The sequence below is a fragment of the Rhodococcus sp. 05-2255-3B1 genome, assembly GCF_002258545.1.
Lineage (GTDB): Bacteria > Actinomycetota > Actinomycetes > Mycobacteriales > Mycobacteriaceae > Rhodococcoides.
Map to the genome: position 1 here is coordinate 57,672 of NZ_NOZC01000046.1, position 57,671 is coordinate 115,342.

Below are 57,671 nucleotides of genomic sequence, written 5' to 3' on the forward strand. Positions count from 1 at the left end.
CCCGGTTCCTCGGCCTACAACATCCCGGTCGCGGTCCGGTTGACCGGCGAGCTCGACATCGACTCCCTGCGCGGGGCATTCGACGACGTTCTCGGACGCCACGAAATTCTGCGCACGGCGTACCCCGACTCGGTGGACGGGCCGGTCCAGCAGATCGGTTCCGTCGCCGAGGTAGGAATCGAGCTGACGCCCGAGCAGGTGGAACCGGATGCGGTGATCTCCCGCCTGACCGAAACCCTCGGTGCCGGGTTCGACGTCACGAAGTCGGTTCCGGTGCGGGCTGCTCTGCTGCAGGTCGGCGGGAACGAACACGTACTGGCCGTGGTGGCTCACCACATCGCCGCCGACGGCTTCTCGATGGGTCCGCTGATCCGGGATGTCATGGTGGCCTACACCGCCCGGGTTGCGGGGGAGATGCCGGCATGGACGCCGCTACCGGTCCAGTACGCCGACTTCGCGCTGTGGCAGCGTGAGGTGCTCGGCAGCGAGAGCGATCCCGACAGTCCGCTCGCGAAGCAGCTCGCGTACTGGACGACCGAGTTGGCGGGAGCACCGGAACAGTTGGCGCTCCCGCTGGATCGACCGCGGCCGCCTCGCCCGACGATGCAGGGTGCCTCGTACGATTTCTCGTTCGGCACCGACATCGCATCGGCGATCGAGAAGATCGCTCGCGAACACTCCGCGACGACGTTCATGGTGGTGCACAGCGCCTTCGCCGTGCTGCTCTCGAGGCTGAGCAACTCCTCCGACATCAGCATCGGCACACCCACTGCAGGTCGCGGCGAACAGCAACTCGACGAGCTCGTCGGCATGTTCGTCAACACGCTCGTGTTGCGCACTCGACTGAACCAGAGCGGTACGTTCGTCGAGCTGTTGCAGCAGGCCAAGGACAAGGATCTGGCGGCGTTCGGTCACGCTGACGTCCCCTTCGAGCGACTCGTCGACGCACTGGGCCGGGCGCGATCGAGTGCCTACACTCCGCTGTTCCAGGCGATGTTGACGTTCCAGAACCACGTGACCGGAACGTTCGAGCTGCCGGGTCTGCAGGTGCAGGCCCTGCCCGCGGGCGAGGACCAGGCCAAGTTCGATCTGCAGCTGACCGCCGTCGAACGATTCGACGACACCGGGGCACTGCGCGACATCGAGGCGACGTTCACCTACGCAACGGCGATCCTCGACGAGTCGTCGATCGCGACCTTCGCCGATCGGTTGCTGCGAATTCTGAACGCCGTCGTCTCGGATCCGGACGTGGTGCTGCGGTCGATCGACATCCTCTCCGACGAGGAGAAGGCGGAGTTCGCACCGCGAACCAAACCCAAGACGGTGGACGATCTGCCCGAGCTGGTTGCCCGGGCAGCGACCGTCGCACCCGATGCGGTGGCCATCGAACACGAATCGACAACGGTCGATTTCGCTGCTCTGCACGCCAAACTGGCGCAGATGTCGGCAACGATGGGCTCTGCGATGAAGCCGCAGGCTCTGGTGACGGTCACGCTGTCGGCACTGATTCCGGGTATCTTGCCCGCCCTCGGTGCGGAGGGGCTGACCGCCGCTCTGGCATCGTTGATCGAACGGGCGGAGTCGGTGATCGCGTCGTCGTGACGAATGCCGAGTTCGCCGGTTGTGCACGTGGATCGATCAGGAGGAAAAGTTAGATGGCGGTAGGACGTCGAAGCGATGCAGCTCTGACGGTCGAGGACCTTCCGCGCTTGGTTCGGAGCGTTGCAGCGGTCGAACCCGACCGCGTGGCTCTCACGCACCTCGGTACGGAACTGACCTACGCCCGCCTGGACGAGGAGATCACCACCCTCGACGCGGCCATGGGAGGCGTCCTCGGCCCCGACGCGCTGGTCCCGGTCGTGCTGTCCAACACCCTCGCGGGCCTGATCGAGGCCACCGAAGGTGGTCTGGACTCGGTCGTGTCGACCGTCGTCACCGATGCTGTGTCCGTTCTCGGTGCCGACGATTCGACGTCGAGTTCTGCCGATCCCGAAGCCACCACGCTGTACGCGCTGTTCGCCGATCAGGCCGAGCGCACCCCGGACGCACCTGCGCTGGTCTTCGGCGACGAGACTCGCACCTACGCCGAGTTCGCCGCTTCCGTCGAGCGTCTCGCCAGGGTACTGATCGCACAGGGTGTCGGCCCCGATTCAGCGGTGGGACTGTCGATCCGTCGATCGTTCGATCTGCTGGTGGGCATGTACGCGATCTCCGCAGCAGGCGGGGCATACGTTCCGCTGGACCCGGATCATCCGGTCGATCGACTCGGGTACGTTCTCGACATCGCGAACCCGGTCCTGGTTCTGACGACCACGACGGACATGCCTCGGTTGCCCGAGGGCACCGTCACCGTTCTCGTCGACGACGTCGACCTGACCGAGGTGCCGGAAGGGCGGATCACCGATGCCGACCGGCGCGGAGCCCTGACCGAGGACGACCTCGCCTACGTCATCTTCACCTCCGGTTCGACGGGACGTCCGAAGGGCGTGGCGGTGAGCCACCGGGCCATCGTCGCCAACATCTCCTGGCGTCAGCGCGAATATGCGATGAGCACCGACGACGTCGTGCTGCAGAAGACACCGTTCACGTTCGACGTATCGGTGTGGGAGTTCTTCTGGCCGTTGCAGATCGGTGCCACGCTCGTGATCGCCGAGCCCGAGGGCCACCGCGACCCCGCCTACCTCGCCCGCGTCATCGGCGAGCGCAGCGTGAGCGTGACGCACTTCGTCCCGTCCATGCTCTCGGTGTACGTCGCCGAACCCACTGCTGCGCAGGCCGATTCGCTCCGAATGGTGTTCGCCTCCGGCGAGGCACTCCCGGCGCGCACCGTCAACGCGTTCCACTCCATCTCGAACGCGGAACTGCACAATCTGTACGGGCCGACGGAAGCGGCCGTCGATGTCACGTACTACCGAACCCAACAGGTGGAAGAAGCCTCGGTTCCCATCGGCGCTGCCGTCGACGACACCGACCTCTACGTGCTCGACGAAGGACTGCGGCGATCGCCCCGCGGAGTCGAGGGTGAGCTCTATCTCGCGGGCGTGCAGCTCGCTCGCGGATACCTCGGACGCACCGACCTGACCGCCGACCGGTTCGTGGCCGACCCGTTCGGTGAGCCGGGTGACCGCATGTACCGCACCGGTGACCTGGTGCGCCGACGCGGCGACGGCCTCATCGAGTACATCGGGCGCACCGACTTCCAGATCAAGCTGCGCGGCCTGCGCATCGAGCTGGGCGAAATCGAATCGGCGCTGCTCGCCGAGCCCGAGGTGACTCAGGCGGCCGTGCTGCTCCATTCGTCCGAGCAGTCGGAACAGCAGCTCGTCGGATACGTCGTCAGCACCGATCCCGATCTCGATCACGACGGCCTCGCGGACGCGGTGCGACGGCGCATGCCGGAATACATGGTGCCGTCGGTGTTCGTCGTCCTGGACGAGTTTCCGCTGAACGCGAGCGGCAAACTCGACCGAAAAGCGCTGCCTGCGCCCGATTTCGCATCGCAGGTGCAGGAATACCGCGCACCGAGCACCGAGACCGAGACCGCGTTGGTCTCGATCTTCGAGACCGTGCTCGGTATCGAGCGCATCGGTGTCGACGACGACTTCTTCGCACTCGGCGGCAACTCCCTCAACGCCACCCGCGTGATCGCGCGGGTCAACGCCGAACGTGGTTCGGCCGTCGACGTCCGTGCCTTCTTCGACGCTCCGACCGTTGCCGAACTCGCCGCGGCCGTGGACGCGTCGGATTCGACCGGCCACCGCATTCCGTTGACCGCGCAGCCGGATCACGACCACGTCCCGCTGTCGCTGGCTCAGCAGCGCATGTGGTTCCTCAACAGATTCGAGCCCGAATCTGCCGTCAACAACATCCCGGTGGCCCTGACCCTGTCCGGTGCACTCGACCTCACGGCGCTGCGTGCCGCGCTCGCCGACGTTCTCGATCGGCACGAGTCGCTGCGCACCGTGTTCCCGGACCGCGACGGCGTCGGCTACCAGCACGTACTCGCATCCGATTCGGCAACAGTCGAACTGGAGATCTCGGCGGCGGACGAGGCGGAGCTTCCCGCCACCCTGCTCGAGTTCGCTCTACGCCCGTTCGACCTGTCGGTGCAGCTACCCTTCCGGACATTGCTGCTCGCGTTGTCGGACACCGAGCACGTGCTCGCGTTCGTGGTCCACCACATCGCCGCCGACGGATTCTCCATGGGTCCGCTCACTCGCGACGTGGTGACGGCCTACGTTGCCCGCTCGAACGGCCACGACCCGCAGTGGACGCCGCTCGAGGTGCAGTACGCCGACTTCACGCTGTGGCAGAGAAAGGTTCTCGGCAACGAGGACGACCCCGAGTCGGTGCTCTCGGCTCAGCAGGAATATTGGCGCGGACGCCTCGGCGGAGCGCCCGACCAACTGGAACTGCCGACCGACCGGCCCCGTCCTGCCGTCGCCACCACCCGAGGTGGCACGTACAAGTTCGAGATCGATGCAGACCTGGTTCTCTCGCTCGAGAAGCTCGGCCGCGCACACGGTGCGACCACCTTCATGGTCGTGCACGCCGCACTGGCGATTCTGCTCGCCAAACTCTCTGCCAGCGAGGACATCTCGATCGGAACACCGGTGGCCGGACGTGGCGACGCAGTGCTCGACAACGTCATCGGTATGTTCGTCAACACCCTGGTTCTGCGCACCGCCGTCGAATCGGACGCGACGTTCGAGGACTTCCTGCGTGAGGTGAGAGGCGTCGACCTCGCGGCGTTCTCGCACGCCGACGTGCCGTTCGAGAAGCTGGTCGACGCGTTGGCTCCGGCGCGGTCGCAGGCCCGCCATCCGCTGTTCCAGGTGATGCTCACGTTCCAGAATCTCGACCAGACCTCGGTGGAGATCCCGGGTCTTCGCGTTGCCGCACTCGACTACGAGGCGGATCTGGCGAAGTTCGACCTGCAGGTGACGTTGTGGAATTCGATTGCCGCAGAAGGCGAGCCGTCGGGTCTGACCGTGGCGCTGACCTACGCCGCCGACCTCTTCGACGAATCCACTATGGCCGAATTCGGTCGGCGGTTCGAGCGGATTCTGGCAGCGATCACCGACTCGCCCACGGCCACGATCGGTGACATGCACTTGATCGACCCGGCCGAGCGCACGTCTGTTCTCGCGCTCGGTGCCGGAGAGGCGTCCGAAATCGATTCGGGCACAACGCTGGTCGACCTGTTCGATCGTCAGGTGGCCGAGACTCCGGATGCGCAGGCGTTGGTGTTCGAGGGTGAGCGGTTGACGTATGCGGAGTTCGCGGGGCGTGCGAATCGTCTTGCGCGACTTCTGGTGTCGGTGGGGGTTGGTCCTGATTCGCTGGTGGGGCTCGCGATCGGGCGGAGTCTGGACCTGTTCGTGGGTATGTATGCGATCGTGAAGGCCGGTGCGGGGTACGTGCCGATCGATCCGTCGCAGCCGGCGGATCGCAACGAGTACATCGTGGCGACGGCGGCTCCGGTTCGGGTGTTGTCGACGACGCGTGATCATGTGGAGTTCGCGGGGGTCGAGACGGTCGATATCGACACTGTCGATGTGTCGGGTCTGTCGCCGTTGCCGTTGTCCGATGCCGAGCGCACGGCACCGTTGCGGGCGTCGAATCTCGCGTACGTGATCTTCACGTCGGGTTCGACGGGTCGTCCGAAGGGTGTGGGGGTGTCGCACGCGGCGATCGTGAATCGGTTGTTGTGGATGCAGCACGAGTACGGGTTGAGCGCCGGGGATGTGGTGTTGCAGAAGACTCCGTCGACGTTCGATGTGTCGGTGTGGGAGTTCTTCTGGGCGTTGCAGAACGGGGCGTCGGTGGCCATCGCTGTTCCGGATGGTCATCGGGATGCGTTGTATCTGCTCGATGTGATTGCTCGTGAGCATGTGTCGGTGGTGCACTTCGTGCCGTCGATGATGTCGGTGTTCGTACCCGAAGCTCGGCGCGCACCGCACGCTGCCGAATCGCTCCGCCTGGTCTTCGCCTCCGGCGAAGCGCTTCCCCCCACGACAGCGCATGCGTTGCGCGCTGCCCTGCCACAACTGTCACTGCACAACCTGTACGGCCCGACCGAGGCTGCGGTCGACGTGACCTATCACGCGGTCACGGACGAGGACTCGGAAGTCATGCCCATCGGTGCGCCGGTGTGGAACACCTCTGTCTACGTGCTCGACTCGCACCTGGTTCCGGTACCGGCAGGGGTGACCGGCGAGCTCTATCTCGCAGGCACCCAGCTGGCCCGCGGCTACGTGGGACGCCCCGACCTGACCGCGGACCGCTTCGTCGCGGATCCGTTCGGACCCGGGGGTTCTCGGATGTACCGCACCGGTGACGTGGTGCGGTGGCTTCCCGATGGTGAACTGGAGTACGTCGGTCGGTCGGACTTCCAGGTGAAGCTGCGCGGCCTGCGCATCGAACTCGGCGAGATCGAATCGGCATTGCTGGAACTGTCCGGCATCGAGCAAGCGGTGGTGCTGGTCCGTCGAGACCAGCTGGTGGGCTACGTCGTTCCCGCCGACGGACCGGTCGACCACAGCCAGGTCCTCGGGGCGCTGCGTGAACGATTGGCCGAGTACATGGTTCCGGCCGCACTGGTCGAACTGGCCGAGTTCCCACTCGGTGCCAGTGGCAAGCTCGACCGGAAAGCGCTGCCGGATCCGCACTTCCAGGCGACCGAGTACCGGGCTCCGACGAATCCCATGGAGGAGATCGTCGGAGAGGTGTTCGCTGCCGTTCTCGGCATCGACCGCATCGGCGTCGACGACGACTTCTTCGCCCTCGGCGGAAACTCGCTCGTCGCAACCCGGGTCGCCTCGCGGCTGGGTACCGAGTTGCGCACGACCGTGCCCGTCCGCGTGATGTTCGAGGCCAGTACCGTTGCGGCCCTGGCGGCAGCATTGGAAAGCCATGTCGGAACCGGGACTTCGGCACCGTTGGTGCCGCAGGAGCGCCCCGAGCGGATCCCGCTCTCCCTGGCACAGCAGCGGATGTGGTTCCTGAACCGCTTCGAGCCCGAATCCGCCGTCAACAACATTCCGGTGGCCATCCGGCTCTCCGGGGCGCTGAACGTCTCCGCGCTGCAGTCCGCCGTCACCGATGTCCTCGACCGACACGAAGCGCTGCGCACCGTGTACCCGAGCGTGGACGGCACCGGGCACCAGGTGGTCCTGTCCGCCGCGTCCGTCGCACCGGACCTGACCCCGATCGCCTCCTCGGCGGAACAGGTGATCGGCGACCTCGTCGCCTTCGCGTCCGAGGGCTTCGACGTGACGGAGTCGGCTCCGTTGCGCGCCAAGCTCTTCCGAATCTCGGACGACGAGTACGTGCTCGTGTTCGTGGTACACCACATCAGCGCCGACGGTTGGTCGATGGGTCCGCTGACCCGCGACGTCATGACTGCGTACGTGGCCCGAGTGGCCGGAGACTCTCCCGCGTGGACACCACTGGCGGTGCAGTACGCCGACTTCGCCGTATGGCAGCGTGACGTTCTCGGAGACGACACCGAACCGGGCAGCCTGATGGCAACGCAGGCCGACTACTGGCGTACTGCACTGGCGGATCTGCCGAGCGAGCTGACCTTGCCGTACGACCGGCCACGTCCGGCGGTGCAGTCGTACGAGGGCGGGCGATTCCAGTTCGACATCGATGCCGAGGTGCACGAGTCGCTGACCGAGCTGGCCAAGTCGACCGGAACCACGTTGTTCATGGTCGTCCACGGTGCCCTCGCCCTGTTCCTGGCGCGGATGTCGACCTCCGACGACGTCGCCGTCGGTACGGCCGTGGCCGGACGAGGCGAGGCAGTACTCGACGACGTGATCGGCATGTTCGTCAACACGTTGGTGCTGCGCACGAAGGTCGACCGAAGCCGAGGATTCACCGAACTGCTGGCACAGATCCGTGACGTGGACCTCGAGGCGTTTGCGCACGCGGACATCCCGTTCGAGCGACTGGTCGATCTGCTCGAGCCCGAACGGTCGACGGCGCGTCATCCGCTGTTCCAGGTGGCGATCGCCTTCGAGAACCTCCCGCCGAGCCACTTCGAGCTTCCGGGACTCACGGTCTCCGCCGTGGACGTCGAGGTCGACACCGCCAAGTTCGACCTGTCGTTGACCCTGCACGAGAAGCCCGGTGGAGCCGGTCTCGCGGCCAGCTTCGTCTATGCGCGAGATCTGTTCGACGAGAAGACGATCGAAGTGTTCTCGCGCCGATTCCGGTGGTTGCTCGACGCGGTTGCCACCACACCGGACGTTCCGGTCGGCGACCTGTCGATTCTCTACGACGACGAGTACGACCGCCTCACACACGTGCACGGTGACGACGTGCTGGCCGGCGGCACCCTGGCCGAGATACTCACGGCCGGAGCCGCCCTCGATCCGTCGGCCGTGGCCATCAGGTACGAGGGACGATCGATCTCCTACGCCGAACTCGACGCGACCTCCTCCCAGCTCGCACGCGTTCTCATCGAACGCGGTGCGGGCCCCGAATCCGTTGTGGCACTCGCATTTCAACGCTCCTACCTCATGGTGCTGGCGGTGTGGGCAGTGGCGAAGTCGGGTGCGGCCCACCTGCCCGTCGATCCCACGTATCCGGAGGACCGAATCGGGCACATGATCGCCGACTCCGGTGCCATGCTAGGTCTGACCACCAGCGCGCATTCGGATGCGCTGTCCGCCGGACACCCGAGTTTTCCGTGGTCGAGCCTCGACGACGACGAGTTCGTGGCCGAGGTCCGCACCCGGTCCGCCGAGCCGGTCACCGACGCCGACCGACTGCGGCCCGTCACGTTCCAGAACCCGGCCTACGTCATCTACACCTCCGGCTCGACGGGTAAGCCGAAGGGCGTCGTCGTCACGCACGCCGGACTCGGCGGTGTTCTCGACGCAGCAACCGACCTGTACCACCTGAAACCGGCCTCGAGGTTCCTGCACGTCTGCTCGCCCAACTTCGATCCTTCGGTCCTGGAGTGGATGGCAGCGTTCTCCGTCGGTGCGACGTTGGTGGTCGTGCCTGCGTCGATTCTCGGCGGCACCGAGCTGTCCGAACTGCTGAAGGCGGAGAAGGTCACCCACACCATCATCACCCCGGCAGTTCTGGGCACGATGGATCCGCACGGTATCGACTCGCTCGAAGTGCTCTCGGTCGGCGGCGATGTGACCACTCCCGAACTGCTCGCCCGATGGGCACCGGGCCGAAAGTACTTCAACGGATACGGGCCGACCGAGACGACGATCATCTCGAGCTTCGCCGAGTTGACGCCCGGCGCACCGATCACCATCGGTCGACCCATCCACGGCATGTCCGTGCTCATCCTCGATTCCCGACTCGAACCGGTTCCGACCGGTGTCGCGGGTGACCTCTATCTGTCGGGCGGTGCGCTCGCTCGCGGCTATCTCGGTAGGCCCGGTCTGTCTTCCGAGCGCTTCGTGGCCAACCCGTACGGCATCGACGGCGCACGGATGTACCGCACCGGCGACGTGGTGCGGTGGACGGACGATCTGCAGCTGCAGTTCGTGGGACGTACCGATTTCCAGGTGAAGGTGCGCGGATTCCGTATCGAGCTCGGCGAGATCGACTCGGCGCTCGCCGCCGATCCCAGCGTCGATTTCGCAGTGACGGTGGGTCATCTGCTTCCCTCCGGCGTCACGACTCTCGTGTCCTACGTTCTGCCCGTGCGCGGCAGCGTGATCGATGTCGAGGAACTCGCCGCCTTCGTCGGAAAGTCGCTGCCGGGGTACATGATTCCGGCGTCCATCGTGGTTCTCGATGCGATCCCGCTGACCCCGGTCGGCAAGCTCGACCGGACCGCACTACCTGCCCCGGTGTTCGAGGCCGGTCGGTTCAGGGCACCCACCACCGCGGTCGAGGAGACCGTCGCGGATGTGTTCGCCGGTGTGCTCGGTATCGACCGGGTGGGGCTCGACGACGACTTCTTCGCACTCGGCGGAAACTCGCTGATCGCAACGCAGGTCGTCTCGCGGCTCGGCGCGGCTCTGGACACCGTGGTGCCGGTACGGGCCCTCTTCGAGAGCCCGACCGTTGCGGCGCTGGCGGCGCACGTGGAGACAGCCGTCGGATCCGGTTCCAGGGCGACACTGGCACCGAGACCGCGTCCGGAACGCCCGCCCCTGTCGTCGGCCCAGCAGCGCTACTGGTTCCTGAACCGGTTCGACACCACGTCGTCGGTGGACAACATCCCGTTCGCGGTGCGGCTGTCGGGTGACCTCGACGTCGCGGCGTTGCACTCGGCCGTTCTCGACGTTCTCGAACGTCACGAATCGCTGCGGACGCAGTACCCCGATTCGCCCGAAGGCCCGTACCAGCAGGTACTTCCGGCCGCCGAGGTCTCCCTGGACCTGACCGTCCGCGACCTGTCCGCCGGTGAGCAGGACGATGTCGCGGCGGTCGTCGGGGAATTCTTCCGACGCGGCTTCGACGTCACCGCCGAGGTGCCGGTCGATGCCCGACTGTTCCGCGTCGCCGATGCCGAGTACGTTCTGGCATTCGTCGTCCACCACGTCTCGGCGGACGGTGCCTCGATGGGCCCGTTGGCAGTGGACATCATGACTGCGTACACCGCGCGCTCGACCGGTAGCGCGCCGGACTGGGAACCGCTCCCCGTGCAGTACGTCGACTTCGCCTTGTGGCAGCGTGACGTACTCGGTTCCGAATCCGATCCCGATTCACTTGCCGCCCGGCAGGTTTCGTTCTGGAAGCAGGCTCTGGCCGAGCTGCCGGATCAGCTGGCGCTTCCCGCCGATCGCCCACGCCCGCCGAGCCAGAGCTTCCGTGGCGACACGGTGCGTTTCACCGTCGACGCGGGACTGCACCAGGGTCTCGCCGAACTTGCACGCGCACATCGGTCCACGTTGTTCATGGTCGTGCACTCGGCGTTCGCGGTGTTCCTGGCCAAGCTCTCCGGTTCCGAGGACATCGCCATCGGCAGCCCCATCGCCGGCCGCGGCGAGCGTGCCCTCGATCCCATGATCGGAATGTTCGTCAACACGTTGGTGTTCCGGTCGACGGTCGAGCCGTCGATGACGTTCGAGGAGCTGCTCGCGCAGTCGCGCGAGCGTGACCTGTCCGCATTCGCGCATGCGGACGTGCCGTTCGAGCGCCTCGTCGAGGTGCTCAACCCGGTCCGTTCGACCGCCCGCAACCCGTTGTTCCAGATCGGCCTGAGTTTCCAGAACCTCGCCGATTCGACGTTCGAGCTCCCCGGGCTGACGGTCAGTGCGGTCGACGCCGACACGACGACGGCCAAGACCGATCTGCAGCTGTCGATATCGGACCAGTACGAATCGGACGGTTCACCGGCCGAGTTGGCGGCCGAATTCAGTTACGCCACAGACCTGTTCGACCGATCGACCATCGACGGTTTCGTCGAGCGATTCGTCGAGGTGCTGCGGGCCGTGGCGAACGACCCCTCGGTCGTCGTCGGGGATCTCGATGTCCTCACAGCGACCGAACGCAACACCATCGTGCACGAATGGAACGACACCGCGCATCCGGTCGACTCCGATCCGACCCTGGCGGCACTGTTCGACCGTCGGGTGCAGGCGGACCCGGACGCGATCGCGCTGATCGACGCGCGGCAATCGCTGACCTACCGTGAGTTCGACGCACGGATCAACCGGCTTGCGCGGGTCCTGATCGCTTCGGGGGTCGGCCCCCAGGTGACCGTGGCCCTGGCAATCCGCAGGTCCGTCGAGTTGCTGGTGGCCATGTACGCAGTCACCAAGGCCGGCGGCGCGTACGTGCCGATCGACCCCGATCAGCCCGCGGAGCGGAACACCTACATCCTCGAGGTCGCCGCTCCGGCGCTGGTGCTCTGCACCGCCGGTGTCGACATCGACACCGCAACGGTGCCGGTCGTGTCGATCGACACCGACCCCAGGCTGCACGATTCGGATGCGGCGTTGTCCGATGCGCCCGTCACCGACGCCGAGCGCATCGCTCCGCTGCGCGCCGCCAACACCGCGTACGTCATCTTCACGTCCGGATCGACCGGTCGACCCAAGGGCGTCGCGGTGAGCCACCGCGCGATCGTCAACCAGTTGCTCTGGCAGGCAGAGCATTACGGAATCGACAGCACCGACCGGGTGCTGCTCAAGACCGCAGCGACGTTCGACCTGTCCGTCTGGGAATTCTGGGTGGCGACGATCTCCGGCGGTGCCGTCGTGATCGCCGAGGCCGGTGCACAGGGTGATGCGGCCTATCTGGTGGACCTGATCGCCGAACGATCGGTCACCACGCTGCACACCGTGCCCTCCGTGCTCGACGCCCTCGTCGCCGCGTCGGCGGGATCACTTCCCAAGAGTCTGAAAAGGATCCTGGCGATCGGTGAGGCGCTTCCGGTGGCGACCGCAGACCGCGCACTGCGTGCCTCCACCGCGCGACTGGACAACCTGTACGGCCCGACGGAAGCCGCCGTGTCGGTGACCGCACATCGCGTCGCCCGGACGAGCGGCACCTCCGTACCCATCGGTGGACCCGAGTGGAACACCCGGGTCTACGTCCTGGACTCGCGACTGGCACCGGTACCGGTTGGCGTGGCAGGCGAGCTCTATCTCGCGGGCGTGCAGCTGGCCGAGGGCTACGTCGCTCGGCCGGACCTGACCGCGGAGCGCTTCGTGGCCGACCCGTTCACTCCGGGCGGACGGCTGTACCGCACCGGCGACCTCGTCACCTGGCGCAAGGACGGCCAACTCGAGTACGTCGGCCGAACCGACTTCCAGGTCAAGATCCGTGGATTCCGCATCGAACTCGGTGACATCGATGCTGCACTGGGGTCGCTGAGCGAGGTCGGCGACGTTGCGGTGCTTGCACTCGACGACACCGGACTCGGCGCCCGCCTCGTGGCCTACGTCGTGCCCGCTGCCGGTGCCACGGTGGACCCCGACGGGCTGCGCTCGGCTCTGTCCGGCCGGCTGCCGTCGTACATGGTTCCGTCGGCTTTCGTGATCCTCGATGCATTGCCTCGCAACGCCAACGGGAAGCTGGACCGAAAAGCGTTGCCGGATCCGCAGTTCGAGACCGTACAGTTCCGTGCACCGACCAACCCGGTCGAAGAGGCAGTGGCGACGGTGTTCGCCGAGGTGCTCTCGGTGGAACGCGTCGGTCTGGACGACGACTTCTTCGCGCTCGGCGGCAACTCGCTGATCGCGACCCAGGTGGTCTCCCGACTGGGAGCCGCGCTCGACACTCAGGTGCCGGTGCGATCGATATTCGAGTCGCCGACCGTTCTCTCGCTCGCCCGTGCCGTCGAATCCAAGGTGGGCACCGGTGCACGACGGGCCCTCACGGCACGTCCGCGGCCCGACGTGGTTCCTCTGTCGATGGCGCAGCAGCGCATGTGGTTCCTGAGCCAGTTCGATCCGACCTCTGCCGTGAACAACATTCCGGTGGCAATTCGGTTGTCCGGCAATATCGATGCCGATGCTCTGTCGAGTGCCGTCCTCGATGTGATCGCACGCCACGAAATTCTGCGCACCGTCTACCCGGAGGTCGACGGACGAGGCAGTCAGGTGGTTCTCGGTACCGCCGAGGCGGGCGTGACGGTGGCCGTCGACGACGTCGATGCCGGCTCCGTGGAGCAGGTCCTGCGAACCTTCGTCTCGGCCGGATTCGACGTGACCCGTGCCGTTCCGGTTCGGGTCCGGATTCTGCAGCTGAGCGAGTCCGAGTACGTACTGGCGTTCGTGGCGCACCACATCGCCGCGGACGGATTCTCGATGGGGCCGCTGACCCGTGACGTGATGCTCGCCTACACCGCCCGCGTAGCGGGGGAGAGTCCGCAGTGGGCACCACTTGCCGTGCAGTACGCGGACTACACCCTGTGGCAGCGGGACGTCCTCGGTTCGGCGGACGACCCCGAGTCGCCACTGGCAGCTCAGTTGGCGTACTGGACGGCGGTCCTCGCGGGAGCGCCGGCGCAGCTCGATCTGGCCACCGACCGTCCACGGCCCGCCGTGGCGTCCTATCGTGGTGCGGCGTACAACTTCTCGATCGATGCGGCCCTGCAGTCGAACATCGCCCGCCTCGCTCGATCCGCCAATGCGACCGACTTCATGGTGGTGCACACCGCCCTGGCCGTGTTGCTGTCTGCGATGGCGGGAACCGACGACGTCACGATCGGAACCCCGGTGGCAGGCCGAGGCGACGCCGATCTGGACGGACTCGTCGGCATGTTCGTCAACACGCTCGCGCTGCGTACCGGGGTGGACCCGGCGGCGTCGTTGCGCGAGCAACTGGCGCTCGTCCGAGACGCCGATCTCGGTGCCTTCGGGCATGCCGACGTGCCGTTCGAGCGGCTCGTCGACGAGCTGGCACCGGACAGGTCTCAGGCCAGGCATCCGATCTTCCAGGTCATGCTGACCTTCCAGAACCTCGAACGGCAGACGTTGACGCTGCCCGAGCTCGTTGTCGAGGGGATCGACCTCGGCAGCGCGTTCGCCAAGTTCGATCTGCAGGTCACGCTGTGGGAGAACGTCGACGAATCCGGCGCTCCCGCCGGTATCGACGTCCAATTCGATTACGCCACAGATCTGTTCGACGAGTCGACCATGAGTTCGCTCGCGCGTCGCCTGGTGCGCGTCCTCGGCACTCTCGTCGACGACCCGGATCGCGTGGTCGGTGACGTCGACATTCTCGAGGACGGTGAGCGCTCGCGCGTCCTGGAGGAGTGGAACGCGACCGGGCACGAGGTGGATGCCGCGGCGACGCTGGTGTCTCTGTTCGAGTCCCGGGTTGCGGCGAGCCCGGAGAACATCGCGACGAGCTTCGGCGACGAACGGGTGAGCTATCGCGAGTTCTCGGACCGCGTGAACGCACTGGCGCGAGTTCTCGTCTCGGAAGGGGTGGGCCCGGAAACCGTCGTGGCGACCGCCATGCGGCGATCGGTCGACATGCTGGTGGGCATCTATGCGGTGCTCACCGCCGGTGGTGCCTACGTTCCGGTCGATCCGGATCTGCCCGCCGAACGAATCGGGTACATCCTCGACACCGCGGCACCGGTGGTCCTGCTCACGACCGAGCGAGATGGCGCTGGACTCCGATCCGATGTCACCCGAATCCTGGTCGACGCCGTCGACACCACAGGTGTGTCCGCTGCACCGATGACCGACGCCGAGCGGATCGCACCGCTGCGGCCCGCCGACATCGCCTACGTCATCTTCACGTCCGGATCGACCGGTCGCCCCAAGGGTGTCGCGGTGAGCCACGAGTCGATCGTCAACCGATTGCTGTGGATGCAGGCGGAGTACTCACTCACCGAGAGCGACAAGGTGTTGCAGAAGACGCCGGTCACGTTCGACGTGTCGGTGTGGGAGCTGTTCTGGCCGTTGCAGATCGGTGCCGAGCTCGTGATCGCCGAACCCGACGGCCATCGGGATCCGATCTACCTGGTGAACACCGTCGCGCAACGCGGTATCACCGTTGCCCACTTCGTGCCCTCGCTGCTCGCGGTGTTCGCCGCGGCCGACGGCGTCTCGAAGTGCACCGGTTTGCGTGCGGTCTTCGCCTCCGGCGAGGCGCTGCCTGCCTCGGTCGCCTCGGCCCTGCGCGCTGCACTGCCGACCACCGAGCTGCACAACCTGTACGGCCCGACCGAGGCCGCAGTCGACGTGACCTACCACCGCGTGGTGCCGGCCGACATCGCGTCGGTCCCCATCGGCGCTCCGGTCTGGAACACCCGAGTCACCGTGCTCGATGCACGCCTGCACCCGGTTCCGGTCGGGGTACCCGGGGAGCTGTATCTCGCCGGGGTTCAACTCGCCCGTGGATATCTGGGGCGTGCGGACCTCACCGCGGACCGGTTCGTCGCCGACCCGCACGGCACTGCCGGGTCGAGGATGTACCGCACCGGAGACCTGGTTCGGTGGACCGCCGACGGTGAGCTCGAATACCTCGGTCGCACCGACTTCCAGGTCAAGCTGCGCGGACTGCGGATAGAGCTGGGCGAGATCGAGGCCGCGCTGACGGCACACCCGTCCGTCGACCAGGCCGTGGTCCTCGTGCGTCGGACGCCGTCGGCCGGTGAAATCCTGGTGGGCTACCTCGTGCCCGCTGCCGGGACCACGATCGACGCCGACGCGGTCACCGCTGCCGTCGCCGCATCGGTGCCCGAGTACATGGTTCCCGCCGGTCTCGTGACTCTCGACGCCTTGCCGCTCGGCCCGAACGGCAAGCTCGACCGACGAGCGCTACCGGAACCGGAGTTCGGAAGCGACGCCGAATACCGCACCGCCAGTACCGATACCGAACGCATCATCGCGGAGGTCTTCGCGGACGTGCTCGGACTCGACACCGTCGGCGTCGACGATTCGTTCTTCGCGCTCGGGGGCGACAGCATCGTCTCCATCCAGCTGGTCTCCCGCGCGAAGGCACGGGGAATCCAATTCGGGCCACGAGATGTGTTCGAGCGCAAGACCGTCGCGGGTCTCGCCGAGATCGCGGTGACCGTCGGCGAAGGCAGCGACGCGGTCGTGCTCGAGGAACTCGACGGCGGTGGAATCGGCTGGATGCCGTTGCCGCCGTTCGGTGCCGCACTGATGGAGCGCGGTGGGGGCCGGTCGCGGTTCCATCAGGCCGTCACGCTCGAACTGCCGATCGGCATAGACCGAGCCGGAATTCTCGCGACGCTGAACGCCGTGATCGATCGACACGACGTGGTGCGCTCCACCCTGGTCCACGACGACCGTGGGTGGGGGCTCGACGCTGCGGCACCGGGGAGTGTCGACGCGGGCTCGTTGCTGACCGTGGCCGACACGGATTCCGCTGCAACGGCATTCGATTCCGCTGTCGGAACCCTCGACCCCGAGGCCGGGCGCATGCTGGCCTTCGTATGGGTCGATCACGGCCCCACCGAAGCAGGCACGCTCTCCGTCATCGCCCATCACCTCGTGATCGACGGAGTGTCCTGGCGAATCCTGATCCCCGACTTCGTCTCCGCGTGGGCACAGTTGTCCGCGGGAGCGAACCCGGCTCTTCCCGAGGTGGGAACGTCGATGCGGCGGTGGACGCATGCGTTGGTCGATGCGGCCTCGAGCCAGGCGCGCCTGGCGGAACTGCCGATGTGGCGTCGGATCGCCGACACCGAGGACCCCGTTCTCGGCGAGCGTCCCTTCGATCCTGCACTCGACGTCGTTGCCACCCTCGACAGGGTCGATGTCGAACTGACACCCGAGGTGACCCGCAGTCTGTTGACGACCGTGCCGGAGATCTTCCGCGGTGGCGTCGCCGACGGGTTGCTCGCCGGGTTGGCGCTCGCGGTCACGAAACTGCGTGCGGAGCACGGAATGTCGGCTCCGGCCACGCTGGTGCAGCTCGAAGGGCACGGCCGCGAGGAAGCAGTGGTGCCTGGAGCCGATCTGGGACGCACCGTCGGCTGGCTGACCAGCCTGTTCCCGGTGCGCCTCGACCTCACCGGTATCGACGTCGATGCCGCATTCGCCGGTGGCCGGCAATTGAGCGAGGCGGTCAAGGCGGTCAAGGAACAGATGCTGGAGCTGCCCGAGCGAGGAATGGGCTGGGGACTGTTGCGGTACCTCAACCCCGAGACCGCAGCGGAGCTCTCCGAACTCGGCACCGGCCAGATCAGCTTCAACTACCTCGGACGCGTCAACACCGGCGAGGTGCCGGACGAGATGAAGGCGCTCGGATGGCTACCCTCAGCGGACAACGAGCTGTCGGCGGCCGGTGACGCCGACATGGCTGCCAACAAGACCGTCGACATCAATGCCATCGTCCTCGACACCGACGACGGCGGCGTACTGAGTGCGTCGTTCGCATTCCCGACCGGAGCGGTGACCGAGGCGACCGTCGAGCGGCTCGCGCAGCTGTGGTCGGACGCGTTGACCGCGCTCGCAGCGCATGCCGAGGCCCCCGGCTCGGGTGGCCTGACGCCGTCGGACGTGCCGCTGGTTCGGCTCTCACAGTCCGACATCTCGTCCTTCGAGGCGCGGTACCCGGAGCTGACGGACATCTGGTCGCTGTCGCCGCTGCAGCAGGGACTGCTCTTCCACGCACTGTTCGCGGACGCGTCGATCGACGTCTACACGATGCAGGTGGTGCTCGACCTCGCCGGTGACGTCGACGACGATCGCCTGCACCGCGCGGCGCAGACACTCCTGGACCGGTACGACAATCTACGGACGTCCTTCACCGCGACCGCGGACGGCGAGACGGTGCAGATCGTCCAGCGGAATGTTCGGCTGCCCTGGAACACGATCGATCTGTCCCATCTCGACGGACCCGAACGCGACGCTGCCGTGGCCGACGCTCTGGCCGCGGATCAGCGTCGACACTTCGATGTCTCCACCGCGCCGCTGTTGCGATTCCTGCTCGTCAGGATCACGCCGACCACGTACAAGCTCGCGATGACCAATCATCACGTGTTGCTCGACGGATGGTCGTTGCCGCTGGTGATGAAGGAACTGTTGTACCTGTACGCGGCGCAGAGCTCCACCGAGTCGCTGCCTCGGGTGCGGACGTATCGCTCGTACCTGGCGTGGCTCGATCAACAGGACCCGGCTGCGTCTCTGAGCGCGTGGACTCGGGCACTGGACGGTGTCGAGGAACCGACCTTCGTCGCTCCGCCGAGTGTCGGACGAGAGATCTCGTCGAGATCGGCCGAGGCGGAGTCGTCGACCGACGTCGAGACCACCGCGGCGCTCGTAGCGCTCGGTGGCAGGCTCGGCGTCACCGTCAACACTCTGGTGCAGGCGGCGTACGGTCTGCTGGTCGCTCACATCACCGGACGAACCGACGTCGTGTTCGGTGCGACGGTTTCCGGTCGGCCCGCAGGTCTGCCGGGCGTGGAGTCGATGATCGGGCTGTTCATCAACACCATTCCGGTCCGAGTGCGATTCGACCCGGCGGAGACGGTGGAGTCGTACCTCGGCCGGATCCAGGGTGAACAAGCAGATCTTCTCGACCATCACCACATGGGGCTGGTCGACATCCAGCGGGCGATCGGCGTCGGCAATCTGTTCGACACGCTGACCATCTTCGAGTCCTACCCGGTGGACGAAGCGCAACTGACGCAACAGGCCGCGGCCATCGACGGCATGACCGTCGAAGGCGTGAGCTCCAACGACAACACCCACTACCCGCTGACGCTGCTCGTCGTGGCCGAGGACCGAATCTCGTTCACGCTCAAGTACATCAGTGATCTGTTCGATCCCGCGTACATCGACTCCGTGCTGGCACGCCTGGTCGGCATACTCGAGACCTTCGTATCCGACACCACGGTCGCGGTCGGCGACATCGATCTACTCGGGGCTCGAGAACGAACCCGAGTGATCGAGACCTGGAACGACACCGCGCACGAGGTCGACGCAGGCGTCATGCTGACCGAGCAGTTCCGGGCCCGAGTGGTCGCGAATCCGGATGCGCCGGCAGTGGTGTTCGAGGACACGACCGTCACGTATGCGGAGTTCTCGGATCGAGTCAATTGCCTCGCGCGACACCTGGTGTCTCTCGGTGTCGGGCCGCAATCGCTCGTCGCACTCGGAATGCGGCGCGGGATCGACCTCATGGTCGGCATTTATGCCGTCCTCGAAGCCGGTGGTGCCTACGTGCCCATCGATCCGGACCACCCCTCGGATCGAATCGAGTACATCCTCGACACCGCGGAGCCGGTCGTCGTCCTCTCCACCAGTGGTGATCGGGCGGGTCTACCCGAGCGTTTCCCGATTCTCGAACTCGACACTCTCGACCTCACCGTTCACGCGACCGGTGCGTTGACCGACGCCGATCGACTGGCACCGGTGCGCCCGGGAAACACCGCCTACGTCATCTTCACCTCGGGATCGACGGGACGACCCAAGGGCGTTGCGGTGTCGCACCGAGCCGTCGTCAACGAGATGGCCTGGATGGTGCAGCAGTATTCGCTCGACGCGAACGATGTCTACATGCAGAAGACCGCAACGACATTCGACGTGTCGCTGTGGGGATTCTTCCTACCGCTCTGGGTCGGTGCAACGGTTGTTCTGGCCACACCGGACGGCCATCGCGATCCCGCGTACGTCGCCGATCGGATCGCTCGGCACGGCGTGACCATCACCGATTTCGTACCGTCGATGCTCACGGTGTTCGCCGCGTACGCCACAGCGGAACAGTGCCGTTCGCTTCGGCACGTGTTCGTGGTCGGCGAAGCGCTACCGCCGGAAACGGTGACCGATTTCCGAGCGATCAGCTCGGCCGGCATTCACAACCTGTACGGGCCGACCGAAGCCGCGGTGACGGTGACGTTCTGGGAGACCGGGCCGGGGGATGTCTCGACGGTTCCGATCGGTGCGCCGGAGTGGAACACCCAGGCCTACGTTCTCGACGGGCGACTGCACCCGGTGGCAGCAGGAACCGCGGGTGAGCTGTATCTGGCGGGCACCCAGCTCGCCGACGGCTATCTCGGCCGCGTCGACCTGACGATGGACCGGTTCGTGGCCAACCCGTTCGCCACCAACGGTGACCGGATGTACCGCACCGGTGACCTGGTCAGATGGCGTCCGGGCCAGGACACGGTCGGGGTGCTCGAGTACATCGGACGCACCGACTTCCAGGTCAAGTTCCGTGGCCAGCGCATAGAACTCGGCGAGATCGAGACCGCGCTGTTGACTCATCCCGACGTCAATCAGGCCACCGCGGTGGTCGCGACGACAGGTGCCGGAGATCAGCTCGTGGGCTACGTCGTTCCCGGGCCGGACCGAACGCTGGACCCGGCCGAGGTGCGCACGTTCGTCGGCGGTGCACTGCCGGCATACATGGTGCCGTCCACGGTGATGGTGCTCTCGGAGTTCCCGCTCAACACCAGTGGCAAGCTGGACCGAAAAGCATTGCCGCAACCAGTGTTCGAGGTCAAGACGTTCCGCGCTCCCGCAACTGCCGTCGAGGAGACGATCGCGCAGATCTACGCCGAACTGCTCGGCGTGGAGCGCGTCGGATCGGACGACGACTTCTTCGATCTCGGCGGCAACTCGCTCATCGCGACCCGGGTCGCCGCACGCGTCGCTGCGGCGCTCGGCAAGAAGGTCGGTGTTCGAGATCTGTTCGAGGCCTCGACCGTTGCCGCGCTCGCAGCTCGGGCCGAATCGCGTATCGACGACGCGAACGACGTGCCGTTGCGGCGACGGGCACCCGGCGGACGGGTTCCGCTCTCGCTCGCCCAGCAGCGCATGTGGGTACTCAACCGACTGGACCCCGATTCCGGGGCGTACAACATGCCGTTGGCCCTGCGTCTTCGAGGTGAACTGGACGTCGCTGCACTGCAGGCTGCGGTGACCTCGACGGTGGAACGCCACGAGTCGCTTCGTACCCGGTATCCGGAGGACACCGACGGTTCGCCCTACCAGGAGATCATGGACGTCGAGGGTGTCGTTCCCGACCTGACGCCCGGCGATGCGCCGAGCGATGCCGACACCGCCGATCGTGTTCGCGCGATGATCCACGGCGGCTTCGATGTCACCGCGGCACCACCGATCCGCGGAGCCCTGTTCCGCACCGGCCCGGACGAGCACGTGTTCGTCATCGTCATGCACCACATCAGTGGGGACGGCGCGTCCATGACGCCCCTGGCCCGCGACGTCATGACCGCCTACCTCGCTGCAGCCTCGGGAAATGCCTACACTCCCGAACCGCTGACGGTGCAGTACGCCGACTTCGCCGTATGGCAACGTCAGGTCCTGGGATCGGACAGCGATCCCAGCTCGATACTGTCCGAGCAGTTGGCATTCTGGGCGGACGAACTGGCCGGCATCACTGCGGTCGTGTCGCTGCCGTGGGACCGACCTCGGCCTGCCACCGCGACATTGCGCGGGGCCGGATTGAGTACCCAGCTCGACGAATCGACCCACTCCGGGCTCGTCGCCATCGCGCGCGAGAACAACGCCACCCTGTTCATGGTGCTGCACGCGGTACTCGGCGTGTTGTTGTCGAGAATGAGTGGCTCCCGCGACTTCGCGGTCGGCACACCCATCGCCGGCCGCGGGCACGAACAACTCGACGGGCTCGTAGGGATGTTCGTCAACACGCTGGCGTTGCGGACGAACGTCGACCCGGACGCCACCTTCGCAGAACTGTTGAACACGCTGCGCGAGAACGACCTTCGGGCCTTCGCCAACTCCGACGTGCCGTTCGAGCGAGTGGTCGACGCCATCGCCCCGGACCGACATGCCGGGTACACCCCGCTGTTCCAGACCGTCCTGTCGGTCGAACCGCACGGCGATGCGCGCTTCGAGCTGCCGAACCTGGTGGTCGAACCCGTGAGCGGCTTCGAGCCGACGGCGAAGTTCGACCTGCAGGTGACGGTGGAGACACAGCACGCCGAAGGGGAGTCGGGGACCGGAACCCTGATCGTGGAGTGGGTGTACGCCGCCGACATCTTCGACGAGTCCACCGTGGCATCGCTGGCAGCTCGATTCGCTCGTATCGCCGAGGCCGTGGCGGAAACACCGTCTGCGATCGTCGGAGACATCGACGTACTCGATGCCGCCGAACGAGCGGTGCTGTCCGACGCGCGAGAGACCACGGATACCGGTTCGGCACCGGTTCGATCGGATCTGACTCTGCCCCAGGTGCTCACCGCCGCGGTCGACACCGATCCCGATGCGCCCGCACTGTCCACGGGCGGTGTCGAGACGACCTACCGTGAGCTCGACGAGCAGTCGTCGCGTCTGGCACGTCTCCTGATCGACCACGGCGTCGGGCCGGGCGTCGTCGTCGCTGTCGCCATCGTGGACGGGGTTCAGGCCGTCGCGACGCGTTGGGCGGTCGCGAAAGCGGGAGCGGCCCTCGTTCCCGTCGATCCGGCAGATTCGGACGGTACGACCGCGTCGGTCGAGCCGACGGGCGCAACGGTTGCGGTCGTCGACGAAGACGACGTACCGGCATGGGCCGGGTCGATGACGGTCGTCCCACTCGGCCGCACCGACATCGTCGATGCGATCGCCGCCCATTCCCCGCGACCGGTGACCTACACCGATCGGACCGCGGTGCTCGGGCCCGACAGTCCGGCCCTGGTCGGGAACGACGGAACCGTCGTCGATCACGGAACCCTCGCGGCACTGGCGGCGAGAGCCGTCACCGAGTGGTCGGTCGAATACGATTCGCGGCTCGCGGTTCCCGCTCGTTTCGACACCGCTGCGGCGGTGCTGGCCGGAGTGGTCGCGGTGACGGCAGGTGCGGCCCTGATCCTCGATCAGGCGGAGTCGGCCGAGGACGCCGCCGAGATCGTGTCCGCGGAATGGGCGACGCACGCGTTCCTCACCGCAGCAGCGATCGCTGCCCTCGAAGAGTCGGCATCCGACGATCGGGAGGATCTCGTCGCCGTCGTTTCGGTCGACGGTGACCGCCACGAGGCGATGCAGGACGGGATCCCGGTGCACCGTCTGCCTGAACCGATCGGGACGGGCCGACCGATAGGCTGAGGCCAACTGCAACGCCGACCACCGCGTGAACGATCAACCGTGGGGGTGACCGTCGGTCGCCTCCACGGTCGACGGTGCGGCGAAGAACTGGTGAGGAGTCATTGCTTAACATGAGTGCGGATGGATCGACCGGCACACCGTCCGAGTCCGGCGGCCGAGTGGGGGGCCGGCCGGCCCGTCCCAGGCCCACCCGGTCTCGGCCGACGCGTACTCGGCCCGCCCGTACCGTTGCGCTGCCGACTCTGCTGGCGGCCGCGGTGGAGAAGAACCCGGACGGCATCGCTGCCGAATTCGGGGACCGGTCGCTGACCTACCGGGAGATCGATTCCGGATCCTCCCGGCTGGCTCGCCTGCTGCTCGCACGTGGGGTCGGGCCAGGGGATTTCGTGGCGCTGGCCCTGACCCGATCGATCGAATCGGTCATGGCGGTGTGGGCGGTGGCCAAGACCGGGGCAGCGTTCGTGCCGATCGACCCCAATTACCCGGCTGCTCGTATCGAGCACATGGCCACCGATTCGGGTGTCCGAATGGGCGTCACGGCAACGCAGTTCGAGACTGCGATGCCGAACACGGTGTCGTGGATCGTGCTCGACGCATCCGATGTCGAGGAAGAACTGAGTGGGCTGTCGGACGGGCCGGTGGTCGCGGACGATCGCCGCGCACCGATTCGCGCGTCCGATCTCGCGTACGTCATCTACACCTCGGGCTCGACGGGCCTACCGAAGGGCGTCGCCGTCTCCCAGGCGGGCCTGGCACCACTGGCCGCGACCCAGGTCGAGACGTACGGCCTGGACTCCGGTTCGCGCACACTGCATTTCGCGTCCCCCAGTTTCGACGCGTCCGTACTGGAACTGCTCATGGCCGTCGGTGCCGGTTCGACGATGGTCATCGTCGAACCGGGCGTCTACGGTGGTACCGATCTGAGCGAGGTGTTGCGCCGCCACCGAGTCACGCATGCCTTCATCACGCCGGCGGCGCTGGCCTCGCTGGACCCGGCAGATGTGCCCGACCTGCGAGTGCTCGCCGTCGGTGGTGAGGCCTTCTCGTCGGAACTGATGTCGAAATGGGCCACCGACCGCCGGTTCCACAACGTCTACGGGCCGACCGAAGCGTCCATGGTGTGCAACATCTCGCAACCGCTGACCGCAGGCGAGGCGGTGTTGCTCGGGCAGTCGACCAGGGAGATGGGTCATCACGTTCTCGACGACCGGCTGCGTCGGGTCCCGGCCGGCGTGCCGGGCGAGTTGTACCTCACCGGGGCCGGCCTTGCTCGCGGCTACCATCGTCGGTTCGGCCTGACGGCAACCCGTTTCGTCGCCAATCCTTATGCGGTCGAGGGGGACTCGAATCAGGCGAGGCTGTACCGAACCGGAGACATCGTGCGCTGGCGCGACGGGCCGACCGGACCCGTCGTCGAATACATGGGCCGCAACGACTTCCAGGTCCAGATTCGAGGATTCCGGATCGAGCTCGGTGAGATCGACGCCGTTCTGACCGCACTCGACGGTGTCGAGTTCGCAGCGACCCTCGGCTACCGGGGGCCGACGGGAGCAACGGTTCTCGCGGCCTACGTACTGCCGACGACAGGTGTCGAGCTCGACGTCGACAACCTGCTCGAGGCCGCCGGACGCAGTCTGCCTGCGCACATGGTGCCGTCCGTGGTCACCCCGATCGAGTCGATTCCGCTGACCCCCACCGGCAAGCTCGACCGAGATGCGTTGCCGGAGCCGGTGTTCGAGGTCGCCGAGTTCCGCGCTCCGACGACCCCCACCCAGCAGACGGTAGCCGACATCTTCGTCGAGTTGCTGGGGGTCGAACGCGTCGGTCTCGACGACGACTTCTTCGCGCTCGGCGGCAATTCGTTGATCGCCACCAAACTCGCTGCGAGGTTGGGATCGGCACTCGGCGTGCACGTGCCTGCGCGTTCGGTGTTCGAGTCGTCCACCGTCGAAGCGCTCGCGAACGCAGCCGACTCCGTCGACGCTCCGGTCCGGGCCCGGCTCGATGCCTCGAGGGCCCGGCCGCAACACATTCCGCTCTCGTCCGCTCAGCAACGCATGTGGTTCCTGAATCGACTCGACACCACGTCCGCGATCAACAACGTGCCGGTTGCCTTGCTGCTGCGCGGTTCGCTCGACGTCGATGCGCTGCAGGCCGCCGTCCTCGATGTGGTGGGTCGCCACGAATCGCTGCGCACCGTCTACCCCGACATCGACGGCAGCGGATATCAGCGAGTGCTCGACCAGGCCGACACGCAGGTCGACACGGCGGTGGTGCCTGTCACCCGCGAGAGCGCCCTGGCCGAGGTGACGCAGTTCTTCACGCGTGGGTTCGACGTCACGACCGAAATTCCGTTCCGCGTTCGACTGTTCGAGGTCACCGATCCCGCCGGTTCGGTACCGGAGTACGTACTGGCCTTCGTGGCGCATCACATCTCGGCCGACGGTCTGTCGATGGCTCCGCTGTCTCGGGACGTCATGACGGCATACCTCGCGCGACGGAGCGGATCGGCACCGCAGTGGACGCCGCTGCCGGTTCAGTATGTCGACTACACGCTGTGGCAACTGGACATGCTCGGTTCCGAATCGGACCCGAACTCTGTTGCCGACAAGCAGATTCGGTACTGGCAGCACGCGCTCGACGGCCTACCCGAACAGTTGGAGCTGCCCGCCGACAGGCCGCGCCCTCGGGTCGCGTCGGGACGAGGGGCGGTGGTGTCGTTCGACATCGAACCCGAGTTGCACGCCCGAGTGCTCGAGTGCGCCCGCACGAGCGAGTCGACCCCGTTCATGGTGGTGCACGCCGCGCTGGCCGTGCTGCTGGCGAGACTGTCGGGCACGGCCGACATCGCCGTGGGTGCGCCGGTGGGTGGCCGCGGCGACGCCCGGCTGGACGATCTGGTCGGCATGTTCGTCAACACGGTGGTGCTGCGAACCCCCGTTGCCCCGGATGCCTCGTTCGCCGAGGTTCTCGACACGGTACGTACGGCCGACCTCGAGGCGTTCGACAACGTCGACGTGCCCTTCGAGCGTCTGGTCGAGGTACTCGATCCGGTGCGTTCGCAAGGACGACATCCACTGGTGCAGGTTGCACTGTTCTTCCAGAACTTCTCACAGGGTTCCTTCGAGCTGCCCGATCTCGGGGTCGAGGCATTCGGTTCCGGCGTGGCATCGGCGAAGTTCGACCTCCAGGTGACCTTCACCGAGCGGGGCGACGGCGCAGGACCGGCCGTCGAGTTGATGTACGCGACGGATCTGTTCGACGAGTCGACCATGACGTCCTTCGGGCAGCGGTTGGTGACCGTTCTCGAGGCGGTCACCGCTCGTCCGAGTGTCGTGGTCGGTGACATCGAGATTCTCGATTCGGCTGAGCGCGAACAACTCTCGCTGCGGGGCAACGGCAGCACGGTGGCTGCCGATTCGGGCGAGGTGCTGCTGGACGGCTTCGATCGCACGGTGGTCGAATCGCCGGATGCGGTGGCGTTGGTCTTCGGTGAGCGGGCGCTGACGTATCGGGAGTTCTCGGACCGGGTGGATGCCACTGCGTCGTTGTTGCAGGAGCGTGGGGCCGGCCCCGGCGTGCTGGTGGGGTTGGCCATGCGTCGATCGGTCGAGCTGGTGGTCGGGATGTACGCCGTGCTGCGATCCGGTGCGGCGTACGTTCCGGTGGATCCGGATCAGCCCGCCGAGCGTAACGACTACATTCTCGACACGGCGTCGCCGATTGTCGTTCTGTCGACGGCGCGGGACGAATTCGTCACGGGGACAGCGATTCCGGTCGTCGACATCACGGACCCACCGGTGCCGAGCGGGCCGGTGGTGTTCCCTCGCGCGGTGGGTGGCGATCTGGCGTACGTGCTCTTCACGTCGGGGTCGACCGGCAGGCCCAAGGGGGTCGCCGTGGAGCATCGTGCGATCGTCAACCAGATGGAGTGGATGGCGCAGGAGTACGGTCTCGACGCGTCGGATGTCTACTTGCAGAAGACTGCCACGACGTTCGACGTGTCGTTGTGGGGGTTCTTCCTGCCGCTGCGTACCGGGGGCCGGTTGATCGTGGCGGCCCCGGGCGCGCAACGTGATGTGGAGGCCGTTGCGGCCGATATCGCCCGTCACGGCGTGACGGTGACGGACTTCGTGCCGTCGATGCTCACGGTGTTCGCCGAATCGGTTGCTGCGCAGTCCATCTCTTCGCTTCGGCACATCTTCGTGATCGGGGAGGCGTTGCCCGCACGGACCGTGAGTGCGTGCCGGGCAGTGTCGAACGCGCGGGTGCACAATCTGTACGGGCCGACCGAGGCCGCGGTGAGTGTCACGTATCGCGACGTCTCCGAGGACGTCGCGGTGGACGGTTCGGTGAGCATCGGGGTGCCGGAGTGGAACACCTCTGTCCACGTTCTGGATTCGCGGCTGCATCCGGTACCAGCGGGTGTGCCGGGTGAGCTCTACCTCGCCGGCGTGCAGTTGGCTCGGGGCTATGTTGCGCGGCCCGATCTGTCGTCGGAGCGTTTCGTTGCCGATCCGTTCGGTCCTGCGGGGGCGCGGATGTACCGCACCGGTGATCTGGTGCGGTGGTCGATGGATGCCGGACGGCTCGAGTACATCGGTCGCACCGATTTTCAGGTCAAGTTCCGCGGGCAGCGCATCGAGTTGGGGGAGATCGAGACGGCGTTGACGGCGTTGTCGTCGGTGAGTCAGGCCGTCGTGGTGGTGGCGCAGTTGTCGGTGGGGGAGTCGTTGGCTGCCTATGTGGTGCCTGCTGTCGGTGCCGCGGTCGATGCCGAGGCGGTGCGGTCGGAATTGGGGTCGGCGGTGCCGTCGTACATGGTGCCGTCGGCGTTCGTGGTTCTCGATGCGTTGCCGCTCAATGCAGCCGGGAAGCTGGACCGTCGGGCGTTGCCGGCCCCGGAATTCGAAACCCGTGAGTTCAGGGCTCCGCAGACTCCGGTCGAGGAATCGGTCGCCGCGGTGTTCGCGGAAGTGTTGGGCGTCGAGCGCGTCGGGCTGGACGACGACTTCTTCGCGCTGGGTGGCAACTCGTTGCTGGCGGTCAAGTTGGTCTCCAAGCTCAGAGCAGCCCTAGGCGGCGCGCCGGTACCGCTGAACTGGTTGTTCGTCGACGCGTCGGTGGGCTCGCTCTCCGCGCGGATGACGGCTGCGACGGAGTCGAGCGAGGGGGCGGACTCCACCGGGCTGGAGACGTTGATTCCTCTTCGGCTCGGTGGCTCCTCGTCACCTCTGTTCTGCATCCATCCCATCGTGGGGCTGTCCTGGGCCTTCGGCGGACTGTCGGCGTACCTCGGCGACGACCGTCCGATCTACGGATTGCAGTCGCCTGCCCTCTCCGGTGCCGAGCCGCTGCCGGAATCGATCGAGCAGTGGGCCGCCTTGTTCGTGGACAGGATTCGTACCGTGCAGCCGTCGGGCCCGTACCACCTGCTCGGTTGGTCGATGGGTGGATCGATCGCTCACGCGATGGCCGTGCAACTGCAGCGTGAAGGCGAGTCGGTGTCGACACTGGCCATGATGGATTCGTTCGTCGCGGGCAGGACCGACCACGTCGTGGACCGTCCTGTGTCGGCCGGAGAGATGCTCGGTGGCCTCGGCTTGGGAGCGGACTCCGATCTCGAGATCGGCGAGCTCACGGTCGATTCCGTGGCGGATCTGTTGGCATCGATGCCGGCTCCGTTCGACGAGATTTCCCGCGACCGGGTCGCCGGGATACTGGAGGGGATCGCCCGTTCGGCAGAGCTGATCGACTCGTACGTGCCCCGGACATTCGTCGGGCGGTCGATACTCTTCGCGTCGGTCGTCGACGATCCGACCGGAACCGTCGCGGCGTCGACGTGGGAGGACGCGGTCGACGGGGGCGTCACCGTGGTTCCTGTGCATTCGACACACTGGCAGATGGCGTCGCAGTCCGCACTGGCCGAAATCGGACCCGTGTTGCAGACCGAGCTGGACCGGTAGGTCTTCGAACGCGACCGGGGCCTCGCGACGTGATGTCGTCGAGGCCCCGGTGGCTACGGATCGTGCAGTGTCAGCAGTGTCAGCAGGGTGGCGGGGTGGTCGCTGCGTACTCGGGGTCGAGCGCCGACTTGACCATGTACAGCGGCGCGGGATCGGTGACGAGGCCGATGTGCGACGTCGTGGCGGCCGGGCACACGTCCTGAACCCATACGTTGTGCACCGTCGACGGATCACCCGACCGGAGGAAGGTGTTCCCCGGAGGTGTCGACACCGTGTCGTTGCGGGTGGCGATGACGGTGTACTCGACTCCCGGTTGGACGTCTCCGCCGTCGTTCAGGCTCGTCAACGTCGTGGAGCCGACCAACTGCTGTGCACCGGCCATGTTGTACGTGAGCGGGGTGAGCGCGTCGCCGGGGAGTCCGAGCGAGGTGAGCAGTTCGGAGAGCTGCTGCAGACCGCCGAACGTCGTTCCGTGGTTGGTGGCACCGAGGGTGACCAAAGTGTGCACCTTGTTGCGGGCAGGATCCTGCGGATCGGTGCCACCGTCGAACTTCATGTACTGGCGCGAGGACGTGCCGCCCTGTGAATGACCGACGAGATCGACCTGTTCTGCACCGGTGGCGGCAAGCACCTCGTCGACGAACCGACCGATCTGCCGTCCCGACTCGGCGATATCACCCGAACCCCAGATGGTCGTGCTCGGATCGAACAGGAGCGAGACGCCGCCGTAGTTGGGCGCGAAGACGCAGTAGCCCTCGCTCTTCAACTGCGGTGCGAGCGTCTTCCACGTCGACGCATCCATCTTCGTTCCGTGCACGAGTACCACCGGACGTGGATGAGCCGCACTGGGCACGCAGCCGAAGTCGTTCGCGCCCTCCAGGACAGGAGTGGCAGACACGGAGGTGCCCGTGGGGGAGGCGGGTGCCGCGGTAGCTGTTCCCGCCCCGGTCAGGCACAGGGCACCGGCAACGGCGGCAGCGACCGCCGTGGGCAGTACTCGGGAAAGCGTGTTCGACATGGCCTCGATCTCGTGTGAAGGCGTGCGATGTGCCGCCGGTTTCGGCAGCTCCGTGTTCTCGACCGTAACATCGGTCATCCATCCGTTACAGGCGCGCGACTCAAGACTGCAGGCCGGGCAGCCCGGCGATCCAGTGGGTGTGTCGGACGTCACCAACAGAAGGCGCGATAGGCGATGCCGCCGCGAACTTCGCCGACCCGGATGAACAGGGCCCTCGCCCAATGACCACGGGCCAATCCGGTCCACGAGGTCGGCAGAAGCGGATTGCGAACCAGTAGGGCGGTCCACCACGAGGCGACGGTACGGACCCTCATGGCCGGGCACCCCTGCGTCCGATAGATTCCGCGCAGTTTGGCGAAGCCGAAGCCGAGCCGAAACGATTGGCGCAGCATGGGCCGGAGCTCGGCTCGGAGCCGATAGGCGACGACAGCCTCGGTGCTGAAGCCGAGGGTGTAGCCGGCCAATTGTGCGCGCCAGCAGAATTCCACGTCCTGGCTGGCCCGGAACCGGTTGTCCATGCCACCGACATCGCGATAGACCGACGCCCAGCAGGCCATGCTGGCCCCGATGGCGAAGGGCAGGAAGTCGGTGCGGCCCTGATCCTCCGGCGGTGTGGTCGGAGTCCAGGACAACGCCTGCGCACTGTTCAACGTGTACGTCTCCACCGCGGTACCGGCTACGTCGAACGACCTGGCCAGCTCGGCGAGGGTTCGTAGCCACGACGGATGCACCACGTCGTCCGCATCGCAGAACATCAACAGCTCACCGGAGGCGTTCTCGGCACCGCGATTGCGGGCATGCGCCGCGCCGACCTGCTGGGATGCGTCGACACAGGTCAACTGCAGTCGATCCCGTAGGGGGTGCGAGGACACGTGATCGCCGACTCGTCCGTCACCGGCATTGTCCGAAATCAGCACATCGAACCGATAATCGGAATCCTGCTCCGCCAATGCCTGCAACTGCGCGTCGAGCAGGGGATCGAGCGAGCTCACCGGAATGATCACCGAGATCGACGGGTGCTCGGGGTGCCCATTGGCCACGACGTCACCTCCCAGCGTGGCCATCGACGGCCGGAGCCTATTCGATCAGCCGGTCGCGGATGCCTTCTTGTACCCCCGAATTGCAGGATAGAGGAACACCACGACCAGACCCAGAGACCACGCCAACGTCTGGAGCACCGGTGTCATGACCGGACCTCCGAGAGCGAGGTTCCTCATGGCATCGACCGCGACCGACATCGGTTGAGCTGCGACGACCGGCTGCAGCCAGAGCGGATACGCCAGAACCGGAACGAAGCCGGCATTGAAGAACATCAACAGGGTGCAGAAGATCGAGACCAGTTCAACCAGGGGAGCATTACCGGCGACGGTCGCGAGGAACGTGACCATCACCGCGAACCCGATACCGAACACGACCGGAATCAGAAGCAACAAGAGTCCGGCCTGGAACCCCTGGGTGAATCTGAACCCCATCGCCACTCCGGCAGCGATGATGACGGTGGTGGTGACGAGCACTCGGACGGCTTCGGCGATCATTCTGCCGAGCAGGCCGGCGGCACGGTGAGTCGGTGTCGTCCAGAACCTGGACAGCAAGCCCGATTTCCGCTCACCCTTGAGACCGACAGCGCTGACGATGGACCCGAACATGGCCCCGACGAGAGCGATCATCGGAACCTGGCCGTAGATGGCCGGGGCTCCGGTGGCCGCGGAGATCGAGTTGCCGAGTACGACCCGGAACATGACCAGCATCAACGCGGGGTACAGCAAGGCTTGGATCATCGTCGACGGATCGCGCATCCACCGCATCAGAAGTCGCTTGGCCTGGATCAGACTGTGCGTCCCGAGCGCGCGGATCGACCCTTCTCGCAGGGCCATGTTGGGTTCGGGAAAGGTCAAGTTGGATACGCGAGCAGCGTTCACCGACGCTTCGGACATGGTCATCTCGGACTCGTCATTCCGGTCTAGAGCTCGCCCAGATGGCAAGCGGGACGAAGAACACGATCAGGCCTGCGATCCAGGCGAGGGATGGCCACAGCACCTGAAAGGTGACTCCGCCTTCGGCCATGTCCCGCATCGCGAACGAGAACTGAGAGATCGGTTGATTGCGAACGAAGGGGCGGATGAGTTCGGGAAAACCGCTTTCCGGAACGAATCCGCACGAGGCCATGCCGAGGATGAGCTGGGGCAGGGTCAACACCTGGCTGGTCGCTTCGGGGCTCTTCGACAGCGTTCCGATCGCATCGGCACCGATCGACAACGTGGTGCTGATCAGCATGGCCAGTGCACAGAACAACAGGGCCTGACCGAATCCCGCAGTGAATCGAAAGCCGATGACGTAACCGAAGCCGAGAGCGGACACCAGAGACACCAGTGAGCGGACGACACCACTCGAGATGCGCGACACCAGCGGCACACCCCGCACGACGGGCATGGTCTTCAACCGGGAATTCAGGCCACTCATCGCCTCGGCCGAGGCACGCTGCGCCGCGGAGATCGCGGTGAACGCCATGGCCTGCAGCACGATGATCGGCATCAGGAACTGGGCGTAGTCGATGCCCTGCAGACCCATGACGAACTTGAGCGGCAGGTAGAAGCCGACGGTGAAGATGAGCGGGGCGATGACCGCGACCAACAACTCACCCTTGGTGAGCATCGTCCACAGCGCACGCCCGGTGAGGGCCTGCCACTGCACGAATCCCGACGGCTTCGTCCTCGACCGTCGCTTGGGTTGCTGAGCCGTCGAACCGACATCGGTCCGCTGCACGGTCCTCGCCTGCGAACCGGCTACGCCTCGCGTCGTGGCCGTCATGGTGTGGTGCTCGTCTTCGAGTGACCGGTGAGGGTGAGGAACACGTCGTCGAGCGACGGGCGGCGCAGGGCGATGTCGGCGAGCACGATGCCCACCGCATCGATGCGGCGCAGGATTTCCGACAGCGTGGCTGCGCCGTCGGGGGCAGGAACGGAGAGCCGGTCCGAGGCAGCGGTGATCTCGGCGTGAACTGCAGCGGGAACCATGTCGCCGAGGGCTTCGGCGGCCGCGCGGAGTTGGCCGGGATCGAGGGGAACGACCTCGCAGTAGCTGCCGCCGGTCATGGCCTTGAGATGGTCCGAGGTGCCTTCTGCGATGACCGTGCCCTTGTCGATGACGATGATGTTGTCGCTCAGGACATCTGCTTCTTCGAGATACTGCGTCGTCAACAGCACAGTGATGCCCTGCGACTTGAGTGCCTCGACCAACGACCAGACGCCCTGCCGACTGCGGGGATCGAGTCCGGTGGTCGGCTCGTCCAGGAACACGACCTCCGGCCGCACGACGAGGCCGCAGGCGATGTCGATGCGGCGACGCATACCGCCCGAGTAGCCACGGACGGGGCGCTTGCCGGTATCGGACAGGTCGAACTCGTCGAGCAGGGCCTTGGCTCGGGCCTTCGCAGCCTTCTTGTCCAGACCCATCAGACGGCCGAAGAGCTCGATGTTCTCGCGGCCGGACAGAGTGTCGTCGAGGGCCGCGTACTGCCCGGTCATCATGATCGAGCGGCGCACTGCCGGAGCGTCGGTCGCGACATCGTGACCTGCGACGAATGCCCTGCCCCGGTCGGGTGCGATCAGAGTGGAGAGCACCTTCACCGTCGTCGTCTTGCCCGCACCGTTCGGGCCCAGAATCCCCAGCACCGTTCCCCGCTCGGCGGAGAAGCTGATGCCGCGCAACGCCTGCACATCGCCGAAGGACTTGTGTACGTCCTCCACGTGTACGGCTGCGTGTTGAGCTGACGACATCGAATCTCCGAGCTGTCGGGGGGAGTGGTGGGACCGGACCCCGTGGAGTCGAGGGCCACTACTTGATAGCGAAATTCGCCGTGGATGTTACTTGTGGGTCGTCGCTGCGTGACCTCCGCAGTCAGTCCCAGTCGATATCGATACTGTTCTCGACGTCGAGTTTGCGGCACAGAGACCGCAACCCGCTGTAGTCCTGAACCAACGCGCGGCGGCTCTTGTCCTGCTCGACGTCGACGAGCATCTGCCCGCCACCGCGCACGCCCTCGAGTTCGAGAATGCGTCCCCAGGTGGAGAAGTCGCTGCTCGAGAACGCGTCCATGCCGTCGACCAGCCCGTCCAGGAACTTCTGGCGGTCGTCGGGGCGGAGCCTGTCGAAGACGATCGCAGCCATGTCGTCGGCGATCGACGCATGGCAGTACTCGTCGCGGTTGTGCAGTTTGACGGTGGCCCGGTTGATGGGCTGAATGATGTCGTCGTCCTCGATCAGGTCCAGATACGAGGTGATGGAGATCTCTGCAACCGTCATGAACGCGAGCGAGCTGATCGCCGCCGACCAGGGGTCGTCACTGGTCGCCTGCGCCGCACGCTGCCTGCGCACGGTGGAGCTGAACGGCAACGATCGTTCCGACAGAGCCCACCCGCGTCCGCGTCTGGTCGCAGCGCTCGCGTTGAGGTGCATGAGGGTGTGGTACTGCTCGTCCACCATGGCCTGGGTGACCGCCACAGCGAGGGTGTCACCCATCCCGGTCTCGAACACGTCCTGCGCCAACAGAGCGAAACCGGGATGAACGACGTGCTGCTCGACGTCCATCACGTTCTTGTTGAACGCGATCCAACCCCAGGCACGCAGTCGATCCTGCTGCTCGGCAGTGGCACCGGTGAAGGTGTCGTGCTCGCCGAATGGGATCAGAGCGTCGGGGAAATCCTGCTTGGTGGTGTCGAACAGATCGTCCAGCTCGGGCTCGGGCTTCTTGACCGTCGCGCGCTGCGACCAGTTCTTCGCCAATCGAGCGACGACCGCACTCTCGACGACATCGTCGGAATCGAACTCCGGCAACGACGGCTGTTCCAACATCGTGTGCCTCGCCTCCGCGCTCGTACTCGTGGTCATCGGTTACCACTGCTACCTCGAACGATACCGAACATCTCCGCGCACACCGCCCGATACCGATCCCCGTTCCCACCCAGAGCGGCCTCGGCCTGCGCCAACAGAGCGGCGAAGTCGGCCTCGGAACCGGAATCGACGGTCTCGCTCACCGTCTGCGTCGCGCGATGCAACGCCGCCCTGGCCTCGGCCGCGTGGGGATTGCCGGCCTGAACATCCCAGTAGACCTCGGGTTCCCCGCCGGTGATCCGCGCCAGTATCGCGAGCATCGACGCGTGCGGGGGAGGCGCAACGGCGTCGATGTCGACGAACGGAAGGTCCAGTTCGGCCAGAGCCAGTCCGAACGCCAGGACGCTGGCGTGCGTCAGCGCCTGCGTCGCCGCGGCGAGGCGATCATGACGTGCGGCGTCGAGAAGGACTACCCGAGCGCCCCACCGCGAGATGCCGTCCAGGAAGGCATCCACCGGCGGGCCGGGTCGATGCACGACGGCCGCAACCGGGCGTCCGGCCATTCCGAGCGACGGGGCGAACATGGGATTGATTCCCAGCGTGGCACCGATCGGACGCGCGCCCTGTACATGGTGGGAGAAGCCGGACTTCACCGACAGGGTCTCCACCAGCAGGGCGTCGGCGCGCATTGCGGACAGGTCGGCCCGCAGCGCCACGGATTCGGGGACGGCCAGAATCACCGTCGTCGCTTCTCTCAGCACCGATTCGACCGGCTCGGCGGGGGCGGTGATGTCGCCGGCGATCACCGTCGAACCGTCGAGCTCCGGGCCAGCGTGCACGTCCACGACGGTCACCGGTACGCCGTCCGCGAGCAGCAGATCGACCATCAGGCGGCCCACCGCTCCCGAACCTCCGATCACCGCTACCGAGTCATGGGACCGCGACCGTGTCACCGAGTTCATCGGTCGAGTATGTCAACGGGACGCCGCGGAGACCCAGATGGTGATGTCCGCGTGCACCACCTCGATGCCCGAGGTATCTCGGATCGCGACGGGTACGACGATGTCGATGCCGTCGGTGATCGTTCCGAAATCGGGGACCTCGTCGAGTTCGGCGACCGCGCGCAGCGACGTCGTGGCCTTCGTCAGGTACTGGACTGTCATGGACTTGGGAATCCATCGGTGCGTGGTGGGGACGGTCGCCTCGGCGAGCATGCCCATGGCGACCTCGGCGAGGTTGCACGCGGCGATGGCGTGGAAGGTGCCCAGGTGGTTCCGAATGCCGAACCACTTGGGCGCGGTGACCTCGCAGCGTCCCGGCTCGAGCGCGACGACACGGGGAAGCACGGATGCGAAGTACGGAACGCGCAGACACATGCCGACGGAGAAGAGAGTGGACCCGACAGTGTTGTTCGGTAGCTTCGACCAGGCGCGATAGGTCGCTCCGGTAGTGTTCTCGAGGGTGGTCATGGCGCTACCTTACTGCTCGGTAAGGTAGCTCGGTAGCGATCGATCGGCCCCGAGTTGATCTGCTGCCCGGTCTGCGGCATACTGGTCGGGTTGCCTGGACACGGGACGCGCTTGCGTGCGGCCTGAAACAGGTGAGTCGGCCGAAAGGTCGACTGAGCAAGAACATGAGACCAGCGCTCCACGTGAGCGCGTCCGGAACACCAGCTCGATCGGTGCGGATTTCGTTCGATTCGGATGGTTGAAGCGAAAGTTTCAGCGCAGAGGAATGAGCGGAATCGCGACACGCCCGACCGCGTGGACCGGAGAACCATGACAGATGAAGAGCGGCAACGGAATCAGGCCACGCCTGGTCGTCAACGTTTTTCACTGTCGTGTGTGCACGAAGGCAGTTCGAGTCGGTGGGTTTTCCACGGCTCGGGGACTGTGCAGACGAGGTGGAGCAGGCCGAACGGCCCGTTCTACGACCAAGCGGCAAGAAAAGGACACTAAGCGTGGCGGGACAAAAGATCCGCATCAGGCTCAAGGCCTACGACCATGAGGCGATCGACGCGTCAGCGCGCAAGATCGTCGAAACGGTCACCCGTACGGGTGCCCGCGTCGTCGGACCGGTGCCGTTGCCGACAGAGAAGAACGTGTACTGCGTCATCCGTTCGCCGCACAAGTACAAGGACTCGCGCGAACACTTCGAGATGCGTACTCACAAGCGGCTCATTGACATCCTCGACCCGACACCGAAGACGGTGGACGCGCTCATGCGCATCGACCTCCCGGCCAGTGTCGACGTCAACATCCAGTGAGCGCGGAGACAACGATGACTGATAACAAGAACCGGCCTGCGACAGGAATTCTGGGCACCAAGCTCGGAATGACCCAGGTCTTCGACGAGAACAACCGCGTCGTTCCGGTGACCGTGATCAAGGCAGGCCCCAACGTGGTCACCCAGATCCGCACCCAGGAACGTGACGGCTACAGCGCCGTCCAGGTCGCATTCGGTGCGATCGACCCGCGCAAGGTGAACAAGCCCACCACCGGCCAGTTCGAGAAGGCAGGTGTCACGCCGCGTCGCCACATCGTGGAGATTCGCGTAGCCGACGCCTCGCAGTTCGAGATCGGCCAGGAGCTCACCGCTGCAGTGTTCGAGGACGGCGCATACGTCGACGTCACCGGCACCAGCAAGGGCAAGGGCTTCGCCGGAACCATGAAGCGTCACGGCTTCAAGGGTCAGGGCGCGAGCCACGGTGCACAGGCCGTGCACCGTCGCCCCGGATCCATCGGTGGCTGCGCAACACCCGGTCGCGTCTTCAAGGGAATGCGCATGTCCGGACGTATGGGTGGCGACCGCGTCACGACGCAGAACCTCTCGGTCCACAAGGTGGACAGCGAGAACGGTCTGCTGCTGATCAAGGGAGCGATCCCGGGCCGTCGCGGCAATGTCGTGATCGTCAAGTCTGCATTGAAGGGTGGTGCACGGGCATGACCAGCCTCGAGAAGAACACCGAGACCAAGCTGACGCTCGATGTCAAGGAAGCCGGCGGCAAGACCAACGGCACCGTCGATCTCCCCGCGGAGATCTTCGACGCTCCGGCGAACATCGCGCTGCTGCACCAGGTCGTCATCGCACAGCTGGCAGCTGCTCGTCAGGGAACCCACTCCACGAAGACTCGTGGCGAGGTTCGCGGCGGCGGCAAGAAGCCGTACCGGCAGAAGGGCACCGGCCGCGCCCGTCAGGGCTCGACCCGCGCTCCTCAGTTCGTCGGCGGTGGCACGGTCCACGGACCGCAGCCGCGCGACTACAGCCAGCGGACCCCCAAGAAGATGAAGGCAGCCGCCCTGCGCGGAGCCCTCTCCGATCGGGCCCGCAGCGAGCGACTGCACGTCATCACCGAACTGGTTGCCGGACAGGTTCCGTCCACCAAGGGTGCGAAGACGTTCCTCGCCGAGATCTCGGACCGCAAAAAGGTCCTGCTCGTCGTCGGCCGCGAGGACATCGCAGCCTGGAAGAGCGTGCAGAACCTGGACGGCGTGCACCCCATCGCACCCGACCAGCTCAACACCTACGACGTGCTCAACGCCGATGATGTCGTTTTCAGCGTGGAAGCGCTGAACACCTTCATCGCTGGGCCTGCAAAGAACGAGGAGGCAAGCAAGTGACCACGATCGCCGATCCCCGCGACATCTTGCTGGCACCGGTCATCTCCGAGAAGTCCTACGGACTGATCGAAGAAGGCACGTACACGTTCCTGGTGCACCCGGACTCGAACAAGACGCAGATCAAGATTGCCGTCGAGAAGATCTTCGACGTCACCGTGACCAGCGTCAACACGATGAACCGTCAGGGCAAGCGTAAGCGGACCCGGTTCGGTTACGGCAAGCGCAAGGACACCAAGCGCGCGCTCGTAACGCTCTCCGCCGACAGCAAGCCCATCGAGATCTTCGGAGGTCCGGTCGCGTAAGCGGCTGGGACTCTTCGGATATAGAGGACGAGAAGACTCATGGCAATCCGTAAATACAAGCCGACAACCCCGGGCCGTCGTGGCTCCAGCGTTTCCGATTTCGCTGAGATCACGCGTTCGACCCCCGAGAAGTCGCTGATCCGCCCGCTGCACGGCCGCGGTGGACGTAACGCACACGGTCGCATCACCACCCGGCACAAGGGTGGCGGTCACAAGCGTGCATACCGTCTCATCGATTTCCGTCGCAACGACAAGGACGGCGTGCCGGCCAAGGTCGCTCACATCGAGTACGACCCCAACCGCACCGCGAACATCGCACTGCTGCACTTCGCAGACGGCGAGAAGCGCTACATCGTCGCACCCAAGGGCATCGCCCAGGGATCGCCGATCGAGCAGGGTGCCAATGCCGACATCAAGCCCGGCAACAACCTGCCCCTGCGCAACATCCCGACGGGTACGACCATCCACGCGGTCGAGCTTCGTCCGGGTGGAGGCGCGAAGATGGCCCGCTCCGCTGGAGCGAGCATCCAGCTCCTCGGTAAGGAAGGCCCCTACGCCACGCTGCGTATGCCGTCCGGTGAGATCCGTCGCGTCGACGTGCGCTGCCGCGCAACCGTCGGCGAGGTCGGCAACGCCGAGCAGTCGAACATCAACTGGGGCAAGGCCGGCCGCATGCGCTGGAAGGGCAAGCGCCCGACCGTTCGTGGTGTCGTGATGAACCCGGTCGACCACCCGCACGGTGGCGGCGAGGGCAAGACCTCCGGTGGACGCCACCCGGTCAGCCCCTGGGGACAGCCGGAAGGCCGTACCCGCAAGAACAAGGCGAGCGACAAGCTGATCGTCCGTCGTCGTCGTACCGGCAAGAACAAGCGCTAGGAGGGAGTTCAGAATGCCACGCAGCCTGAAGAAAGGCCCGTTCGTAGACGATCACCTCCTCGCGAAGGTTGACGTCCAGAACGACAAGGGAACCAAGCAGGTCATCAAGACCTGGTCCCGTCGATCGACAATCCTGCCCGACTTCATCGGTCACACTTTCGCCGTCCACGACGGTCGCAAGCACGTACCGGTGTTCGTGTCCGACTCCATGGTCGGCCACAAGCTCGGGGAGTTCGCACCGACCCGCACGTTCAAGGGTCACATCAAGGACGACCGGAAGGCGAAGAGGCGATGACCAACTTCACCCCCACCGCCAATCCGACTGCCAAGGCCGTAGCGAAGCACGTTCGCGTCACGCCGATGAAGGCACGTCGCGTCGTGGATCTGGTTCGCGGGCGCTCCGTCGAGGACGCGCTCAACATCCTCAAGTTCGCGCCGCAGGCAGCGAGCGAGCCGGTCGCCAAGGTGATCGCGTCCGCAGCGGCCAACGCCGAGAACAACCTGGATCTCGATCCCAGCACACTGATCGTCGCCACTGCATTCGTCGACGAGGGTGCAACCCTCAAGCGATTCCAGCCGCGCGCTCAGGGCCGGGCATTCCGGATCCGCAAGCGCACCAGCCACATCACGGTGATCGTCGAAAGCCTGCCCAAGACCGGCGGAACGTCTCGTAACCGTCGTAAGGGCCAGGCGTCCAAGGAAGGGGCTCAGTAGTGGGTCAGAAAATCAACCCGCACGGCTTCCGCTTGGGTATCACCACTGACTGGAAGTCGCGTTGGTACGCAGACAAGCAGTACTCGGAGTACGTCAAGGAAGACGTCGAGATCCGCAAGCTTCTTGCCACCGGCATGGAGCGCGCAGGCATCGCGAAGGTCGAGATCGAGCGCACCCGTGACCGTGTTCGCGTGGACATCCACACGGCACGCCCGGGCATCGTCATCGGTCGCCGTGGCGCCGAGGCCGACCGTATCCGCGGAGCTCTCGAGAAGCTGACCGGCAAGCAGGTTCAGCTCAACATCCTCGAGGTCAAGAACGCCGAGTCCGAAGCTCAGCTCGTGGCTCAGGGTGTTGCCGAGCAGCTCAGCAACCGCGTCGCATTCCGTCGGGCAATGCGCAAGGCCATCCAGTCGGCCATGCGTCAGCCCAACGTCAAGGGCATTCGTGTTCAGTGCTCCGGCCGTCTCGGTGGCGCTGAAATGTCTCGCTCGGAGTTCTACCGCGAGGGACGCGTTCCCCTGCACACGCTCCGTGCCGACATCGACTACGGGCTGTACGAGGCCAAGACCACCTTCGGCCGTATCGGCGTGAAGGTCTGGATCTACAAGGGCGACATCGTCGGCGGTCGGCGTGAACTCGCCGCCGCTGCGGCTCCGGCCGCCGGTGCAGACCGTCCCCGTCGTGAGCGTCCCACTCGTCCGCGTCGCAGCGGTGCCTCGGGCACCACAGCGACCAGCACCGAGGCAGGCCGCGCGGCATCCGCAACCGAGGCTCCGGCCTCGACCGAGCCCACTCAGGAGGGCTGACGCATGTTGATCCCCCGCCGGGTCAAGCACCGCAAGCAGCACCACCCGAAGCGTTCGGGTGCCGCCAAGGGCGGAACTCAGGTGACATTCGGTGATTACGGCATCCAGGCTCTCGAGCCCGCCTACATCACCAACCGTCAGATCGAGTCCGCTCGTATCGCGATCACTCGCCACATCAAGCGTGGCGGCAAGGTCTGGATCAACATCTTCCCGGACCGCCCGCTCACCAAGAAGCCTGCCGAGACCCGCATGGGTTCCGGTAAGGGTTCGCCCGAGTGGTGGATCGCGAACGTCAAGCCGGGTCGTGTGCTCTTCGAGCTGTCGTACCCCGACGAGACCATCGCGCGTGAGGCACTGACTCGCGCCATCCACAAGCTGCCCATCAAGGCACGCATCATCACCAGGGAGGAGCAGTTCTGATGGCTACCGGAACCCCAGCCGCAGAGCTCCGCGAGCTCACCGGTGAAGAGCTGGTCACCAAGCTGCGTGAGTCGAAGGAAGAGCTGTTCAACCTTCGTTTCCAGATGGCTACCGGCCAGTTGGACAACAACCGTCGACTGCGCACCGTCCGTCACGAGATCGCGCGCATCTACACCGTCCTGCGCGAGCGTGAGCTCGGCTTGGCATCTGGTCCTTCCGAGGACACTGCAGGTGACGCGGCATGAGCGAGGAAAAGACTGTGACTGAAGAGCGCAACAACCGTAAGGTCCGGATCGGCTACGTCGTATCCGACAAGATGGAGAAGACGATCGTGGTCGAGCTCGAGGACAGGGTCAAGCACCCCCTCTACAGCAAGATCATCCGTCGCACCACCAAGGTCAAGGCACATGACGAGAAGGGCGACGCCGGCGTAGGCGATCGCGTTCAGCTCATGGAGACCCGCCCGCTGTCCGCCACGAAGCACTGGCGACTGGTCGAGGTTCTCGAAAAGGCCAAGTAGTACCTGCACACAAATGCCCGCTCCCTTCCTGGGGGCGGGCATTTTGCGTTCCGGTGTGCGGCCCTACCTGCCCAGCAATCCTCCGAGCGCGCCGCCGACCCCGGCCTGCTCCCCGCTGCCGCTGCCACCGACCAGGCCACCCGGCGGCTGCTCCGATGGCTGAACCACGACGAATCCCTGACCCGAGAACTCGAGGGTGAAGCGCTCACCCGTCGTTCGACCGATCAGCGTGCCGAGTCCGAACGAATCGTTCTTCTTGACTCTCGTCTGCAAGGACGACGACCACGCGACCGCAGCCTGTGGATCCGCGAAGGTCGGCTGGTCGACGTTCAGCACCACCGGAACCCCGTCCGTGGTGATGGCAATCCGGCCGCGTCCGGAGAACACGCAGTTGAAGAAACCGGCATTGCCGCCTGCCGCGGCACCCTGCACCCGCTTGATGTCGTAGCTCAGCGAACTCTCGAAAGCCAGCACATTGGCACCGTTGATGGTCAACCCGTCCGTGCCGTCCAGGTCGATGAGATGAACGTCCTGAGCGGCGTTGGCGAGAAAGAGGTCGCCCTGACCGGTGACCTTCATCAGAGGAACACCCTCACCCGAGAGCGCCTGTTTCAGAGCCCGGCCGATCCCACCGGACCCCTTCGCCTCGAACTGCAGATTGCCCTGATACGCCACCATCGAACCGGCCCGGGCCATCACCTCGCCGTTCATCCCGATGCGGCACATCTTGCTGCCCTGCTTCTGGATACCCGAACCGGGAACCTCGGCGTGAGCGGGCGCGAACAGTTCACTTCTCATGGCCAGAACTCCTCGAGGGGCTGATGAATCGGTGGACGACGCAGGTGACTGCGTGGGACGGAGAGGTTGCTCGACGGAGGCCGTCGGGTCGGGCGTCGGGTCGTCCTCGTCGATGCTGATGCCGAACGCCGTGGCCAAACCGGCCAGGCCATCGGCGTATCCCTGGCCGACGGCGCGGATCTTCCACTGATCGCCGCGCCGATAGAACTCCAGACACACCAGTGCGCTCTCGTCGCCGAGTGCATCGGCAGTGAAGCCGACCAGTGCTGTGTCCGACGCATCGGACACCGTCACCGCAGTCGGGCCCGCGGCCGCGAACGTCGCGGGTCCCGTTCCGTCGAGGGACGCAGCCACGACCACGGTGTCGACGCCGGCGGGGACGGCAGCGGCGTCGAACATCAGCAGGTGACCGGTGGGGGTGCGGCGATACTCGACGCCCGAGGCGGAGGGCTGGTTGTAGAACACCAGGTCCGCGTCCGAACGCACCCGACCGTTCGGACCCAGCAGCAGCGCGGAGACGTCCACTGAGGTCGATGCCGTGAGCGTGACCGTCAGAGGACCGGCCGGAGCGGGGCAGTTCTCCCCGCGAGCGAGGGTTTTCACCGAATCCAGTGTGCCACTGTCATGGCGTCAGGGCTGTCGCGCCAGCTCGATGACCTCTTCCTCGGTCGGTGGACTCTTCGGATGGTAGGACAGGCACAGGGGAGTGGCGGTGCGTCGGAATTCGGCGCCTTCCACAGCCGCGTAGAACTGACCGGCGGGCAGGCGTCCGACGTCGGGAACCGAGCCCCCCTTGACCCGTGCCATCTCCTTGGCTGCGTCGACCTGCGATGGACTGTTGAGCAGACCGTAGAACTGCGTGGACGCATTGCCCGCGATGCGATTGTGCAGGCCCTTCGGGGATTGCGTGGCGAACACCAGTCCCAGTCCGTACTTTCTGGCCTGCGACGCCAGGGCCATGGTGCTGTGCGTGGCCGCTGTGCTCCGGTCGGAGGGTGCGAAATTCTGCGCCTCGTCCATCACGAACAATCCCCCGAGTGGCCGGTCGCCCGCCGGATTCTTCTTGATCCAGGCGAACAACCCCATCTGGAGTTGATTGACGAAACTCTGCTTCTGCTCGTCGGTGGTCAGCCCCGCGAGGTTGATCACCGATACCCGAGCCTTCTTGCCCTCGGCCGGCGTCAGCAGCACAGCTGGGTCGACCGGCGTGCCCGCGCCTGCGAACATCGGATCGTTCGCGGCGGCGGCCTTGAGATTCTCGGCCAGTCCGGCAGCGATGCGCACCGCATCGCGCATTTCGCTCGCGTCCTCGGGGAATTCTTCCAACAGGTCGATGAAGTCGGACAGATCCCCGCCCCGCGAACGACGACCGAACTGGTCGAGGGCCGATTTCAGCACGGCCCGACCGTGTTTCGCCTTCTGTGACGTCCCGAGTACACCTGCGGCCGGTTCGAGCGAGGCCAAAGCGGACTCGATGGAGGCCTCGAACTCGTCCGCGTCGCCGACGACACTGGCGAAGTCGGGTAGCGGCTGGAAGCTGAGCGGCCGGCCGGCCGACTTGCGCGGGGTCCACACCACGACGTCGGTGTCGCGAAGGTACGCCGTTGCCTTGGCCTCGTCACCCGGTGGCCACGTCCTCTCGTCCTCGGGCCACGCGGTGCCCAGCCGAGCCAGGTCGTTGTTGACGTCCAGCACGATCGCCGAAACACCTTGTAGGGCACATTCTTCCACCAGCCGGCGAATCAGAACGGTCTTTCCCGAGCCGGATCCCGCGAAGATCGCCGTGTGCTTGCGCAGCGCCTCGAGTGGAATGGCGACATCGGCACCGGTGCTGACCTCGGCACCGACGACGATGGACGGCTTTCGGCTCGTCGACGACTCCGGTACGGAGGGTGTCGCTTCCGGTTCGATGAGGGCGGTGTCGTCGTCCACGACACTGACTGCAGGCAGCACCGCAGAGAACAATCTGACATCGTGCGCCGGCTTGCGTGCGAGCAACCAGGACGTGAGCGCGGGGGAGTTCTCGGCCAACAGGATCGACAACGCCGCCAGCGCCCTGCGGTCCTCGTCCCCGAGTGGCACCACGACGCCACCGGCGCGGTGCAGGGCCGCGATCGTTTGCTCGGTTTTCGCGCCGTTCGGCCACGGGTCGTTCCTGATCAGGATCAGCCGTCGCCTCGGCATGTCGACGCGCAGGCCCGCCGTCGTCACGGCCCGCTCGACCCGGGCCAACGCGGCCCGCGCGTTGCCGGACGTCACGGCGCGGAAGCACCAGTGCTCTTCGTCGTCGGTGTCGGTGTCGACGGTGTGACGCAGGCGGGCGTGCAGCGCCGGCTTGCCACTCGGCGGCGGATCCTGGGCCAGGCTGTCGTCGGACGACTGATGCTCGTGAATCCACGCCGTCAGACCCGCGGACAACAGTGCGGGAACGATCGAGTCCTCGCTGTCGGGTCGCAACGGAACGGAGACGTCGACCTGTCCACGAAGTTGCTCGTAGCGATCGTCGAGCGCATCGAGTTCGTTGACCCGCGCCGTGGGCAGGTCGGGCGCATCGGTAGGACCGGATCTGTCGGTGAAGCTCTCCAACTCCGACGCGACCCCGGTGTCGAGGCAGTGCCTGATGTGCCGATCGACGGCGATGAGAAGCTGGCGCGGAGTGAAATCCGGGGCCTGCTCGAACGCGTCGGGCGCGACCGGCCACGTCGGGTGCGGTGGCGTGAACCCGGCCTCGAGGAAGCACGCGGCCAGCCGTCGTCCGAGTAGCAGGCGACCGATGTCCGAGGAGGGAATCGGCTTGAGCGACTGGGTGACTCGGAAGCGGTCACGCATCGGCGCGACTCCGCGTGCGGCAATCAGTTCCCAAGCGCTCGACAGCGCGGAGAGCACCGAGGCAGTCCGGGGGAGGGTCTCGCGCAGCGACATCAAGCCGTGTGCGAGCTGTTCGACGACCTTGTCTTCCTGCGCGTCGGCGAACTCCTGATCCGATCCGGTACGAGACTGCGCCACGAGCGTGTCGATCTGATCGATCGCGAGGATGGTCGGACCGGTGATGGCGAGCAGACGCGAGATGTTCTCGGCGATGCCCTGATGGCCGAGCTCGGCCCGGCGGATGCCCCAGGCCGAGAACTCGTCGGGATCGACGTCGTCGATCGACTGCAGGTAGGCGTCGCCCAGATCCTGAACGGCCGAATCGGGGGCGATGGACAGCACGAGCGCGCGCAGCGTGTGCTGCGACGTCCGTCGATGGCGCGGGTGAACCTTGTACACCGCGGTGACGAAATCGTTGAGCGTATCCGCGTCGATCATGCTCTCGCCCATGATCTTCGCGCGCTGATCCTCGGCGATGTCGCCGATCTCGCAGAGCCGTCGAAGCAACAGCCCGAGCTGGCTGTCCGATCCGCGGCCGGACGGACGCATCAGGTCGTCGAGCATCCCCATCAGCGTCGAACGCCAGAATCCGGCGGCGTCGAGCAACCTGATCAGGAAGAAGTACCCGCCCTTGAGCTGTACTTCTTCTCGCACCTGGCCGAGCAGGTGCGTCTTGCCCGAACCGGCCGGGCCGCGCACGACGACTCCGAGCGGACTCGCGTCGTCGGAGGCGTCCGCGTCGTCGTACGCGTTCATCACCTCGAGGAACACGCGTTCGTGCATCCCCGGTACGTGCACGTTCGACTGAGAACGCCACACGTCGTCGGGTGTCGGTGCCCAACTCAGCCGCACCGATTCGAGAGCTCGGATCTGCTCGCTGTCCGTCATCGTCGACTCAACGCCCATCATGGTTCGATCGAGAGAAGGTGGTTCTGCTGATTTCCGACGACGACGGCCGCGGCGCGTTCCTCGTCGGTCAGCGTCTTCTGATTTTCCTCCGGTATCAACGAGACGTCCGGGGCGCGACGCAGGCGCGCGAGAGCGTCGTCCAGATCGGTTCTGGGTATGTCGCGCAATTCGTTTCGCAATCTGGACAGTCGGACGGTGCTGCCGGGTTCGCGGGCGAGCCCGGCGTAGGCCGCGCGAATCGAGGCTTCGATGTCGACTGTCGTGTCGGTCTTCTCGACGGGTTCAGGCTCCTCTGTTCGCGGCGAGAACACATCCGCCGGGCGGGCGTCGGTGCGATCGAGCCACCGTCGCAACCCCGCCAACACGGTGAACATTGCCTTGCCCGCGCCGGTCGATCGAGCCGGTGGTTCTCCGCCGATGAGTTCGCCGCAGATCCGCCATCCCTTGTCGGTGAGTTCGAGAGTCATCGGGCGCACGGACGAATTCACTTCGACGAGACCGGCGTTCTTCAGCTTGTCGCGGGACGCCTTCGCGAGCTCGGGGCCCATCGCTTTGAGTTCGGAGTTCTTGACCGGGCTTGCCTCGGCCATCAGGACCAGCAGCACTGCCGCCTCGGTCCCGTTCAGGTCTTCGGTACTCATCGAGGATCCCCCTTCGATCGTCTTCTCGATACTGCCTCGCGGATGGTAGCTACCGCACGTTGCGGATCGTCGATCACCTGAGCGTTGGTGAAGCGCAACACCATGTAGCCGTGTGTCTGCAGTTGGTTGTCGCGCACGCGGTCCTCGGCGAAGCGGTCGACGGCGCGGTGCTCGTTGCCGTCGATTTCCACGACGATCTTCTCGGTGCGCCACAGTACGTCGACCGTGAACGGTCGGCCGAGCTCGCCGAGCCGGATCGAACGATTGTGCTCCCGCCCCGCAGCCCAGTCGTGCACGTCCAGCGCTCGATACAAGCGCTTCTCCGGATCGCTGGCCGGGTGCGGATGTCCCGCGATCGGCGGATAGCTCAGGGGTCGGAACCGATCGACCACGGTCTCGACCCCAGCGGGCACGGCGGGCGCGTGTACCGCCACGGACCGGAACCGGTCCATGTTCGACGCCCCGTCGCCCGTCACCCACACCGCTGCACCGGCGTGCGTGCACAGCCATTCCGCAGCTGTCCCGACGACTCCGGCATCCGTTCCGGCCGGCACGACCAACACGAGCGCAGCAAGGCTTCTTCGACGAGCCGAGGCAAGTATTCGGGTCGAGCCTGCTGCGCGAGTTTCGACGGTGAATGCGGCTCGACGCGGCGCACTCCCCGCGACGGCTGCATTTGCCAGAGCCCCGACGTAGGGGCCGAAGTGTGCGGTGTCGGCACCGAGCCGAGCGGCGGCGACGCGAGCAGCGCGCCGATCCAACGACGACGAGCCGGAGTGATGGTCGAAGTCGGTGAGCCACAGCGGAACCGAATCGACGGCGGCGTTCTCGAGTTCCGTGACCACTGCATCGACGAGATCGACGGCACGATCGGCCGTCGTGGGATCGATCGCGAAGAACACGATCGCAGGTGCGTCCACCGGTAGAGGGTTCACGGATTCGGCGAGATCACGCTCGGTGACCCCGTGGATGCGCACGACCCGGTCCAGGGGCAGACTCGACCACCACGCGGTGTCGTCGCGCTCCGACGTCATCGCCGCGCCCCGTCGATCCGAAGATGTCCCATCCCCAGAACCGTACCGATTGCCCCGAAGGGCGCAGGTGACGGCGGGTGGCCCGGTGACGACGATTTGGATGCCGGGGACCCGTTCCCCTACACTTGACCGGTTGCCTGTGGCAGCGGTGTGCCTTCGTGTGCCCGTACCCAGCAGCCGACCGCGCGTGTCGGGACGGAAATCCGGCACGTACGTACATCCAGGTCAAGGAGAAGTTAGTGATTCAGCAGGAGTCGCGAGTACGCGTCGCTGATAACACGGGCGCGAAGGAAATCCTTTGCATCCGCGTTCTCGGTGGTTCGTCACGTCGCTACGCCGGAATCGGCGACATCATCGTAGCTACGGTGAAGGACGCCATTCCCGGTGGAAACATCAAGAAGGGTGAGGTCGTCAAGGCCGTCATCGTCCGCACCATCAAGGAGCGTCGCCGTCCGGATGGCTCGTACATCCGTTTCGACGAGAACGCTGCGGTGCTGATCAAGCCGGACAACGATCCCCGTGGAACTCGTATCTTCGGCCCGGTCGGCCGTGAGCTGCGTGAGAAGAAGTTCATGAAGATCGTCTCGCTCGCCCCGGAGGTGCTGTAAATGAAGGTGCACAAGGGCGACACCGTTCTCGTGATCGCAGGCAAGGACAAGGGTGCCAAGGGCAAGGTCATTCAGGCCTACCCCGCTGACTCCAAGGTTCTGGTCGAGGGTGTGAACCGCATCAAGAAGCACACTGCGGTCTCCGCCAACCAGCGCGGCGCATCCTCGGGTGGCATCGTCACCCAGGAAGCCCCGATCCACGTATCGAACGTCGCAGTGGTCGACTCGGACGGCAACCCCACTCGCGTGGGCTACCGGACCGACGAAGAAACCGGCAAGCGCGTTCGTGTTTCCCGGAAGAACGGGAAGGACATCTGAGATGACTACCACCGAAAACATCGCGGGCGAACAGCCCCGCCTCAAGGCGCGCTACCGCGCCGAGATCAAAGACGCCCTGAACACCGAATTTGCATACGAGAACGTCATGCAGATCCCCGGCATCGTCAAGGTCGTCGTCAACATGGGTGTCGGCGACGCCGCCCGTGACGCCAAGCTGATCAACGGTGCAGTTGCCGACCTCGCTGCCATCACCGGCCAGAAGCCGGAGATCCGCAAGGCACGCAAGTCCATCGCACAGTTCAAGCTGCGCGAAGGAATGCCCATCGGCGCACGCGTCACCCTCCGTGGCGACCGCATGTGGGAGTTCCTCGACCGTCTGGTCTCCATTGCCCTTCCCCGAATCAGGGACTTCCGCGGCCTCTCGGGCACGCAGTTCGACGGCAACGGAAACTACACGTTCGGCCTCAACGAGCAGTCGATGTTCCACGAGATCGACGTGGACAAGATCGATCGTCCGCGCGGCATGGACATCACCGTAGTAACCACCGCAACCAACAACGAAGAAGGCCGCGCGCTGCTCAAGCACCTCGGCTTCCCGTTCAAGGAGAACTGAGTCCATGGCGAAGAAGGCATTGGTCAACAAGGCCAACAAGAAGCCGAAGTTCGCGGTGCGTGCATACACTCGCTGCAACCGCTGCGGCCGTCCCCATTCCGTGTTCCGCAAGTTCGGCCTCTGCCGTATCTGCGTGCGCGAGATGGCACACGCCGGAGAGCTTCCCGGAGTTCGCAAGAGCTCCTGGTGATCTGAGGCTTCCGGGCTTCACCACACCACGCTGATGGGCGTGGGTTCCGAAAGGAACCCACGCCCATTTCGCGTTTGCTCAGGCCTCCCGTCTCAGACCGACCACACGTCGTTTCGTAGATCGAGTGACCGAGTCAGATCCAGTGCGGCAGAACGGTCGTCGTTGTCGACGAGAAGGAGAAGGCCACGTTCGGACATTGCAGACGCGAGAGTGTCGGTGGGAACGGTTCGACATCCGGCCGGCATGCCCGCGACTCCGAGCTCTCGATAGGTATCGGCAATCGCAACCACGTCCTCGACGGTGTCCATTCCCAGGACGGTCACGAAATGTCCTACGCTCCAATCGAATTCGGTCAGGTTCTCGGTGTGCACATTCGCAACCAGGCCGAACCGGAACTGCACGTCGGCCAGGCGGGTCAGGAGCAGGCGGAGCCCGTCGGAACCGGGCCCCACGATCGGAACCACCACGACGCGTCCTTCGGTCGCCGTCTCGATGCCCGTCGCAAGACCTGTCGCTGTGGTCCCGGCCGCATCGATCGATGCAGCCCTCGGTAGGCAATCCCACCCGTCGGTGATCCGGGGCGTTCCGGGCGGACGGGCCGCGACGGTCTCGCCCGGCCAGATCGCGGATCCCGATGCGATCGCCAGTGCAGTCACGTCCGGTGCGTCGTCGCCCACGACGGCCGTCGACGCTATCGATGCCGAGAACGGTCCGCAGAGCTGATCCGGTTGTGGCAGAGCGCTGTCGAGGGCAGAGACGATTGCGCCGACGCCGGGGAACTGTCGCAGCATGTCAGTAGATCCAGCGCAGTGATTCGAGCAGTTCGTCCTCGGTGTGGCTCTCCGCCCACGCCGCATCGGCGTCCCGGCAGGCAACGAACGCGCCCAGAAGGTCTTCGCCCAACACGTCTGTGACCAGCGCCGACGACAGTAGGTTCTCCCGTTGTCGGGCATGGGTCGTCGCGAGTGGGGAGATACCGGCGGCGTCGCGACGGGCATCGTCCCAGCCGCCCACATCCTCCTGAACCGGTGGCGACAACGTCGCCGACTCGGCCACTCCCGACATGCCGGCCGCGATGGTGACGGCAAGCGCCAGATACGGATTGGCGGAAGCGTCGCACGCCTTCAACTCGACGTTGGTGTGATCGGGACCGAGTAGGGCAGAACCGGGTACGAGCCGCACTGCCGCTTCGCGGTTCTCGACGCCCCAGAACCCGAAGGCGCCGGCCCAGTATCCGGGTCGACGTCGGAGCAAGGATCCCGAACTCGGTGCGGTGACGGCAGTGAGTCCCGGCAGCTCTCGAACCAGGCCCGCGATGTACGACTGCCCGGTCCCCGACAATCCATGCTCTCCGTCTCCGGTGAGAGCGTTGTGCCCGTCGCGAACCAGTGACGTGTGCAGGTGCCATCCGTTGCCTGCACTGCTGGACGAGGGCAGGGGAGCGAAGCTCGCCCGCAGGCCGTGAGCTTTGGCGGCAGAGTGGATCGTCTGCCGCGCGAGAACTTGCGCATCGGCTGCAGCAAGGGGATCGAGTGGTGCGAGCGCGATCTCGATTTGGGACATGCCGTACTCGGCATGAATCTGACCGATGCTCACACCGTTCGCAGACAGGGCGTGCAGCAGCGATACGACGAATTCGTCGACATCGCGGAGCGCGTTGGCGGAGTAGGCAGGTCCTCGATGGGCGGACAGTCCGTCCGATTCCCGGGTCAGGGCGAACTCGATCTCGAATCCGGCCCGTACCTCGAAACCGGCATCGGACGCCTTCTGCACCTGCCGCTCGAGAACAGCGCGTTGGTCGTAGGGCCAGGGAGAGCCGTCCGCGGAGAGCTGCCTGCCGTGTACCCAGGCAAGCCCCGGTTGGCCGGCAAGTGGAACCACGCTCGACGCGTTGTCGATCACCGGAATCAACCGAACATCGCCGGACGGCGTCGACAATCCCTCGTGAGCGAAGGTGATCCCGTCGTGCGAATCGAACACCGCGAACACCGCGGTGACTCCTACGCCGCGACGTGCGACGGCGGTCAGTTCTGCGGTGGGCACGGTGCGTGATCGGACGATGCCGTTGTTGTCGACCCACCCGATCGTCACCCCGGCGATGGTGCGGTCACGCAGAGTGTGGGTGAGGTGATCGATGTCGACTGCCTTCGAGTCCGTCATGGTCCGACGTTAGCGAAGAAGTGGACGCCGGGGTGTCCGACTGGACCCGAGCCGTCGCGCAATGGTAAGGCGATTTGGTCTTCGGGTGCGCGATGCCTACACTAGAGCGGTTGCCCGGGCTTCGTCGTGCCTGCACGCGAGTCCTTGCAATGAAAACGCAACCTCGAGTTCTCCGTACGTCAGCATCGAAATGCGGAAGCTCGAAACACCTGGCAGTGCAGCGATGCATTGCTTGGAGCGCAACCCCTGACCGGCAACAGTCGGTCAGGACATGTTCACTTCGTTGTAGGCCCACGATGTGACGAGCCAGGCCCGCCGGGTTTTCGAGAATCCAGGGGCACCAGCTCGCGCGTGCTGCATGGGAACCGCTGCGAGAAAGGTGCACAGGTCACACCATGACGATGACCGATCCAATTGCAGACTTCTTGACCCGTCTGCGCAACGCCAATTCGGCGTACCACGACGAGGTGAAGCTTCCCCACTCGAAGCTCAAGGCGAACATCGCCGAGATCCTCAAGCGCGAGGGCTACATCTCCGACTACCGCACGGAAGACGCCGAGGTGGGCAAGACCCTCATCGTCGATCTGAAGTACGGCCCGAGCCGTGAGCGCAGCCTCGCCGGCGTGCGACGCGTCTCCAAGCCCGGTCTCCGGGTATACGCAAAATCCACCAATCTGCCCAAGGTTCTCGGCGGCCTGGGCGTGGCGATCATCTCCACGTCCACAGGTCTGCTCACGGAGCGTCAGGCGGCCAAGCAGGGTGTGGGCGGAGAAGTCCTCGCCTACGTCTGGTAGGGGAGGCCACCACCATGTCACGTATTGGAAAATTGCCGGTACCGGTCCCCGCTGGAGTCGATATCACCATCGACGGCCAGAACGTTGCGGTCAAGGGCCCCAAGGGTGCCCTGAGCCTGACGGTCGCCGAGCCCATCCAGATCGCTCGCGCCGACGACGGCACCATCGCCGTCACCCGGCCCGATGACGAGCGCAAGAGCCGTGCACTGCACGGACTCTCGCGCACTCTCGTCGCGAACCTCATCACCGGTGTCACCAACGGTTACACCAACAAGATGGAGATTCACGGCGTCGGTTACCGCGTCGTACTCAAGGGCAAGGACCTCGAGTTCGCACTCGGTTACAGCCATCCCGTGCTGATCGAAGCACCCGAGGGCATCACGTTCACGGTCGAGTCGCCCACGCGATTCACCGTTGTCGGCATCGACAAGCAGAAGGTCGGTCAGATCTCTGCCAACATTCGTCGTCTGCGGCGTCCGGACCCGTACAAGGGCAAGGGCATCCGCTACGAGGGTGAAGTGATCCGCCGCAAGGTCGGAAAGACGGGTAAGTGATATGAGCCAGCAAACAGCAGACAAGGCGAACGTCGTCAAGCGCACTCCGCGTGGCACCGACGTCTCGACGAAGCGTCGCCTGTCGAAGGCACGTCGTCACTTCCGCCTTCGCAAGAAGATCTCCGGCACGCCCGAGCGTCCCCGCTTGGTCGTCAACCGGTCCTCGCGTCACATCCACGTGCAGTTGATCGACGACCTCGCCGGCCACACGCTGGCCAGCGCGTCGAGCATCGAAGCCGATGTGCGCGCCCTCGAGGGCGACAAGAAGGCCGTCAGTGCGAAGGTCGGCGAGCTCATCGCCAGCCGCGCGAAGGCAGCAGGCGTCGAGGCAGTCGTGTTCGACCGCGGCGGCAACAACTACAGCGGCCGCATCGCGGCACTCGCAGACGCAGCCCGTGAAGGCGGGTTGACGTTCTGATGATGACAATGACTGACAACGGAAGGACAGCCTGATGCCGGGACGTCAACGGCGTGACGGCGGAAGCGGCCCCGCCGGACAGAACAGTGGCCCCAACGCAGGTGGCGACAACAACCAGCGCGGCGACAACCGCGGTGGCGGTCGTGACCGTCGTGACAACGGCCGTGGCGGCAACGCTGCGGACAAGTCGAACTTCATCGAGAAGGTCGTCACGATCAACCGCGTCTCCAAGGTGGTCAAGGGTGGTCGACGCTTCAGCTTCACCGCCCTCGTCATCGTCGGTGACGGCAACGGACTGGTCGGCGTCGGCTACGGCAAGGCCAAGGAAGTTCCCGCGGCCATCCAGAAGGGTGTCGAGGAGGCTCGCAAGAGCTTCTTCCGCGTCCCGATGATCGCCGGCACCATCACGCACCCCATCCAGGGCGAAGCCGCAGCAGGCGTCGTCATGTTGCGTCCGGCCAGTGCCGGTACCGGCGTCATCGCCGGTGGCGCGGTGCGTGCCGTGCTTGAGTGCGCCGGTGTCCACGACGTGCTGTCGAAGTCGCTCGGTAGCGACAACGCCATCAACGTCGTGCACGCGACCGTCGCAGCCCTCAAGGGTCTGCAGCGTCCCGAGGAAGTTGCGGCTCGCCGCGGCCTGACCCTCGAAGAGGTTGCACCCGCCGGAATGCTGCGCGCACGCGCACAGGCAGGAGCGGTGAAGTAATGGCTCAGCTGAAGGTCACCCAGATCAAGAGCACCATCGGCCAGAAGGCGAACCAGCGTGACAGCCTGCGTACTCTCGGGCTCAAGGGCATCCGCCAGACGGTCGTCCGCGAGGACAACCCGCAGAACCGCGGACTGGTCAACACGGTGCGCCACCTCGTAATCGTTGAGGAGGTCTAACCATGACCATCAAACTGCACCACCTGCGCCCCGCAGCCGGATCCAAGTCGACGAAGATTCGTGTCGGCCGTGGTGAAGGTGGCAAGCGTGGCAAGACCGCAGGTCGCGGTACCAAGGGAACCGGCGCACGCAAGAACGTGCCGGCACGCTTCGAGGGTGGCCAGATGCCCCTTCACATGCGGCTCCCGAAGCTCAAGGGCTTCACCAACCGCAACCGTGTCGTGTTCCAGGTCGTGAACCTGCGCGACATCGAGCGTCTGTTCCCCGAGGGCGGTCAGATCGGTATCCCCGAGCTCATCGCCAAGGGTGCCGTTCGCAAGAACGAGCCCGTCAAGGTTCTCGGCGACGGAAACCTGACCGTGAAGGTCGAGATATCGGCCAACAAGTTCACGGGCTCCGCCAAGGAAAAGATCGCCGCTGCCGGCGGTTCTGCAACCGAGGTATGAGCATTGCTCCGATGCGTTGAGTAGCAGCGCATCGAGCAGCAGTTCGTGACGATGGCCGCAGCCACAGCTCTTGGAGCTGAGCTGCGGCCATCGTTGCCTCGGCACCACGTGCCGTACTCGACCGAACGGACAGGGTCCAACACTGACCGTCGGGCGGTTCGATACGCACTGTTAGAGTTCTAGAGTTCACAGAAGTTCGTTTCGATGCGGGCGATGCATGTCGCCTGCAGTCCATGCTCGTGAGGCTCACAGGAGCGCCGGTTGCGCTCCTGACGAAGCACTCGCAGCGTCAACGCAGTCGTGCCAGGAGGATCTTTGCTTTCCGCCTTCGTGTCGGCCCTCAGGACTCCTGACCTGAGACGGAAGATCCTCTTCACGCTCGGTCTGGTGGCCCTGTATCGCTTCGGTGCCACGCTGCCGTCGCCGGGTGTCGACTACGCCAATGTCCGAGCATGCATCGACCAGGTCTCCGGTGGAGACTCGGCGGGCATCTACTCGCTGATCAACCTGTTCTCCGGTGGAGCGCTCCTCCAGCTCTCGGTGTTCGCGATCGGCATCATGCCGTACATCACCGCCAGCATCATCGTGCAGCTGCTCACCGTCGTCATCCCGAAGTTCGAGGAACTCCGCAAGGAGGGACAGTCGGGGCAGGCCAAGATGACGCAGTACACGCGTTATCTGTCGATCGCGCTGGCCATCCTGCAGGCGACCGGCCTGGTGGCCCTCGCCTCCCGCGGCCAACTTCTTCAGGGTTGCCAGCAGGACATCATCGCCGACCAGAGCATCTTCGGCCTCGTCATCATCGTGCTCGTCATGACCGCAGGTGCAGCCGTCGTGATGTGGTTCGGTGAGGTCATCACCGAGCGCGGCGTCGGCAACGGAATGTCGCTGCTCATCTTCGCCGGAATCGCCTCGCGTATTCCCTCCGAGGGCAACTCGATCCTCGAGAGCCGCGGTGGGCTGGTGTTCGGATTCGTCTGCTTCGCAGCGTTCCTGATCATCACCGGCGTGGTGTTCGTCGAGCAGGGTCAGCGCCGAATTCCCGTCCAGTACGCCAAGCGCATGGTCGGTCGAAAGATGTACGGCGGCTCCTCCACCTACCTTCCGCTCAAGGTCAACCAGGCCGGCGTCATCCCGGTGATCTTCGCGTCCTCGCTGCTGTATCTGCCCAACCTGATCGCCCAGCTCACCTCGGCCAGCACCGCGGTCGATCCGAGCTGGTGGCAGCGCATCATCAACGAGTACCTGGTGAACCCGGCCAACCCGGTGTACATCGCGATCTTCTTCGGTCTGATCGTGTTCTTCACGTACTTCTACGTGGCGATCACGTTCAACCCCGAAGAGCGCGCCGACGAGATGAAGAAGTTCGGCGGGTTCATCCCGGGCATTCGTCCGGGCAAGCCGACCGCCGACTATCTGAACTACGTCCTCAGTCGCATCACGTTGCCGGGCGCGGTCTACCTGGGCACCATCGCCGTGCTCCCGAACCTGTTCCTCGATATCGGCAGTTCGGGTGGAGGACAGAACCTCCCCTTCGGTGGCACCGCCGTGCTGATCATGGTCAGCGTCGGCCTGGATACCGTGAAGCAAATCGAAAGCCAGCTGATGCAGCGTAACTACGAAGGGTTCCTCAAGTGAGACTTGTTCTGCTCGGTCCCCCCGGTGCCGGCAAAGGCACCCAGGCCGTCCTCCTGTCCGAGAAGCTGGGCGTTCCGCACATCTCGACCGGCGACCTGTTTCGCGCGAACATCGGTGAGAAGACGCCGCTCGGACTCGAGGCGAAGAAGTACCTCGATGCAGGCGACCTCGTTCCCAGTGAGCTGACCGTCGACATGGTCCGCAGCCGCCTCTCCGAGCCCGACGCCGTGAACGGCTTCCTGCTCGACGGCTTCCCACGTTCGGTGGGTCAGGCCGAGGCACTGGTCGGCATCCTGGCGGACCTGAACGCGAAGCTCGACGCCGTACTCTCG

At 65.6% G+C, this 57,671-nt stretch carries 40 protein-coding genes (2 of these 40 cut by a window edge); 26 read left to right on the top strand and 14 right to left on the bottom strand.

Annotated elements, in window-relative coordinates:
• From CH249_RS26865 to CH249_RS26875, 3 genes are all read left to right on the top strand, one after another.
• Positions 1–1,602 carry the 3' end of a non-ribosomal peptide synthase/polyketide synthase gene (locus CH249_RS26865; protein ID WP_256988501.1) on the top strand. Its footprint begins 19,269 nt before the window's first position, so the window shows 1,602 of its 20,871 coding nt (coding positions 19,270–20,871); its start codon lies beyond the left edge, outside the window; its stop codon occupies positions 1,600–1,602.
• Positions 1,603–1,655: 53 nt separating this feature from the next.
• Entirely contained in the window at positions 1,656–23,429 is a 21,774-nt protein-coding gene (locus CH249_RS26870; protein WP_094683652.1) for a non-ribosomal peptide synthetase, read from the top strand.
• 110 nt (positions 23,430–23,539) lie between these two features.
• Positions 23,540–29,395 (top strand): non-ribosomal peptide synthetase, encoded by a 5,856-nt coding sequence (locus CH249_RS26875; protein ID WP_094683653.1) that lies wholly within the window; start codon positions 23,540–23,542, stop codon positions 29,393–29,395.
• Positions 29,396–29,474: 79 nt separating this feature from the next.
• Here the strand turns inward: CH249_RS26875 and CH249_RS26880 are convergent, their stop codons facing one another.
• The 8 genes from CH249_RS26880 to CH249_RS26915 form a co-directional block, all read right to left on the bottom strand.
• On the bottom strand, positions 29,475–30,413 hold the full coding sequence (locus CH249_RS26880; protein ID WP_045200047.1) for a triacylglycerol lipase: 939 nt from the start codon (positions 30,411–30,413) through the stop codon (positions 29,475–29,477).
• A 149-nt stretch (positions 30,414–30,562) separates the two neighbouring features.
• Positions 30,563–31,477 carry a glycosyltransferase family 2 protein gene (locus CH249_RS26885; RefSeq protein WP_045195973.1) on the bottom strand — a complete coding sequence of 305 codons (915 nt, stop codon included), beginning with the start codon at positions 31,475–31,477 and terminating at the stop codon, positions 30,563–30,565.
• A gap of 21 nt (positions 31,478–31,498) precedes the next feature.
• Entirely contained in the window at positions 31,499–32,353 is an 855-nt protein-coding gene (locus tag CH249_RS26890; RefSeq protein WP_045195971.1) for an ABC transporter permease, read from the bottom strand.
• Between the two features lie 10 nt (positions 32,354–32,363).
• A complete protein-coding gene (locus tag CH249_RS26895; RefSeq protein ID WP_032397547.1) occupies positions 32,364–33,221 on the bottom strand; it encodes an ABC transporter permease in 858 nt (285 codons plus the stop codon).
• A complete protein-coding gene (locus CH249_RS26900; protein WP_032397546.1) occupies positions 33,218–34,189 on the bottom strand; it encodes a daunorubicin resistance protein DrrA family ABC transporter ATP-binding protein in 972 nt (323 codons plus the stop codon). The genes CH249_RS26895 and CH249_RS26900 overlap by 4 nt, the downstream gene beginning before the upstream one ends.
• Before the next feature lie 121 nt (positions 34,190–34,310).
• Positions 34,311–35,264 (bottom strand): diiron oxygenase, encoded by a 954-nt coding sequence (locus tag CH249_RS26905; RefSeq protein WP_094645469.1) that lies wholly within the window; start codon positions 35,262–35,264, stop codon positions 34,311–34,313.
• Between the two features lie 32 nt (positions 35,265–35,296).
• Positions 35,297–36,205 (bottom strand): prephenate dehydrogenase dimerization domain-containing protein, encoded by a 909-nt coding sequence (locus CH249_RS26910; protein WP_094632379.1) that lies wholly within the window; start codon positions 36,203–36,205, stop codon positions 35,297–35,299.
• A 12-nt stretch (positions 36,206–36,217) separates the two neighbouring features.
• Positions 36,218–36,712 (bottom strand): hotdog fold domain-containing protein, encoded by a 495-nt coding sequence (locus CH249_RS26915; protein ID WP_094632381.1) that lies wholly within the window; start codon positions 36,710–36,712, stop codon positions 36,218–36,220.
• Between the two features lie 491 nt (positions 36,713–37,203).
• Between CH249_RS26915 and rpsJ the strand changes: the two genes are divergently transcribed.
• Genes rpsJ through rpsQ form a run of 11 tightly spaced genes read left to right on the top strand, consistent with a single transcriptional unit; the run spans position 37,204 to position 42,504 of the window.
• Positions 37,204–37,509 carry a 30S ribosomal protein S10 gene (gene rpsJ / locus CH249_RS26920; protein ID WP_003938093.1) on the top strand — a complete coding sequence of 102 codons (306 nt, stop codon included), beginning with the start codon at positions 37,204–37,206 and terminating at the stop codon, positions 37,507–37,509.
• 14 nt (positions 37,510–37,523) lie between these two features.
• Positions 37,524–38,189, top strand: a complete 666-nt coding sequence (gene rplC / locus CH249_RS26925; RefSeq protein ID WP_032398245.1) for a 50S ribosomal protein L3 — start codon at positions 37,524–37,526, stop codon at positions 38,187–38,189.
• A complete protein-coding gene (gene rplD / locus CH249_RS26930; RefSeq protein ID WP_008718317.1) occupies positions 38,186–38,863 on the top strand; it encodes a 50S ribosomal protein L4 in 678 nt (225 codons plus the stop codon). The genes rplC and rplD overlap by 4 nt, the downstream gene beginning before the upstream one ends.
• Complete coding sequence (gene rplW / locus CH249_RS26935; protein WP_027496310.1) at positions 38,860–39,165, top strand: 50S ribosomal protein L23; 306 nt, start codon at positions 38,860–38,862, stop codon at positions 39,163–39,165. Before rplD ends, rplW begins: the two co-directional genes overlap by 4 nt.
• 39 nt (positions 39,166–39,204) lie before the next feature.
• Positions 39,205–40,041 carry a 50S ribosomal protein L2 gene (gene rplB, locus CH249_RS26940; protein ID WP_008718311.1) on the top strand — a complete coding sequence of 279 codons (837 nt, stop codon included), beginning with the start codon at positions 39,205–39,207 and terminating at the stop codon, positions 40,039–40,041.
• Positions 40,042–40,054: 13 nt separating this feature from the next.
• The gene (rpsS, locus tag CH249_RS26945) at positions 40,055–40,336 is read left to right on the top strand and encodes a 30S ribosomal protein S19 (protein ID WP_008718309.1); all 282 of its coding nucleotides are present in this window, start codon (positions 40,055–40,057) and stop codon (positions 40,334–40,336) included.
• Positions 40,333–40,755, top strand: coding sequence for a 50S ribosomal protein L22 (gene rplV, locus CH249_RS26950; protein WP_037188319.1), 423 nt, complete (start codon positions 40,333–40,335; stop codon positions 40,753–40,755). The genes rpsS and rplV overlap by 4 nt, the downstream gene beginning before the upstream one ends.
• A complete protein-coding gene (rpsC, locus tag CH249_RS26955; protein ID WP_027496312.1) occupies positions 40,755–41,564 on the top strand; it encodes a 30S ribosomal protein S3 in 810 nt (269 codons plus the stop codon). Before rplV ends, rpsC begins: the two co-directional genes overlap by 1 nt.
• A gap of 3 nt (positions 41,565–41,567) precedes the next feature.
• Positions 41,568–41,984: a 50S ribosomal protein L16 gene (gene rplP / locus CH249_RS26960; RefSeq protein ID WP_027496313.1), complete on the top strand. Its 417-nt coding sequence runs from the start codon at positions 41,568–41,570 to the stop codon at positions 41,982–41,984.
• Positions 41,984–42,229, top strand: a complete 246-nt coding sequence (rpmC, locus tag CH249_RS26965) for a 50S ribosomal protein L29 (RefSeq protein ID WP_027496314.1) — start codon at positions 41,984–41,986, stop codon at positions 42,227–42,229. Before rplP ends, rpmC begins: the two co-directional genes overlap by 1 nt.
• Positions 42,226–42,504 carry a 30S ribosomal protein S17 gene (gene rpsQ, locus CH249_RS26970; protein ID WP_032397542.1) on the top strand — a complete coding sequence of 93 codons (279 nt, stop codon included), beginning with the start codon at positions 42,226–42,228 and terminating at the stop codon, positions 42,502–42,504. Before rpmC ends, rpsQ begins: the two co-directional genes overlap by 4 nt.
• A 63-nt stretch (positions 42,505–42,567) precedes the next feature.
• Here rpsQ and CH249_RS26975 read toward each other — a convergent pair whose 3' ends face one another.
• From CH249_RS26975 to CH249_RS26990, 4 genes are read right to left on the bottom strand one after another with little or no spacing between them, the layout of a single operon-like run.
• Positions 42,568–43,914, bottom strand: a complete 1,347-nt coding sequence (locus tag CH249_RS26975) for an AIM24 family protein (RefSeq protein ID WP_094683654.1) — start codon at positions 43,912–43,914, stop codon at positions 42,568–42,570.
• Between the two features lie 18 nt (positions 43,915–43,932).
• Positions 43,933–47,058, bottom strand: coding sequence for an ATP-binding protein (locus CH249_RS26980; RefSeq protein WP_094683679.1), 3,126 nt, complete (start codon positions 47,056–47,058; stop codon positions 43,933–43,935).
• Between the two features lie 17 nt (positions 47,059–47,075).
• Complete coding sequence (locus tag CH249_RS26985; protein ID WP_094683655.1) at positions 47,076–47,720, bottom strand: hypothetical protein; 645 nt, start codon at positions 47,718–47,720, stop codon at positions 47,076–47,078.
• Positions 47,717–48,754: an endonuclease domain-containing protein gene (locus tag CH249_RS26990; protein WP_094658318.1), complete on the bottom strand. Its 1,038-nt coding sequence runs from the start codon at positions 48,752–48,754 to the stop codon at positions 47,717–47,719. Before CH249_RS26990 ends, CH249_RS26985 begins: the two co-directional genes overlap by 4 nt.
• A gap of 239 nt (positions 48,755–48,993) precedes the next feature.
• Here CH249_RS26990 and rplN point away from each other — a divergent pair, with 239 nt between their 5' ends.
• From rplN to CH249_RS27010, 4 genes are read left to right on the top strand one after another with little or no spacing between them, the layout of a single operon-like run.
• The gene (gene rplN, locus CH249_RS26995) at positions 48,994–49,362 is read left to right on the top strand and encodes a 50S ribosomal protein L14 (protein ID WP_032397538.1); all 369 of its coding nucleotides are present in this window, start codon (positions 48,994–48,996) and stop codon (positions 49,360–49,362) included.
• On the top strand, positions 49,363–49,680 hold the full coding sequence (gene rplX, locus CH249_RS27000; protein ID WP_032397537.1) for a 50S ribosomal protein L24: 318 nt from the start codon (positions 49,363–49,365) through the stop codon (positions 49,678–49,680).
• 1 nt (position 49,681) lies between these two features.
• Complete coding sequence (rplE, locus tag CH249_RS27005; RefSeq protein WP_008718275.1) at positions 49,682–50,254, top strand: 50S ribosomal protein L5; 573 nt, start codon at positions 49,682–49,684, stop codon at positions 50,252–50,254.
• A gap of 4 nt (positions 50,255–50,258) precedes the next feature.
• Positions 50,259–50,444: a type Z 30S ribosomal protein S14 gene (locus CH249_RS27010; RefSeq protein WP_008718273.1), complete on the top strand. Its 186-nt coding sequence runs from the start codon at positions 50,259–50,261 to the stop codon at positions 50,442–50,444.
• 92 nt (positions 50,445–50,536) lie between these two features.
• On the opposite strand, the gene CH249_RS27015 is transcribed toward CH249_RS27010, so the two are convergent.
• Together CH249_RS27015 and CH249_RS27020 are read right to left on the bottom strand one after the other, a co-directional pair.
• Positions 50,537–51,235, bottom strand: coding sequence for a hypothetical protein (locus CH249_RS27015; protein WP_094683656.1), 699 nt, complete (start codon positions 51,233–51,235; stop codon positions 50,537–50,539).
• 1 nt (position 51,236) lies between these two features.
• Positions 51,237–52,604, bottom strand: a complete 1,368-nt coding sequence (locus tag CH249_RS27020; RefSeq protein ID WP_094683657.1) for a glutamine synthetase family protein — start codon at positions 52,602–52,604, stop codon at positions 51,237–51,239.
• A 395-nt stretch (positions 52,605–52,999) separates the two neighbouring features.
• Here CH249_RS27020 and rpsH point away from each other — a divergent pair, with 395 nt between their 5' ends.
• From rpsH to CH249_RS27060, 8 genes are all read left to right on the top strand, one after another.
• Positions 53,000–53,398 (top strand): 30S ribosomal protein S8, encoded by a 399-nt coding sequence (gene rpsH, locus CH249_RS27025; RefSeq protein WP_008718266.1) that lies wholly within the window; start codon positions 53,000–53,002, stop codon positions 53,396–53,398.
• A gap of 14 nt (positions 53,399–53,412) precedes the next feature.
• Positions 53,413–53,952 (top strand): 50S ribosomal protein L6, encoded by a 540-nt coding sequence (gene rplF / locus CH249_RS27030; RefSeq protein WP_032397535.1) that lies wholly within the window; start codon positions 53,413–53,415, stop codon positions 53,950–53,952.
• 1 nt (position 53,953) lies between these two features.
• Positions 53,954–54,370 carry a 50S ribosomal protein L18 gene (gene rplR, locus CH249_RS27035; protein ID WP_032365631.1) on the top strand — a complete coding sequence of 139 codons (417 nt, stop codon included), beginning with the start codon at positions 53,954–53,956 and terminating at the stop codon, positions 54,368–54,370.
• Between the two features lie 34 nt (positions 54,371–54,404).
• Positions 54,405–55,076 carry a 30S ribosomal protein S5 gene (rpsE, locus tag CH249_RS27040; RefSeq protein ID WP_032397534.1) on the top strand — a complete coding sequence of 224 codons (672 nt, stop codon included), beginning with the start codon at positions 54,405–54,407 and terminating at the stop codon, positions 55,074–55,076.
• A complete protein-coding gene (gene rpmD, locus CH249_RS27045) occupies positions 55,076–55,255 on the top strand; it encodes a 50S ribosomal protein L30 (RefSeq protein WP_032397533.1) in 180 nt (59 codons plus the stop codon). The genes rpsE and rpmD overlap by 1 nt, the downstream gene beginning before the upstream one ends.
• 2 nt (positions 55,256–55,257) lie before the next feature.
• Positions 55,258–55,701 carry a 50S ribosomal protein L15 gene (gene rplO, locus CH249_RS27050; RefSeq protein WP_032397532.1) on the top strand — a complete coding sequence of 148 codons (444 nt, stop codon included), beginning with the start codon at positions 55,258–55,260 and terminating at the stop codon, positions 55,699–55,701.
• Positions 55,702–56,016: 315 nt separating this feature from the next.
• Positions 56,017–57,339: a preprotein translocase subunit SecY gene (gene secY, locus CH249_RS27055; RefSeq protein WP_032397531.1), complete on the top strand. Its 1,323-nt coding sequence runs from the start codon at positions 56,017–56,019 to the stop codon at positions 57,337–57,339.
• Positions 57,336–57,671: the 5' portion of an adenylate kinase gene (locus CH249_RS27060; protein WP_032397530.1), read on the top strand. Its footprint extends 219 nt past the window's final position; the window shows 336 of its 555 coding nt (coding positions 1–336); its start codon is at positions 57,336–57,338; its stop codon lies off the right edge, out of view. The genes secY and CH249_RS27060 overlap by 4 nt, the downstream gene beginning before the upstream one ends.

Bases quoted from the DNA above. Each gene is read 5' to 3' on its own strand.
- CH249_RS27015 (WP_094683656.1), bottom strand. From the start codon at position 51,235: ATGCTGCGACAGTTCCCCGGCGTCGGCGCAATCGTCTCTGCCCTCGAC.
- rpsE (WP_032397534.1), top strand. From the start codon at position 54,405: ATGCCGGGACGTCAACGGCGTGACGGCGGAAGCGGCCCCGCCGGACAG.
- rplC (WP_032398245.1), top strand. From the start codon at position 37,524: ATGACTGATAACAAGAACCGGCCTGCGACAGGAATTCTGGGCACCAAG.
- CH249_RS26885 (WP_045195973.1), bottom strand. From the start codon at position 31,477: ATGGCCACGCTGGGAGGTGACGTCGTGGCCAATGGGCACCCCGAGCAC.
- CH249_RS26990 (WP_094658318.1), bottom strand. From the start codon at position 48,754: ATGACGTCGGAGCGCGACGACACCGCGTGGTGGTCGAGTCTGCCCCTG.
- CH249_RS26980 (WP_094683679.1), bottom strand. From the start codon at position 47,058: ATGACGGACAGCGAGCAGATCCGAGCTCTCGAATCGGTGCGGCTGAGT.
- rpsH (WP_008718266.1), top strand. From the start codon at position 53,000: ATGACGATGACCGATCCAATTGCAGACTTCTTGACCCGTCTGCGCAAC.
- CH249_RS26910 (WP_094632379.1), bottom strand. From the start codon at position 36,205: ATGAACTCGGTGACACGGTCGCGGTCCCATGACTCGGTAGCGGTGATC.
- CH249_RS26900 (WP_032397546.1), bottom strand. From the start codon at position 34,189: ATGTCGTCAGCTCAACACGCAGCCGTACACGTGGAGGACGTACACAAG.
- rpmC (WP_027496314.1), top strand. From the start codon at position 41,984: ATGGCTACCGGAACCCCAGCCGCAGAGCTCCGCGAGCTCACCGGTGAA.
- CH249_RS26880 (WP_045200047.1), bottom strand. From the start codon at position 30,413: ATGTCGAACACGCTTTCCCGAGTACTGCCCACGGCGGTCGCTGCCGCC.
- CH249_RS27020 (WP_094683657.1), bottom strand. From the start codon at position 52,604: ATGACGGACTCGAAGGCAGTCGACATCGATCACCTCACCCACACTCTG.
- rpsQ (WP_032397542.1), top strand. From the start codon at position 42,226: ATGAGCGAGGAAAAGACTGTGACTGAAGAGCGCAACAACCGTAAGGTC.
- rplF (WP_032397535.1), top strand. From the start codon at position 53,413: ATGTCACGTATTGGAAAATTGCCGGTACCGGTCCCCGCTGGAGTCGAT.
- rplP (WP_027496313.1), top strand. From the start codon at position 41,568: ATGTTGATCCCCCGCCGGGTCAAGCACCGCAAGCAGCACCACCCGAAG.
- CH249_RS27010 (WP_008718273.1), top strand. From the start codon at position 50,259: ATGGCGAAGAAGGCATTGGTCAACAAGGCCAACAAGAAGCCGAAGTTC.
- CH249_RS26895 (WP_032397547.1), bottom strand. From the start codon at position 33,221: ATGACGGCCACGACGCGAGGCGTAGCCGGTTCGCAGGCGAGGACCGTG.
- rpsS (WP_008718309.1), top strand. From the start codon at position 40,055: ATGCCACGCAGCCTGAAGAAAGGCCCGTTCGTAGACGATCACCTCCTC.
- rplB (WP_008718311.1), top strand. From the start codon at position 39,205: ATGGCAATCCGTAAATACAAGCCGACAACCCCGGGCCGTCGTGGCTCC.
- rpmD (WP_032397533.1), top strand. From the start codon at position 55,076: ATGGCTCAGCTGAAGGTCACCCAGATCAAGAGCACCATCGGCCAGAAG.
- rplV (WP_037188319.1), top strand. From the start codon at position 40,333: ATGACCAACTTCACCCCCACCGCCAATCCGACTGCCAAGGCCGTAGCG.
- rplD (WP_008718317.1), top strand. From the start codon at position 38,186: ATGACCAGCCTCGAGAAGAACACCGAGACCAAGCTGACGCTCGATGTC.
- rplE (WP_008718275.1), top strand. From the start codon at position 49,682: ATGACTACCACCGAAAACATCGCGGGCGAACAGCCCCGCCTCAAGGCG.
- CH249_RS26890 (WP_045195971.1), bottom strand. From the start codon at position 32,353: ATGACCATGTCCGAAGCGTCGGTGAACGCTGCTCGCGTATCCAACTTG.
- rplO (WP_032397532.1), top strand. From the start codon at position 55,258: ATGACCATCAAACTGCACCACCTGCGCCCCGCAGCCGGATCCAAGTCG.
- CH249_RS26870 (WP_094683652.1), top strand. From the start codon at position 1,656: ATGGCGGTAGGACGTCGAAGCGATGCAGCTCTGACGGTCGAGGACCTT.
- rplX (WP_032397537.1), top strand. From the start codon at position 49,363: ATGAAGGTGCACAAGGGCGACACCGTTCTCGTGATCGCAGGCAAGGAC.
- CH249_RS26905 (WP_094645469.1), bottom strand. From the start codon at position 35,264: ATGTTGGAACAGCCGTCGTTGCCGGAGTTCGATTCCGACGATGTCGTC.
- rplR (WP_032365631.1), top strand. From the start codon at position 53,954: ATGAGCCAGCAAACAGCAGACAAGGCGAACGTCGTCAAGCGCACTCCG.
- CH249_RS26985 (WP_094683655.1), bottom strand. From the start codon at position 47,720: ATGAGTACCGAAGACCTGAACGGGACCGAGGCGGCAGTGCTGCTGGTC.
- CH249_RS26915 (WP_094632381.1), bottom strand. From the start codon at position 36,712: ATGACCACCCTCGAGAACACTACCGGAGCGACCTATCGCGCCTGGTCG.
- CH249_RS26875 (WP_094683653.1), top strand. From the start codon at position 23,540: ATGAGTGCGGATGGATCGACCGGCACACCGTCCGAGTCCGGCGGCCGA.